Origin of the sequence: Tatumella morbirosei (assembly GCF_000757425.2) — a bacterium.
Lineage (GTDB): Bacteria > Pseudomonadota > Gammaproteobacteria > Enterobacterales > Enterobacteriaceae > Tatumella > Tatumella morbirosei.
The window spans coordinates 1-57671 of the sequence record NZ_JPKR02000004.1; the positions used below are offsets into that span (position 1 = coordinate 1).

At 52.5% G+C, this 57671-nt stretch carries 48 protein-coding genes, 1 tRNA gene and 4 pseudogenes (1 of these 53 running past the window's edge); 29 read left to right on the forward strand and 24 right to left on the reverse strand.

The features are described 5' to 3' along the window. Window positions 1–4766 (reverse strand): beta strand repeat-containing protein (locus tag HA49_RS21445; RefSeq protein ID WP_211259066.1); only part of this gene is annotated, 4766 nt, incomplete at its 3' end. 1843 nt (window positions 4767–6609) lie between these two features. Here HA49_RS21445 and HA49_RS11355 point away from each other — a divergent pair. From HA49_RS11355 to HA49_RS11375, 5 genes are all read left to right on the forward strand, one after another. Beyond that, the gene (locus HA49_RS11355) at window positions 6610–8958 is read left to right on the forward strand and encodes a TonB-dependent receptor domain-containing protein (RefSeq protein WP_038017440.1); all 2349 of its coding nucleotides are present in this window, start codon (window positions 6610–6612) and stop codon (window positions 8956–8958) included. Between the two features lie 64 nt (window positions 8959–9022). After that, window positions 9023–10051, forward strand: coding sequence for a hemin-degrading factor (locus tag HA49_RS11360; RefSeq protein ID WP_038017442.1), 1029 nt, complete (start codon window positions 9023–9025; stop codon window positions 10049–10051). After that, window positions 10048–10869 (forward strand): heme/hemin ABC transporter substrate-binding protein, encoded by an 822-nt coding sequence (locus tag HA49_RS11365; protein WP_038017446.1) that lies wholly within the window; start codon window positions 10048–10050, stop codon window positions 10867–10869. Before HA49_RS11360 ends, HA49_RS11365 begins: the two co-directional genes overlap by 4 nt. Further along, the gene (locus tag HA49_RS11370; RefSeq protein ID WP_211259067.1) at window positions 10859–11866 is read left to right on the forward strand and encodes a FecCD family ABC transporter permease; all 1008 of its coding nucleotides are present in this window, start codon (window positions 10859–10861) and stop codon (window positions 11864–11866) included. Before HA49_RS11365 ends, HA49_RS11370 begins: the two co-directional genes overlap by 11 nt. After that, window positions 11856–12635 carry a heme ABC transporter ATP-binding protein gene (locus HA49_RS11375; RefSeq protein ID WP_038017449.1) on the forward strand — a complete coding sequence of 260 codons (780 nt, stop codon included), beginning with the start codon at window positions 11856–11858 and terminating at the stop codon, window positions 12633–12635. The genes HA49_RS11370 and HA49_RS11375 overlap by 11 nt, the downstream gene beginning before the upstream one ends. Before the next feature lie 47 nt (window positions 12636–12682). Here the strand turns inward: HA49_RS11375 and ppk2 are convergent, their stop codons facing one another. Together ppk2 and HA49_RS11385 are read right to left on the reverse strand one after the other, a co-directional pair. Continuing rightward, complete coding sequence (gene ppk2 / locus HA49_RS11380) at window positions 12683–13600, reverse strand: polyphosphate kinase 2 (protein ID WP_038017453.1); 918 nt, start codon at window positions 13598–13600, stop codon at window positions 12683–12685. A gap of 13 nt (window positions 13601–13613) precedes the next feature. Continuing rightward, entirely contained in the window at window positions 13614–15221 is a 1608-nt protein-coding gene (locus tag HA49_RS11385) for an inorganic phosphate transporter (RefSeq protein ID WP_038017456.1), read from the reverse strand. 190 nt (window positions 15222–15411) lie between these two features. Between HA49_RS11385 and HA49_RS11390 the strand changes: the two genes are divergently transcribed. Further along, on the forward strand, window positions 15412–16428 hold the full coding sequence (locus HA49_RS11390; RefSeq protein ID WP_038017457.1) for a CorA family divalent cation transporter: 1017 nt from the start codon (window positions 15412–15414) through the stop codon (window positions 16426–16428). Window positions 16429–16468: 40 nt separating this feature from the next. On the opposite strand, the gene HA49_RS21450 is transcribed toward HA49_RS11390, so the two are convergent. Continuing rightward, window positions 16469–16627: a hypothetical protein gene (locus HA49_RS21450; RefSeq protein WP_156994633.1), complete on the reverse strand. Its 159-nt coding sequence runs from the start codon at window positions 16625–16627 to the stop codon at window positions 16469–16471. Between the two features lie 172 nt (window positions 16628–16799). Here HA49_RS21450 and HA49_RS11395 point away from each other — a divergent pair, with 172 nt between their 5' ends. After that, entirely contained in the window at window positions 16800–17783 is a 984-nt protein-coding gene (locus HA49_RS11395) for a Gfo/Idh/MocA family protein (protein ID WP_038017458.1), read from the forward strand. Between the two features lie 35 nt (window positions 17784–17818). Here the strand turns inward: HA49_RS11395 and cbl are convergent, their stop codons facing one another. Beyond that, window positions 17819–18775 carry an HTH-type transcriptional regulator Cbl gene (gene cbl, locus HA49_RS11400; RefSeq protein ID WP_038019213.1) on the reverse strand — a complete coding sequence of 319 codons (957 nt, stop codon included), beginning with the start codon at window positions 18773–18775 and terminating at the stop codon, window positions 17819–17821. A gap of 367 nt (window positions 18776–19142) precedes the next feature. On the opposite strand from cbl, the gene HA49_RS11405 reads away from it, so the two are divergent. From HA49_RS11405 to HA49_RS11440, 7 genes are all read left to right on the forward strand, one after another. Further along, window positions 19143–20723: a TIGR04028 family ABC transporter substrate-binding protein gene (locus HA49_RS11405; protein WP_156994676.1), complete on the forward strand. Its 1581-nt coding sequence runs from the start codon at window positions 19143–19145 to the stop codon at window positions 20721–20723. A gap of 15 nt (window positions 20724–20738) precedes the next feature. Next, a complete protein-coding gene (locus HA49_RS11410; protein WP_038017459.1) occupies window positions 20739–21683 on the forward strand; it encodes an ABC transporter permease in 945 nt (314 codons plus the stop codon). Then, window positions 21680–22534, forward strand: coding sequence for an ABC transporter permease (locus tag HA49_RS11415; RefSeq protein ID WP_038017460.1), 855 nt, complete (start codon window positions 21680–21682; stop codon window positions 22532–22534). Before HA49_RS11410 ends, HA49_RS11415 begins: the two co-directional genes overlap by 4 nt. A gap of 11 nt (window positions 22535–22545) precedes the next feature. Continuing rightward, entirely contained in the window at window positions 22546–24159 is a 1614-nt protein-coding gene (locus HA49_RS11420; protein WP_038019219.1) for a dipeptide ABC transporter ATP-binding protein, read from the forward strand. Further along, window positions 24156–25181 (forward strand): putative FMN-dependent luciferase-like monooxygenase, encoded by a 1026-nt coding sequence (locus tag HA49_RS11425; RefSeq protein WP_046791799.1) that lies wholly within the window; start codon window positions 24156–24158, stop codon window positions 25179–25181. The genes HA49_RS11420 and HA49_RS11425 overlap by 4 nt, the downstream gene beginning before the upstream one ends. Then, window positions 25178–26299, forward strand: coding sequence for an alkylhydroperoxidase domain protein (locus HA49_RS11430; RefSeq protein ID WP_038017461.1), 1122 nt, complete (start codon window positions 25178–25180; stop codon window positions 26297–26299). The genes HA49_RS11425 and HA49_RS11430 overlap by 4 nt, the downstream gene beginning before the upstream one ends. Before the next feature lie 337 nt (window positions 26300–26636). Further along, window positions 26637–27191, forward strand: a complete 555-nt coding sequence (locus HA49_RS11440) for a YceI family protein (protein WP_046791800.1) — start codon at window positions 26637–26639, stop codon at window positions 27189–27191. A gap of 52 nt (window positions 27192–27243) precedes the next feature. Here the strand turns inward: HA49_RS11440 and gsiD are convergent, their stop codons facing one another. The 5 genes from gsiD to HA49_RS11465 form a co-directional block, all read right to left on the reverse strand. Then, a complete protein-coding gene (gsiD, locus tag HA49_RS11445) occupies window positions 27244–28152 on the reverse strand; it encodes a glutathione ABC transporter permease GsiD (protein ID WP_038017464.1) in 909 nt (302 codons plus the stop codon). A 9-nt stretch (window positions 28153–28161) separates the two neighbouring features. Further along, on the reverse strand, window positions 28162–29082 hold the full coding sequence (gene gsiC, locus HA49_RS11450; RefSeq protein ID WP_038017466.1) for a glutathione ABC transporter permease GsiC: 921 nt from the start codon (window positions 29080–29082) through the stop codon (window positions 28162–28164). 46 nt (window positions 29083–29128) lie between these two features. After that, entirely contained in the window at window positions 29129–30667 is a 1539-nt protein-coding gene (gene gsiB / locus HA49_RS11455; RefSeq protein ID WP_038017468.1) for a glutathione ABC transporter substrate-binding protein GsiB, read from the reverse strand. 87 nt (window positions 30668–30754) lie between these two features. After that, window positions 30755–32599 (reverse strand): dipeptide ABC transporter ATP-binding protein, encoded by a 1845-nt coding sequence (locus tag HA49_RS11460; protein WP_038017469.1) that lies wholly within the window; start codon window positions 32597–32599, stop codon window positions 30755–30757. Between the two features lie 9 nt (window positions 32600–32608). Continuing rightward, the gene (locus HA49_RS11465; RefSeq protein WP_245610194.1) at window positions 32609–33574 is read right to left on the reverse strand and encodes an isoaspartyl peptidase/L-asparaginase family protein; all 966 of its coding nucleotides are present in this window, start codon (window positions 33572–33574) and stop codon (window positions 32609–32611) included. A 607-nt stretch (window positions 33575–34181) separates the two neighbouring features. Here HA49_RS11465 and HA49_RS11470 point away from each other — a divergent pair. The 4 genes from HA49_RS11470 to HA49_RS11485 are packed head-to-tail and all read left to right on the forward strand — an operon-like array spanning window position 34182 to window position 39284. Then, a complete protein-coding gene (locus HA49_RS11470) occupies window positions 34182–35480 on the forward strand; it encodes a cytochrome c (protein WP_038017473.1) in 1299 nt (432 codons plus the stop codon). An 18-nt stretch (window positions 35481–35498) separates the two neighbouring features. Continuing rightward, entirely contained in the window at window positions 35499–35963 is a 465-nt protein-coding gene (locus tag HA49_RS11475; RefSeq protein ID WP_038017475.1) for a (2Fe-2S)-binding protein, read from the forward strand. Further along, window positions 35963–38275 carry a xanthine dehydrogenase family protein molybdopterin-binding subunit gene (locus HA49_RS11480; RefSeq protein WP_038017477.1) on the forward strand — a complete coding sequence of 771 codons (2313 nt, stop codon included), beginning with the start codon at window positions 35963–35965 and terminating at the stop codon, window positions 38273–38275. The genes HA49_RS11475 and HA49_RS11480 overlap by 1 nt, the downstream gene beginning before the upstream one ends. Further along, window positions 38265–39284 carry an XdhC family protein gene (locus tag HA49_RS11485; protein ID WP_046791801.1) on the forward strand — a complete coding sequence of 340 codons (1020 nt, stop codon included), beginning with the start codon at window positions 38265–38267 and terminating at the stop codon, window positions 39282–39284. Before HA49_RS11480 ends, HA49_RS11485 begins: the two co-directional genes overlap by 11 nt. On the opposite strand, the gene HA49_RS11490 is transcribed toward HA49_RS11485, so the two are convergent. The 5 genes from HA49_RS11490 to deoR all read right to left on the reverse strand — a co-directional run bounded on the left by HA49_RS11490 (window position 39238) and on the right by deoR (window position 43908). Then, window positions 39238–39879 (reverse strand): nucleotidyltransferase family protein, encoded by a 642-nt coding sequence (locus HA49_RS11490; RefSeq protein ID WP_245610195.1) that lies wholly within the window; start codon window positions 39877–39879, stop codon window positions 39238–39240. The genes HA49_RS11485 and HA49_RS11490 overlap by 47 nt on opposite strands. Window positions 39880–40005: 126 nt before the next feature. Then, window positions 40006–40791, reverse strand: coding sequence for an acetoin reductase (locus HA49_RS11495; protein WP_038017479.1), 786 nt, complete (start codon window positions 40789–40791; stop codon window positions 40006–40008). 323 nt (window positions 40792–41114) lie between these two features. Then, window positions 41115–41909 (reverse strand): deaminated glutathione amidase, encoded by a 795-nt coding sequence (locus HA49_RS11500; RefSeq protein ID WP_038017480.1) that lies wholly within the window; start codon window positions 41907–41909, stop codon window positions 41115–41117. An 81-nt stretch (window positions 41910–41990) separates the two neighbouring features. Continuing rightward, the gene (locus tag HA49_RS11505) at window positions 41991–43109 is read right to left on the reverse strand and encodes a M20 family metallopeptidase (protein WP_038017482.1); all 1119 of its coding nucleotides are present in this window, start codon (window positions 43107–43109) and stop codon (window positions 41991–41993) included. 31 nt (window positions 43110–43140) lie between these two features. Then, window positions 43141–43908 carry a DNA-binding transcriptional repressor DeoR gene (gene deoR / locus HA49_RS11510; protein WP_038017484.1) on the reverse strand — a complete coding sequence of 256 codons (768 nt, stop codon included), beginning with the start codon at window positions 43906–43908 and terminating at the stop codon, window positions 43141–43143. Between the two features lie 562 nt (window positions 43909–44470). Between deoR and HA49_RS11515 the strand changes: the two genes are divergently transcribed. Next, window positions 44471–45385, forward strand: coding sequence for an acetamidase/formamidase family protein (locus tag HA49_RS11515; protein WP_038017486.1), 915 nt, complete (start codon window positions 44471–44473; stop codon window positions 45383–45385). Next, entirely contained in the window at window positions 45382–46725 is a 1344-nt protein-coding gene (locus HA49_RS11520) for an APC family permease (protein ID WP_038017488.1), read from the forward strand. Before HA49_RS11515 ends, HA49_RS11520 begins: the two co-directional genes overlap by 4 nt. A 93-nt stretch (window positions 46726–46818) precedes the next feature. Here the strand turns inward: HA49_RS11520 and HA49_RS11525 are convergent, their stop codons facing one another. Then, on the reverse strand, window positions 46819–47211 hold the full coding sequence (locus tag HA49_RS11525) for a phosphate-starvation-inducible protein PsiE (protein ID WP_038019233.1): 393 nt from the start codon (window positions 47209–47211) through the stop codon (window positions 46819–46821). Between the two features lie 248 nt (window positions 47212–47459). Between HA49_RS11525 and HA49_RS11530 the strand changes: the two genes are divergently transcribed. Next, window positions 47460–47535, forward strand: a tRNA-Ile gene (locus HA49_RS11530). Between the two features lie 177 nt (window positions 47536–47712). Here HA49_RS11530 and HA49_RS21810 read toward each other — a convergent pair. The 5 genes and pseudogenes from HA49_RS21810 to HA49_RS20600 form a co-directional block, all read right to left on the reverse strand. Further along, window positions 47713–47847: pseudogene (locus HA49_RS21810) on the reverse strand (HNH endonuclease signature motif containing protein); the annotation flags it as partial. Then, a pseudogene (locus tag HA49_RS21235) lies at window positions 47811–47960 on the reverse strand (phage tail protein); the annotation flags it as partial. The pseudogenes HA49_RS21235 and HA49_RS21810, both read right to left, overlap by 37 nt. A gap of 144 nt (window positions 47961–48104) precedes the next feature. Then, complete coding sequence (locus tag HA49_RS11535) at window positions 48105–48428, reverse strand: DUF1493 family protein (RefSeq protein ID WP_038017490.1); 324 nt, start codon at window positions 48426–48428, stop codon at window positions 48105–48107. Further along, window positions 48425–48879 (reverse strand): annotated as a pseudogene (locus HA49_RS21815) (STM2901 family protein). Before HA49_RS21815 ends, HA49_RS11535 begins: the two are co-directional and overlap by 4 nt. 87 nt (window positions 48880–48966) lie before the next feature. After that, window positions 48967–49122 (reverse strand): annotated as a pseudogene (locus HA49_RS20600) (tail fiber assembly protein); the annotation flags it as partial. A 305-nt stretch (window positions 49123–49427) separates the two neighbouring features. Here HA49_RS20600 and HA49_RS11545 point away from each other — a divergent pair. From HA49_RS11545 to HA49_RS11570, 5 genes are all read left to right on the forward strand, one after another. Beyond that, window positions 49428–50120 (forward strand): hypothetical protein, encoded by a 693-nt coding sequence (locus tag HA49_RS11545; RefSeq protein ID WP_038017492.1) that lies wholly within the window; start codon window positions 49428–49430, stop codon window positions 50118–50120. 222 nt (window positions 50121–50342) lie between these two features. Beyond that, window positions 50343–50822 carry an Hcp family type VI secretion system effector gene (locus HA49_RS11555; RefSeq protein WP_038017496.1) on the forward strand — a complete coding sequence of 160 codons (480 nt, stop codon included), beginning with the start codon at window positions 50343–50345 and terminating at the stop codon, window positions 50820–50822. A 495-nt stretch (window positions 50823–51317) separates the two neighbouring features. Further along, window positions 51318–51617: a hypothetical protein gene (locus HA49_RS11560; protein ID WP_245610196.1), complete on the forward strand. Its 300-nt coding sequence runs from the start codon at window positions 51318–51320 to the stop codon at window positions 51615–51617. A 17-nt stretch (window positions 51618–51634) separates the two neighbouring features. Then, window positions 51635–52075, forward strand: coding sequence for a WapI family immunity protein (locus HA49_RS11565; RefSeq protein WP_038017498.1), 441 nt, complete (start codon window positions 51635–51637; stop codon window positions 52073–52075). Window positions 52076–52436: 361 nt separating this feature from the next. Further along, complete coding sequence (locus HA49_RS11570; protein WP_038017500.1) at window positions 52437–52751, forward strand: DUF1493 family protein; 315 nt, start codon at window positions 52437–52439, stop codon at window positions 52749–52751. Window positions 52752–52807: 56 nt separating this feature from the next. Here HA49_RS11570 and HA49_RS11575 read toward each other — a convergent pair whose 3' ends face one another. Both HA49_RS11575 and HA49_RS11580 read right to left on the reverse strand, forming a co-directional pair. After that, complete coding sequence (locus HA49_RS11575; RefSeq protein ID WP_038017503.1) at window positions 52808–53146, reverse strand: contact-dependent growth inhibition system immunity protein; 339 nt, start codon at window positions 53144–53146, stop codon at window positions 52808–52810. Window positions 53147–53189: 43 nt separating this feature from the next. Next, complete coding sequence (locus tag HA49_RS11580; protein WP_038017505.1) at window positions 53190–53513, reverse strand: DUF1493 family protein; 324 nt, start codon at window positions 53511–53513, stop codon at window positions 53190–53192. A gap of 698 nt (window positions 53514–54211) precedes the next feature. Here HA49_RS11580 and HA49_RS11585 point away from each other — a divergent pair. From HA49_RS11585 to HA49_RS11595, 3 genes are read left to right on the forward strand one after another with little or no spacing between them, the layout of a single operon-like run. After that, window positions 54212–54934 (forward strand): DUF969 domain-containing protein, encoded by a 723-nt coding sequence (locus HA49_RS11585; RefSeq protein ID WP_038017507.1) that lies wholly within the window; start codon window positions 54212–54214, stop codon window positions 54932–54934. Continuing rightward, the gene (locus HA49_RS11590) at window positions 54931–55917 is read left to right on the forward strand and encodes a DUF979 domain-containing protein (protein ID WP_038017509.1); all 987 of its coding nucleotides are present in this window, start codon (window positions 54931–54933) and stop codon (window positions 55915–55917) included. Before HA49_RS11585 ends, HA49_RS11590 begins: the two co-directional genes overlap by 4 nt. Window positions 55918–55942: 25 nt before the next feature. Next, the gene (locus HA49_RS11595) at window positions 55943–56938 is read left to right on the forward strand and encodes a DUF2891 domain-containing protein (RefSeq protein WP_038017511.1); all 996 of its coding nucleotides are present in this window, start codon (window positions 55943–55945) and stop codon (window positions 56936–56938) included. A gap of 230 nt (window positions 56939–57168) precedes the next feature. On the opposite strand, the gene kefC is transcribed toward HA49_RS11595, so the two are convergent. After that, window positions 57169–57671 carry the 3' end of a glutathione-regulated potassium-efflux system protein KefC gene (gene kefC, locus HA49_RS11600; protein ID WP_038017513.1) on the reverse strand. It continues 1348 nt past the right edge of the window, so the window shows 503 of its 1851 coding nt (coding positions 1349–1851); the start codon falls outside the window, past its right edge; it ends in the stop codon at window positions 57169–57171.

Consider the following 57671-nt stretch of genomic DNA (forward strand, 5'->3'; position numbering starts at 1 on the left):
CCGGTTTTCGCCAGAGTACCGTCGCCGGAAACCACTCCGCTCAGCGTCTCGTTGTGGCTACCGGTGGCGACAGTGCCGGTGCCTGTCAGAGCCACAGCATTTGCCAGATTCAGGTCACCCGTGGTAAAGCCCAGCGAGGTGCCGTCAGCCATCGAAAGTGTTCCACTGCTCAGGGCATTGTTGTTGGCTACATCAATTTCACCGGCTGTCAGGTCAGTACCGCCGGTATAGGTATTTTCACCGGCCAGTGTCAGGGTGCCGGTACCGGCTTTCGCCAGTTCGCCGTCACCGGAGATGACGCCGGAGAGGGTTTCGCTGTGGCTGCCGGTATTGACGGTAGCAGAGTCACCGGACAGTAGCACATTATTAGCCAGAGTCAGGTTATCGGTAATAAAGCCCAGCACAGTATTGGCCGCCATGGTCAGAGTACTGCTGCCCAGTGCGGTATTGCTGCCGGCGTCAATTTCACCTTCAGTCAGTGAAGTACCGCCGCTGTAGGTATTGTCGCCGCTCAGGGTTAGGGTACCGCTACCGGTTTTCGAAAGCCCGCCGTCGCCGGAAATCACGCCACTCAGTGTTTCGCTGTGACTGCCGGTAGCAATGGTGCCGGTGCCACTCAGAGACAGCGCATTCGCCAGGTTCAGATCTCCGGCACTAAAGCCCAGCATGGTGCCATCAGCCATGGCAAGCGAACCAGAACCCAGCGCATTGCTGTTGCCGACATCGATTTCACCGCCCGACAGAGTAGTACCACCACTGTAGCTGTTGTCACCATTCAGGGTCAGGATACCGTTGCCGGTTTTGGCTATCTGTCCGGCACCGGAAATATCACCGGACAGAGTTTCGTTGTAATCACCGGTAGCGATAGATGAGTTCAGGCCGCCCAGCACGATATTGTTAGCCAGTGTCAGATCACCCGTGGTAAAGCCGAGGGTGGTGTTGTCGGCCATGGTCAGCGTGCCGGTGCCCAGTGCATTACTATTGTTAATATCAATTTCACCGGCATTCAGGTCAGTGCCGCCGCTGTAAGTGTTGTCACCGGTCAGGCTGAGGGTGCCGCTACCGGTTTTCGCTAATGCTCCGTCACCGGAAATCACACCGCTCAGGGTGTCATTAAAGCTGCCGGTGCTGATAGTTGCTGTACCTCCAGACAGGGTCACATTATTCGCCAGATCCAGATCCCCGGCGATAAAGCCAAGGGTGGTGCCATCCGCCATAGTCAGCGGACCGGTGCTCAGTGCATCGCTGCTACCAATATCGATTTCACCGACGGAAATTTTAGTTCCACCGGTGTAGGTGTTATTACCGGTCAGGGTCAGCGTTCCTGTACCATTCTTATCGATAAGTCCGGCACCGGAAATATCGCCGGATAATGTTTCGTTGTAGTCACCGGTCTGGATAGCCGAGTTCGCACCACCCAGCACGATATCGTTCGCCAGAGTCAGATCTGCTGCCGCAAAACCAAGGGTGGTATTATCGGCCATTGACAATGTTCCGCTGCCCAGCGCATGGCTGTTGGCAACATCAATTTCACCGGCTGACAGGGTGGTTCCTCCGGTATAGGTATTATCACCGCTCAGAGTCAGGGTGCCGTTGCCGGTTTTGGTCAGCGTATTGCCGGAAATCACGCCGCTCAGAGTTCCGGAATTGCTGTTGGTATTAATGGTGGTGTGAGTGCCGGACAGATCCACACTGTTGGCCAGTGTCAGACCATCAGCTGCAAAGCCTAAGGTCGTATCATCGGCCATTGCCAGAGAACCACTGCCCAGGGCATGGTTGTTGCCAACGTCAAGTTTACCTTCGGTAAGGTCGGTGCCGCCGGTATACGTATTGTCGCCGGTCAGAGTCAGAGTACCGTTGCCGGTTTTCGCAAGTTTACCGTCACCAGAAACGGTGCCATTCAGCGTTTCGCTATTGCTGCCGGTAGCCACCGTCGAAGTGCCGGCAGACAACAGCAAATCATTGGCCAGTGCCAGTTTATCGCTGACAAAGCCCAGTACCGTATCGGCCGCCATGGTCAGCGTGCCGGTGCCCAGAGCGTTGTTGTTGTTAACATCAATCTCACCGGCAGACAGGCGGGTGCCGCCGGTGTAAGTGTTATCGCCGGTCAGGGTCAGGGTACCGCTACCGTCTTTGGCTAATTCACCTGCTCCTGAAATAACCCCACTCAGGCTTTGATGATTACTGCCAGTATCGACAGTGGCAGTGCCACCCGAAAGGGTGACATTGTTTGCCAGATTTAGATCGCCGGTGGTAAAGCCGAGGGTGGTGGCATCTGCCATCGTCAGGTCGCCGGTACTCAGTGCGTTGCTGTTGCCAATGGCAATCTCACCACCGTTCAGGGTGGTGCCGCCGGAGTAGGTATTATTTCCGGTCAGGGTCAGGGTACCGCTTCCGGTTTTACTGATTTGACCGACCCCGGAAATTACCCCGGACAGCGTTTCACTGTAGTTCCCGGTCGCAATCGCCGAATTCAGTCCATTTAGGGTAATATTATTGGCTAAATCCAGATTGTCAGTAGTAAAGCCGAGGGTGGTATCATCGGCCATTGTCAGGTCACCGCTGCTCAGCGAAGCACTGTTGCTGATATCAATTTCACCCGCTTCCAGATTAGTACCACCGGTATAGGTATTTATACCGTTGAGAACCAGGGTCCCGTCGCCGGTTTTATTGAGAGCGGTGTTCCCGGAAACAATACCATTCAGCGTACCGGTATTGCCGTGGGTATCAATTGCAGTGCCATTTCCGTTCAACAGCACATTATTCGCCAGTGTCAGCTTGTCGCTGATAAAGCCTAATATCGTATCGGCTGCCATGGTCAGCTCACCGCTACCCAGCGCGTTGCTGTGACCTACGGCAATTTCGCCGGTGTTAAGTGCAGTTCCGCCGCTATAGGTATTGTCACCACTCAGGATCAGGGTGCCGCTGCCATTTTTAGTCAGCTCCTGATCACCAGAAATGACACCGCTCAGAGTTCCGGTATTGCTGCCGGTATCAATAGTCGTACCTGTATCTGATAACAGGATATTGTTCGCCAGATTCACATCAGTAGCAGAGAAGCCTAAGGTGGTGTCTGCGGCCATCGTCAGGTCACCACTACCCAGTGCCGTGCTGCTGCCAACATCAATTTCACCTGCTGACAGGGTGGTGCCACCGGAATAGCTGCTGTTACCGGATAACGCCAGTGCGCCTGAGCCTTGTTTCGTCAGTGAACCCGTGCCGGTAAGAGCACCGGCATAAGAAGTGTCGGCAGCCTGGTCGACAGTCAGATTCTGCGCATTAAGATTCACCGAACCGCCAGTGCCGGATAACTGAGAGGTCGTAAAGTCCCAGTCACCTAAATCCAGTTGCCCGCCGTTTACCGTCAGTGTGGTATCGGTCAGGATCGCATTTTCTGAACCACGGACCAGGGTACCGTCATCGACTTCGGTACCGCTGTCATAGGTATTGGTGCCGGAAAGCGTTAACCTGCCGGTACCTGTTTTGGTCAGTGAGCCGCCGGTGCCTTCGATAATGCCAGACCATGCGCCATCCTGATTAGCCCCACCAACCAACAGATTATTAGCACCCAGATTGATGGAGGCATCGCCGGCAGCGTATTTACCTGTAGCATTACCATCGTCGTCGTACAGAGCACCACCCAATACTCCGGAAGGACTAACCCCGGTCAGATTACCGACTGTCAGTGAGCCTGTTGTCAGGTTACTTAAATCGAACAAAGAACCAGAAGCTCCCCCGATGCCTCCGCCAACAAATTCCCATTGGTTATTACCCAGGGTGGTGCCGTTAAAAGTAATGACACCACCACCTATGGTTTGAAAGTAGAGCGGCTGAGTGTTACTTTCGCTGGTTACTGTGGCATTAGTGAAATTGATATAGCCGCCACGGGATACAGCAACCGCACCATTAGTATTAGCAACCAGTTTGTCGGCGACATTGATGGTTCCATAACCACCGGCTGGGATATTCCATTTAGCATTGGTTTTTAAAGCCACAGCAGTGAACGTTTCGGAACCGTCAGCATCACCGGTTTCAGTGCCGTCACTGTTAACGTTAATAACGTTATTGCCTGAAAGATTTACCGTCCCTCCGCCTGCGCCGGAACTGTAATCTACCTTATCTGCGACCACTCCCAGCGCGATACCATTTTCTGAGTAGGCATTCAGTATACTGTCACTGACATTTTGAGTAGAACCGTCAGCAGCAAAAACGGCGGCAGCAAATCCTAACTGGCGGTAGGCGGTAAAGGTAAATGCTGATACACCATCCTGTAAATCACCTGATAAAGAAGGGGTCGCGATAATTCCGGCACTATAATCGGCAGTATTACTGTAACCAAACGGACGATAACGCCAGTAAAAATCAGATTGTGGATAATCTGAAGGAAACTGAGAATCACTGAGACTATAAGAGGCTTTTTCGGTGTTGGAGACATTGATGGTTGAACCAGTGATAGTCGCGGCTCCACCGTTAATGGTGGCGACACCGACAGTTTTTGTATTTATCGTTCCGCTATTGAGCGTCGCTGTCTGATCGGAACCATTGAGAAGATATGCTGCAGCACCATATTCTGTCTGATCTGCCACTAACACTGACGATGGCAGGGTGACGGCCATGGCCGAGAAGGGCACTGCAGCCGTAAGGGATAATGAAACCAGACTGGCAGTCATCTTTCTTGTTTTAAAAGTGACCTGATCTTTGTATTGATAATCGAAGTCAGAGAACTTCTCCGCACATTCCCGGTTTTTTTCGTCAACGATAATCATAGGTTTACTCCATTCCGGATAGAGAATTGCTGTGTGTAAATTATTGAATAAATTGTGTTTTATTATTTTGTTTCGTCGGGTGGAACATTTGTAATGAAAAGGTTTTTAATTTGTTAAGAATAATTAAGGGCCAGTACTTTGTAAACAAAATGGCTATGGACAAAACGGGTGTCATTTTTTTTAAAAAACAGAAAGTTCATGACTGTTATCCGTAATAACTGAAGGGTGTTCAGGAAGCGGTAAAATAGATGTTTATGTTTTTATTATTATTTTTTATTTAATTTTTTAAAAAGTAATCGTTTTCTTTGTGAGTCAATAAGGCAAAAGCTATCGTTGTCCGATATTATTACGGTTTTACCGATAGATTAATGAAAGAGTTTTTTGTTTGGTGTGTGGATTCTTAAAATAACATGGATAAAAAAAGCCAATTATTTATTCCATAGTGAACCGGTACCCTCAGGTAAATGATCGGTAAATTATCTAAATTTTGGAACTAAATTTCGTTATCAGGATGAAAGCTGACTGAAAACGTTGCGTGTGTGTCCGGGCGCCTGAACGTTCTGAGATCCCGGAGCCAAATGAATCACTGCAGAAAGTGGGTGCTGAATGGCCTGCCAGTGAAGGCAGGAATTTTCATCGAACGGCTTTTTTGGCTCTTCAGGCCACCCGGGTTCATGTTATCTCTGTGAAGCACACTGCACTGTCAGGAGACAGAAGAGGTGAACGGGTGAGGGGGACAGCCATTGTTCGGTCTCAGCATAAAACAGTGGTTTCTGTCAGTCACCGCAGGGAAAGGAGATACCAATCCTGCCTGGCTCAGGTTGCTGAAGAGGTTTGCCGCATTTTGTATTCTGACGTTTTTTTAGCTGCCATTCAGTCACTGATAACCGGCAGTGTGTGTCATTGCTCCTCATCAGCTATTGTTAAATTTTTTTATCACTTACCGGAAGAGTAAGACGTTTTGAGATCTTTCCCGAAATGACGTTAAATAAACTTCCGGCCGAGAATCCAGAAGATACTTTTAATATTATCCCCGTAATTATTCGTCAGTCAGTTAAGCTCCATTACCCTTGGGTAAACTGGAGTGTCCTGTTTTATATAGCAGGCTGAAAAATGATCATTATAATGTTTTATAAGGATATTTTTATTTTATATTTCTCTCCGGGAAACTTTGGTTTTAAGATGTGAGTGGACTTTTGATGGTTTTTTAAAATAGCAGGGTGATCTCTTTCAGAATGATTTCTGTCAGGGTTAAGGGGGATTCATACTCTGTAAGCTAAACGGATCTGTTATCTTTCAGGGTGAACAGCAGGTTTATTAACGGTTTTATCTGATCAGATATTTAAAAATATCTTTTTAACATTTCTGAGGGCGGGGTAACGATTATTGCCACAATTTTTGCGACAAATTATCACCCTGCATCTTCTTTATGTGACTCAACGTGGTTATTTATCCTCCGCTCAGGGCATTACCAGCCTGAGTTAACTACCTACAGACCGGTTTTTCGGCAGGCATTAGGCTAAAGGCTCCTTGCCGTGTTACCCATTTTTTGTAAATTTCCCGGTGGATGTTGATAGCCTTATAGCTCTGCAGACCTTGCCCTGACTGCTCTGGTGAGCATTTCCACTACTGCATTAGCACAAATTTTCCATACCGACAGTCATTAACTGTAAAAGTTCTGTATGTTTCAATGTTTGGTATTGATAATCATTATCACAATGATATAGATTACCATTCCTGTTTGTGGGTGGAGATCACCCCACAACACCCGTCATTATAAAAACCTTCGTTTGCGTTTACCTGTGGCAAACGGCTTTTTTGGCATGCCTGGATACTGACTACTATGTATAAATTTCTGACTCAGGGTAAGATTAAACCCGCCTTATTCAAGGCGACTGCGGTGGCAATTTCTGTTCACGCGGCCTGTTCCTTCGCAGCAACCACCAGCACTACCACAGCCGACAGCGATTCCGATCAGCAAATCACCGTCAGAGCTACCGCCCCTCATGTGAATGCCAGTAACCGTAAAACAGTGACGGCGGCAGAAATGCAGAAACTGGGGGTCACGGATTTTGGTTCCCTGATGCGTTACCAGACACTGATCAGCGCTACCGGCGCCAGCGGCGGTTCAGGTAACGGCAAAAGTGGCTTTGACCGTAGTGGCTATACCGGATACAACATTCGTGGTCTGGAAAGTAACCGTGTCGGTATTGATGTCGATGGTGTGGAAATCCCTTCAGCCACCAGCCGTGGCTATGTAGGCCGTACCGGGGTTAATACCTTCGGTATCGGTCGTGACTATATCGACCCGTACCTGTTTGGTCTGATGAATATCGATGCCGGTGCCACCGCGGTATCACAACCTAATACCTCGATCGGCGGTGCGGTTTCCTTCAAAACTAAATCACCCGATGAATATCTGCACCCGGGGAAAACCAGCTACTTTGGCTACCAGTCAGATTACGATTCTTCAAACCGGAGCTGGCATAATGGGATTACTGCGGCGGCAGGGGACGAAGAACTGCGCGGTATTTTCGTCTACAGCCATCGTGATGGCCAACAGACGCGTAATAACAGTGGGACAGTGTCTGCCTATCCGGCTAACTGGCATTCCAACGCTTTTCTGGGCAGTATTATCTGGCAGCCTAACGATGAACATAAGCTGACCGGAACCTTCAGTTACTACGATAAAACCAATCATACGCATTTCGATACCTGGGATTCGGGGGGGAGTGCGATTATTGGTACCAGCCATCAGTCCAGTGAGACCCGGCGTTTATCCGGCAACCTTCAGGATTTCTATACCCCGGAAAATGACTGGATTGACTCTCTGACCACTAATCTCTACTGGCAGAAAACTCAGGCGCGCGATAATACGTTAGCGCCTTACGATACCGGCGTGATTGGCCGGACTTATTCCGACTACGATACCAATAATATTGGTTTCACCACCGAGCTGCGTAAGACCGTAGGCCGTCATGAACTGAGCGGTGGCCTGAATGCGGACCTGGGGAACACCAAGCGTCCGTTCGATCAGGACCCGGCTCCGCTGGTCTACTACTCAGTGATGCAGCCGCAGGCCAACAGTACCACCACCAAACTGGGTGGCTTTGTTCAGGATAAAATCAACTTCGATCTGCAGGGGCACAATTTTGCGATTGTCCCGGGAGTGCGTGTGGCTTATGAAAAAACCAAGCCAAAAGATCTCGAAACCCTGGCGGCCGGCAGTTCTGTTCTGACCACAGACGAGGTTGAAACCCTGTATGGTACAGGGACCAGCGATACCAAAGTACTGCCATCTCTGCGATTCCAGTATAATCTGACCCCTGGACTGCTGACCTATCTGCAGTACAGCCGCGGGGCGGAATTCGCTGAGGCCAGCCAGTTGTATGGTTCCTGGAATCTGGGTTCCAGCTACGCAGGTAGTCAGCAATATGCACTGATAGGTAACCCGGCGCTGAAAACCGAGACCAGTAATAACTTTGAATGGGGTCTGAACGGTGAAGTCACTCCGGGGATTACCCTGAGCAGTTCTGTGTTCTATAACCAGTATAAAAACTTTATTGCCTATACCCGTTATACCCGTAGCGGTTCACCTGCGATGTTCACTAACGTGCCGTCGAACATCTATACCATCTACCAGGCAGAAAACCGTGATAAGGCCTTTATCTACGGGGGTGAAATCAGTACCAAATTCAGTATCGGTCACTGGATTCGCCAGGCGGAAGGTCTGAGTGCTACCCTGGCCTGGGGTTACGCCAAAGGTGAGTCTAAGTCTTCACTTGCCGGTGACAGCTATACCGCACTGGACAGCGTAGCGCCAATGAAAGCTGTGGTCGGCGTGGCCTGGGATGACCCAACCGGTCTGTGGGGCACCGCAGTCACTGCAACCTTTGTGAAAGGGAAACAGGCGCAGGAAACGACCCGTGATACTACGACCAGTACGGTAACCTCTGAAGAAAGTCCGTATAAGCGTATTCCGGGTTATGGTTTAGTGGATGCCACGGCTTACTGGCGTGTGACGAAGAATGTCAAACTGAGCGGTGGGGTGTATAACATTACCAACCGTAAATATATCGACTACCTCAGCAGCCGTGATCTGGAAACCTCCACAGCGCAGGATCGCAACGATGTTTCATTAGCTTACATGCCGGGTCGTACTTATCAGGTCGGACTGAATGTCGATTTCTGATCATTGAAAATCTGCCCTGCCAGTCAGGCAGGGCTCTCAGGGAAATGAGGACGCAGGAGAATTTATGAGCACACATTATCAGCAGTATCTGGAATTAAAAGCACAGCATCCTGGCACTTACGCCCGTGATCTGGCGGCACTGATGGGCATTACTGAAGCAGAACTGTTACTGGCCAGAACGGCAGACGACGCACAGCAGATGCGTGCTGAGTTTCCGGCATTGCTGGAAGCGCTGAAAGCGGTGGGTGAGACCAAAAATATTACCCGTAACGAATATGCTGTCCATGAACAGATCGGAACCTACGATAATCTGCATATTGGCCCGCATGCCGGACTGGTGCTTAACCCGCGCCATCTGGATCTGCGTTTCTTTCTGTCAAAATGGCACAGCGCCTTTTATCTGCAGGAACAAAGCGCCCGGGGTGAGCGAAAAAGCATCCAAATATTTGATGATCAGGGCAATGCGGTACTGAAAATTTATGCCACCGACAATACCGATCTTCAGGCATGGCAACAGCTGATTACTCAGTTTGTACTGGCAGAACCCGCAGGATTAGCGCTGAATCCCGTGGCTGCTCCGGAATTTGCTCAGCATGCTGATGGACAGAAAATCGAGCAGGAATGGCGTGCGATGACCGATGTGCATCAGTTTTTCCAGTTGCTCAATCGTCACAATATCAGTCGTCCGCAGGCCTTTGCGGCAGTGAGTGATGATTTAGCGCAGAAAGTCGCCCCGCAAACCCTGGAACGTTTGCTGACCCTGGCCCATGAAGCAGGCAACGAGATTATGATTTTCGTCGGTAACCGTGGCTGTACCCAGATTTTCACCGGTGCCGTCGAAAAAGTGACCCCGATGAAAGGCTGGCTGAATATCTTTAATCCGAACTTTACCCTGCACCTGCAGGACCAGCAGATTGCTGAAAGCTGGATTACCCGCAAGCCTACGGCCGACGGTCATGTCACCAGTCTGGAACTGTTTGCCGCCGATGGCACCCAGATTGCCCAGCTGTACGGACAACGCAGCGAAGGTCATCCGGAACAGACGCAGTGGCGTGAGCAGATTGAATCTTTAGCCGGAGGCGTACCTGCATGAGAATATTTGGCCTGATGCTTTGTTTGCTGGCGTTACCGGTATTTGCTGCCCAACGGGTAGTGTCGATTGGTGGTGATGTCACGGAAATTGTCTATGCTCTCGGTGCCGGTGACCAGTTGGTCGGGCGCGACAGTACCAGTTTCCGCCCGGCTCAGGCCACTCAATTGCCGGATGTCGGTTATATGCGCCAGTTAAATACCGAAGGGATTCTGGCGCTGAAACCCACCCTGGTGCTGACCAATGAGCAGGCAAAACCTTCTCAGGTACTGACCCAGCTTTCCGGCGTTGGCGTGAAGGTGGTGGAAGTGACCGGTGAAAACTCGTTATCTGCCATTTCACAGAAGGTTACCACCATTGCCACCGCTCTGAATGAAACGGCAGCGGCACAGCCGCTATTACGCCAGATAAGCCAGCAGATAGCCGCGATTCCGTCGACCCGTCTGCCGGTGAAGGTGCTGTATATCATGGCGAACAGCGGCATGACAACGATGGTTGCCGGGAATCAGACAGCGGCGGATGTGGCTATCCGCAGTGCCGGACTGACCAATGTGATGGGCAATGTGCCCCATTACCAGACACTGTCTGCCGAAGGGGTGATTGCTGCGGCTCCGGATTTAGTGCTGGTCGATCGCAGCGGTGTTCAGGCACTGGGTGGGCCGGACAAATTCTGGAAACTGCCAGGTTTAGCCATGACCCCTGCGGGTAAGCATCACCGGTTATTGTACATCGATCAGATGGCGTTACTGGGCTTTGGTTTAGACACACCGAAGGCAATTTTGCAGCTGCGTCAGGCTGCAGAAAAAATCCATGCTGAATAGCCGTCAGACACGAGGCTGGTTAATCGTGATGGCGCTGGTGCTGCTGGCGACATTGCTGGTCGCCAGCCAGACCGGCGCTATCAGGTTGTCGCTGATTTCTCTCTGGCAACAAGACCCCGACAGCCTGGGCCGCAGGATCTGGCTGGATATCCGCCTGCCGCGGGTGTTACTGGCGGCGCTGGTCGGGCTGGCGCTGGCAGTCTCCGGAACGGTGATGCAGGGGTTGTTTCGCAATCCACTGGCCGACCCCGGCTTGCTTGGCATCAGCAGCGGGGCAGGGTTGGCGGTTGCCATCGCGATTGTTATTCCGCTGGCCTTACCTCCGGCCATTTTGTTGTGGCTGCCAATGATTGCTGCGTTTACCGGCAGTCTGCTGGTCACTGCTCTCATCTTCAAACTCAGCCAGTTTACCCGTGGTCATCTGTCACGGTTATTATTGTTTGGTGTCGCAATCAATGCCGTTTGCGGGGCTATCGTCGGCGTACTTTCGTGGGTAAGCAATGATCAGCAGTTGCGGCAGTTGTCCCTATGGGGAATGGGTAGCCTGGCACAGGCGCAATGGCCAGCACTGGCGGTGTGTGCGTTACTGATTCTGCCGTCTGCGGTACTGACGCTGTGGTTCGCCAACCGGCTCAATCTGCTGCAATTGGGGGAAGAAGATGCCCATTATATGGGAGTGAATGTCCAGCGAACCCAACGTCAGTTACTGGTGCTGAATGCTCTGTTGGTAGGCACCGCGGTCTCGGTCAGTGGAGTGATTGGTTTTATCGGGCTGGTGATCCCGCATCTGATGCGGATGTGCTTTGGCAGTGATCATCGCAGAGTATTACCTGCCTCTGCGCTGAGTGGAGCCATTTTACTGTTAGTGGCGGATACCCTGGGTCGCACCCTGGTCTCTCCCGCGGAAATGCCGGTCGGATTACTGACCAGTCTGATTGGCGCCCCGTGGTTTTTCTGGCTGATCATCCGCCGTCAGCAGGGGAATGATGATGTCTGAACTTGAAGCGATTACGATCGGTCTGCAACGTGGACAGCGCCAGTTACTGAGCGGAATTTCTCTGCGACTGTCGGCCGGAGAAATGGTGGCTCTGATAGGACCGAACGGTGCCGGGAAATCGACCCTGATGCGGGTGCTCAGCGGTTTTATTCCTCCTGACTGCGGGGAATGCCGTCTACAGGGGAAAGCACTCAGTGAATGGGACGGACAACAACTGGCCCGGCAAAGGGCCGTGATGCGCCAGCAAAGTTCTCTGACCTTTTCGCTAACCGCCCGTCAGGTGATAAGCCTGGGCAGGGCCGCCTGGAGCCGCCATCATCAGGATGAAATAGTCAGTGAGGTGGCCGGGCTGACCGGCTGTGATGAACTGCTCGACCGCAGTTACCTGCAACTCTCCGGCGGAGAGCAGCAGCGGGTTCAGTTGGCGCGCGTCCTGGCGCAACTCTGGCGCGACGGCGAACCGCAGGGGTGCCTGTTTCTGGATGAGCCCACTTCCGCACTGGATCTCTATCATCAGCAGCATATTCTCAGACTGCTACACCGGCTCACCCGTCAGGGCAAGCTGATGGTGTGCAGCGTGCTGCATGATCTTAATCAGGCATCATTGTGGGCTGACCGGTTGTTATTACTGCATCAGGGGAGTCTGGTGGCGGAAGGAACACCACAACAGGTGCTGGAAAGTGAACTGTTGCAACGCTGGTATAAAGCAGAGCTCAGTGTGAATACCGATACTCCTCACCGGCGACCCCAGGTGATGTTGCTGCCCTAAAAAAACAGGCGCCGGTCAGGGCGCCTGTGAGTGTTGCAGTTAGCCGGTCAGTATTTATCCGGCACAATCATATGCTGTGGTACCGGGCTTCTGATGTAATCTTTCTTATGCTCACGTTTCGGCAGGATCACTAACGGATGTTCCTGAGTTTCATACGGGATCTGCGACAGCAGGTGACTGATGCAGTTGAGCCTTGCACGTTTTTTATCAACGCCCTGCACTATCCACCAGGGGGCTTCCGGGAAATGGGTACGTCCCAGCATATCTTCCTTGGCTTCGGTATAGTTTTCCCACAAGCGGCGGCTTTCCAGGTCCATCGGGCTGAGCTTCCACTGTTTCAGTGGGTCATGGATACGGCTCAGGAAGCGCAGTTCCTGCTCTTCATCGGTAATCGAAAACCAGTATTTAATGATTTTAATGCCGCTACGCACCAGCATTTTTTCAAATTCTGGAACACTGCGGTAAAACTCTTCCAGTTCCTGCGGGCTACAGAAGCCCATCACCCGTTCCACACCGGCACGGTTATACCAGCTACGGTCAAACAGCACCATCTCTCCGGCGGCTGGCAGATGCGAAATATAACGCTGAAAATACCACTGGGTCTTTTCACGATCGCTGGGTGCCGGGAGTGCCGCCACACGGCAGGTACGTGGGTTCAGGCGCTGGGCGATACGTTTAATCACCCCGCCTTTACCTGCAGCATCCCGGCCTTCAAATATAATCACCACGCGGTAACCGGTACGGGTCACCCAGTCCTGTAATTTAACCAGCTCGCCCTGCAGGTGCAGCAATTCACGGAAGTAGCGACGACGCCAGTTTTTTTCATCTACTGTATCAGGGGTTTGTTTATCCAGCCGCAGATCATCAAGTTCCATTTCCAGCTCTTCGTCGTAGCTGTCATAAAACTCCTGCAGTAGCCGGGCATTAAACTCAGGCGTTGAGCCATGGTTATCATGTAGAGACATAATCGTGTCCTGATCAGAAATGTGAGAACAGTGTAAACAGTAAAGCGGACAGCAGGATGGAGACCGGCAGGGTCAGAATCCAGGCCATGATCATATTGCGCAGTGTCGATTTTTGCAGTCCGCCCCCGCTGGCTGCCATGGTTCCGGCAACCCCGGAAGATAAAACGTGGGTGGTGGATACCGGCAAACCAAACACATCGGCTGCGCCAATAGTGGCCATGGCGACCAGTTCGGCACTGGCACCCTGAGCATAGGTAAGATGGGTTTTACCAATTCTCTCACCCACCGTCACCACGATACGTTTCCAGCCCACCATGGTGCCTAAGCCCAATGCCAGGGCGACCACAATCTTCACCCACATAGGGATAAAGCGGGTGGAACGATCCAGTTCGGCTTTCATGGCTTTCAGGTTAGGCTGGGTGTCAGCAGGCACCACCAGACTGGTGGATTTCATGCTGCCGATGGCCTCCGATGCCAGGTACATATCATTACGGATGTTTGGGACCAGATGTGCCGGAATCTTATCCATCGCGCCGTAATGCTGAAGCTGCTGGCTGATATCACTCAGTACCACACCCAGTGCCGGTAAGGTTCCGGCATCGGCGGAAGGCTGACGGATAAATTCCTGTAACCTTGTCCGGGCCTGGTCGGTCGTTTCCGGCGGAACCTGTTGCAGTCGCAGTAGCTGCTGACCGGTGACTTCCGCCAGCGCCGCAACCCGTGGTACTTCGCTATCCGGCATAGAGCGGTTCAGCGAGTAGGCGATCGGCATGGTGCCTACCAGGATCAACATGATCAGCCCCATTCCTTTCTGCCCGTCGTTAGAACCGTGGGCAAAAGAGACACCCGAGCAGGTGAGGATCAGCAGGCTGCGGATCCATAATGGCGGTCGGGAATCGGCTTTCGGCGCCTGATACAGCTGACGATCACGTATGGTGCTTTTCATCACCCGCAACAGAATAGCCGACAGGACAAAGCCAAGTATCGGTGACAGCAGTAATGCTGAAAAGACGCTGGTCACCTGGCCCCAGTTGACACCGCTCAGCCCGTTCTGTCCGGCCTGAATGGCGTAAGCGACGCCAACACCGATGATCGAACCGATCATGGTGTGGGATGATGACGATGGCAGACCAAAATACCAGGTACCGAGGTTCCAGATAATGGCAGAGAACAACAGGGCAAAGATCATGGCAAAACCGTGACCTGAGCTGGCCTGCAGGATCAAATCCACCGGCAGCAGAGAAATAATCCCAAAGGCTACCATGCCGCTGGACAGCAATACGCCGCAGAAGTTACAGAAGCCTGACCAGACCACCGCGATATTCGGCGTCATGGAACGGGTGTAAATGACGGTGGCTACCGCGTTGGCGGTATCGTGAAATCCGTTCACAAATTCAAATCCCAGCGCGATGATCAGCGCCAGCCCAAGTAAGGTAAATGAGAGGTAATTGGTGAAATGGTCTCCGGACAGAGAGACATCCTGAAAAACGTTAAGGCCGGCAAACACCAGGCCGGCAAGTGCCAGTATCCCGACAATAATTGCCGGGCGCTTGCCCTGGCGATGCTGCTCAACCGGCGAGGTGACATCCCCGGTTCCCAGCGGAAGGCTATTTTGGCTCATAATAATCTCACTGTGTATTCATCGCAGGTGATGACCGCTGTATAAATAGCGGCACTTTATGACAGCCAGATGAAGGCGTGGGTAAATCCGGACTCCCCGGGAAAAACAGCGCTTTTTGTGGTGTTAATATGACTGACATATTTCACTCCTATGATCGTGGTAAATTTCCCTGAACCACTGAGATTTCACCATGCTGCCAGGCCCTTTTCCCCGCCCGACCGATTTTTCGGAAGAAGTTTCCGGGCTGATGTATGGCTATTATTTTTCTGCCGGTGCCGCACCAGAGCGCCAGACGGCAGAAGCGCTGGTCACACTGGCACAGCAACCGCCTACCGATCAGGGATTTATCTGGCTGCATATTAATCTTAATCACGCCGCCGCCGGGCGCTGGCTGCGTCAGCATTTTTTACCGGATGATGATTTTCTCGATGAAATTAATGCGACCTCCTCACGTACCCGAATTGCCTTGCAGGGCGATGCACTGTTTACGGTATTGAACGATGTACGGCTGGAGCATCAGGGCAGCCAGATCGATAATGCTACCCTCTGGACCTGGTGCCGCCGGGGAATTCTTATCACTGCCCGTTACAAACCGGTGAGCATGATCGAAAAAATGGTGGCCACATTGCCGGGCCTGGGCTTTAGCCGTGCCGAGGAGATGCTGTTCTGGCTGCTGGAGATTCAGGAAAACTGCCTGGAGTCGATCATTCGTCGCGCCAGCTATGATGTCTACCAGATAGAGGAACGGCTGTTTAACAGCGCGATGCGGCATAACCGGACTATCCTCAGCAAAATACGCCGCAGCCTGTTGCGGGTTCAGAGCCTGCTGGCCCCGGAACCGGCGGCACTGTTTCGCTTACTTAACCGTCCGCCGGAATGGCTGGCCGACCAACAGACCCGTGAGTTGCGTGAATTCAGTGAAGAATTTAGCGTCGGGCTGAATGATCTGGGTAACCTGATGGAGAGGATTCGCCTGCTTCAGGAGGAAGCCGGGGCGCAACTGATGGAACAGAATAACCGCACACTCTATTTATTGACGATTATTACGGTGCTGGCGCTGCCGATTAATATCGTTGCCGGGTTATTTGGGATGAATGTCGGGGGGATTCCGCTGGCCAGTGACCATCATGGTTTTTTCCATCTGGTGGCGCTGGTGGTGCTGTTCACTCTGCTGGCCTGTTTATGGGTGTACCGGCGCAGCCGGTGAGGGCGGTACGCTGCCTTGGGGTACCGCCGGCGGCTGTCAGTTACTCATCAAAGCAGAGTTCGGGAGCACTGCCCTGATCATCATACTCTTCGTAGTCACGTGCTGCCCGACGTTCCGGGCTTTGAATATCGTCGGACAGGTAGCGCTGGCCTGACGCCAGGATATCTTCAATTTGTACCGCGTAAGTTGATGTCATCATGAAACCTCGTGGTGGCTGAATATCGAATCATCAGGGTCAGCATGACAGTCGCAGATGACAATTCTGTGATCACTGCCGCGGACAGTGCGTGGTGAGCCGGGAACCCGGCGACTTAGCGGGTGATTACCGCTATGCTGTGAAACCTTTACCGATGATGGCAGGAGAATAAGTGATGTTACGTTTAGCCGTAGTTGGAACCAACTGGATCACTGACAGCTTTGTCAGCGCGGCACTGGACAGCGGGTTGTATCAGCTGGCTGCCGTTTACTCCCGTAGCAAGGAACAGGCGGCGTCGTTTGCCGAAAAATATGGTAAACCGGCATTGTTTACCGACCTGCAACTCCTGGCGGAAAGCCCGCTGGTCGATGCTGTCTATATTGCCAGCCCGAATTCACTGCATTGTCAGCAGAGCTGTCTGTTTATGCAGCATGGGAAGCATGTGATCTGCGAGAAACCCTTTGCCTCTCACGTTGGCGAAGCAGAGCAGATGATAGCCTGCGCCAGACAACATCAGGTGGTGCTGTTTGAAGCGTTTAAAACCGCCACGCTGCCTAATTTTCGGGTGATCCGCGAAACTCTGCCGGCACTGGGAACCCTGCGTAAGGCGCTGTTGCATTATTGCCAGTACTCATCACGTTACGGGCTCTATCTGGCCGGAGAGAATCCGAATACCTTTAATCCGGCCTTCTCTAACGGGTCGGTGATGGATATCGGTTTTTACCCGCTGGCCAGTGCGGTGGCGTTATGGGGGGAGCCGCAGAGTGTGATTGCAGAGGCCTGCCTGCTGGACAGTGGGGTGGATGCGCACGGTGCGGTAGTCCTGAATTACGGAGACTTTGATGTCACCATTCTGCATTCCAAAGTCAGCGATTCGGTGCTGGGCAGCGAAATCCAGGGTGAGCAGGGGGCACTGGTTATCGATAAACTGTCGACCTGCGACGGGGTAACTCTGCATCCGCGCGGGGAAAAGCCTCAGGCGTTGAGTGTGCCGCAGCATGACAATACCATGCGTTATGAGGCCGAACTGTTCGCCCGGCTGGTGGCTGACCGGGTCGTTGATCACCCTGCATTGCAGGTCAGTCTGATCACTTCACGGTTACTGACGGAGATCCGCCGCCAGACCGGGGTGCGTTTCCCTGCCGACACGACAGACTAAGTCTTGAGGGAAGAGGGCCGCCGTAGCGGCCGCCCTCAGATTTCGAAATTATACGCGACTTCACTGGCTGCGGAGCTGTTTTGCGCATTGGCTTTCAGCTCGTCGACCGACAAATTCGGATTACACAGCATCATAAATTGCCACAGATAGTCACGCTGTAACTGGCCCCGTTTGACTGCCAGCCAGACGGTACTGGCAGAGAACAGATGGCGCACATCCAGGGCACTGACCCCTTCATCTTCTTCTGTGACAGCGGTTTCCGCCAGAATGCCGATGCCCATTCCCAGTTTGACGTAGGTCTTAACCACATCTGAATCCTGAGCACTCAGGACAATATCGGTTTTCAGTGAGGCACTTTCAAAGGCCTGGTCGATAGCCGAACGTCCGGTCATCCCGCTGCGATAGGTAATTAACGGCCATGCCGCCAGATGCTCCAGGGTAACATCGGTCAGATCAGCCAGCGGATGCTGACGGGGCACCAGCACTTTATGATTCCACTTAAACCAGGGAAACGCGCGTAATGATTCGCTGTTAGACAGCACTTCAGAAGCGATACCCAGGTCAGCCGTTCCGGCACTGACCATCGCGCGAATCTCTTCCGGGGTCCCCTGATTCAGCACCAGCCGGATATTCGGGTAAAGTTCGCGAAACAGTTTGATCTTATCCGGCAGTGAATAACAGGCCTGAGTGTGGGTAGTGGCAATAGTCAGCACGCCATCCTGCTGACCAGTGAACAGTTCGCCTAAGCGCCGTGCTTTTCCGGCATCATCGAGAATGCGGCGTGCAATGGTCAGCATCTCTTTGCCAGGCCCGGTCAGGCCCAGCATCCGCTTCCCATGACGGATAAACAGTTCTACCCCCAGTTCTTCTTCCAGTTCACGGATGTGCCGGCTGATCCCTGACTGCGAGGTATATAAGGTTTTGGCGACCTCGGTGAGATTAAACTGGCACCGGGATGCCTCCCTGATAATTCTTAGCTGCTGGAAGTTCATGTCATTCACTTTTCTGAAAGAGTTACCCCAGTAAAATAAAAAAACTTGCCTGACGGGGTAAATAATTAAAACTTTTCAGATATTCCGGAACGGTATATACGCAATTATTTTCTCTCAGAACAGCAGACCAGGTCGGCAGTTGAGTAAATTCCACCACACAGTGACATAAAACAGCAATAATTCCCTGGTTTTTGCCCTCATGAGGGCGGTTAGTTTTTTTTCATCCAAGCTTTGCCATTTTTGTTATTTCAACTCTCAATTCCACGGCTCTTATTATGAAATCCGGGCGGATTTTTATTATTGAAAGAGGCAGTGGATGAAAGGGTGGCGTTTAGCAGGGTTTAAAAAACATTTACTGGTCTCACTGATGGTGGCCGCACTGCCGGCATGGGCTGCCACGCAGCCTCATCAGGGGGGCACATTAATTTATCTGGAACAGCAGGCGCATACTAATCTCTATCCGCCAGCCGGTGGGTTTTATCCGAACGGGGGCATCCTGAATCAGATAACCGATAAGCTCACCTGGCAAAACCCCAAAACGCTGGCGATTGAACCCTGGATTGCCCAAAGCTGGAGCAGTAATCCGCAAAAGACAGAATGGACGTTTAAACTGCGCCCGGGGGTGACCTTCTCTGACGGCACACCACTGGATGCTGCCGCGGTGGCTAAAAACTTCGATACTTACGGACTGGGAAATAAAGAAAAACATTTCCCGGTCTCTGAAGTGATTAATAATTATGACCACAGCGAAGTTATCGATCCGCTGACGGTTAAATTCTATTTTAAACAGCCTTCACCAGGTTTCTTACAGGGAACCTCGACCATTGGTTCCGGGCTGGTATCGCTCTCTACCCTGAATAAAAGTTTCGACCAGTTAGGCGATGCGCGGAATATTATTGGTTCCGGTCCGTTTGTCGTGAAATCAGAAACTCTCGGTCATGAACTGGATTTGGTCGCGCGTAAAGATTACCACTGGGGACCGGTGAATGATCCACACCAGGGGCGGGCTTATCTGGATGGCATTCAGTTCCTCGTGACGCCTGAAGATGGTGTCCGTATCGGGGCATTACTGGCCGGCCAGGCGGATTTTATTCGCCAGATTCAGGCCTATGATGAAAAAAGGGTGGCGGCACAACACCTGACGATTTATGCCGAAGCGACCCGTGGAGTCAACGACAGCCTGAGTTTCCGGCCAGATAATCCGCTGGTTTCCGATGTCCGCGTACGTAAGGCATTGCTGTTGGCGACTAACCGGCAGCAAATTGTCGATACCCTGTTCTCACCAAATTATCCGGTAGCCACCTCGGTGATCGCCGCCAGCGCATTAGGCTATGTGCCGCTGCAAAATCTGCTGACTTATGATCCGCAACAGGCGAAGAAATTACTGGACGAGGCGGGCTGGATCACCGGCAGTCACGGAATCCGTCAGAAAAATGGCGTGCCGTTATCACTCAGCGTCTATGTCTCCCTGCCGCAGCCGCAAAACCAGCAGGTACTGCAACTGATTGCCCGTCAGTGGCGTGAGATCGGAGTGAACCTCAATGTTCGTCCGGCGGATGCCGGGACTTCCGCTTTGAATAATCTCGATCCCCTGAAAGCACCTCTGGCGGTGGCTGAAGTGGGCAGGGCCGATCCGGATGTGATCAAAAGTGACTTCTATCCGACCAACCGTGATCTACTGCTGCAAAAGGGCGGTCTGAGCAATAAAGTGAAAAGCTTCCGTGATGACAAGCTGAATGATCTGCTGCTGAAAATCTCTCAGGAAACCGATAACGCACAACGCCTGAAACTGACCGGCGATGCCCAGCGCTATCTGCTGGAGCAGGCGTATGTGATTCCGATTTTCGAAGAACCCCAGGTTTACGCGGGTGCGCAGTGGCTGAAAGGGATGAGTTTTGAAGCCGTTGGTCGGCCATCGTTCTACGATGCCTGGTTAGATAAGAAATAAGCGGGAGGGGGGATCATGGGGCGTTATGTGCTGCAGCGGGTGCTGCAGGGAATTCTGGTGTTGTGGGCAGCCTGGACACTCTCCTTTGTGTTGTTACAACTGTTGCCTGGCGACGCCATCATGATCAAATTCCTTGATCCTTCTCTGGGCCTGGACGCTGAGCAGATTGCGCAGATGCGTAAGCTGTACGGTGACGGAGTCCCCGCCTGGCAGCAATATTTTTCTGCCCTGACGGCCATACTGCACGGCAATCTGGGCTATTCGGTACAGCTCGGGGTACCGGTCACCGATGTACTGGCCACCAATTTTCCACAGACGCTGAAACTGGTGATCCCGGGCTTTATTCTGGCACTGATTATCGGCCCGGGAATCGCCATTATTGCCTGGCTGCCCGGCTTACACTGGCTGCGTAACAGCCTGTATTCGCTGCCTTCGCTGCTGGTCTCGCTGCCGGTGTTCTGGCTCGGGATCGTTCTGATTCAGATCTTCTCATTCCGGCTGCACTGGGTGTCGGTGATCAATCCCTCGCCGGTCGGCGGGATGATCCTGCCGGTGATCACGCTGGCGGTGCCGATTGCGGCACCCCTGGCGCAAATATTTATGCGCAGTATTGATCAGGTGCGGACTCAGCCGTTTGTCTCCGCGGCCCGTTCGCGTGGCGTCAGCCAGTTACGGGTACTGTTCCGCCATGTTCTGCGTAATGCCAGCCTGCCACTGCTGACGGTCGCCGGCCTGTTGCTGGGGGAACTGATCGCCGGTGCGCTGGTCACCGAAACAGTATTTGGACTGAACGGGTTGGGGCAGGTGACCTGGCAGGCAGTTAACAATCAGGATGACAATGTGTTACAGGCGGTGGTGGTGATTTCAGCACTGGCTTACGTTGTGATTAATCTGCTGGCGGATCTGCTGACCCCGTTACTGGATCCGCGCCTTAACCTTGCCTCGCGGGGGAAAGTATGACTGCTATCGATAGCCTGCGTATTCAACGCAAAAATCAGCCACGGGCGGCCCGTCGTCTGCGGATAACACCGGGTCTGTGGCTGGCATGGGCAGTGATCGCACTGGCGGTGGTGGCTGCCCTGTTCCCATATTTGTTCGCCCATTACGACCCTTACAGCGGGGTGGCCGGGACACAACTGACTCCCCCGGATGGCAGACACTGGCTGGGTACCGATCAGCTGGGCCGTGATGTGTTCAGCCGGATTATTTATGGTACCCGCTGGTCATTATCGGCCGCGGTCGCCGCGGTATTTGTCGGGCTGGTGGTCGGGGCGGCCACCGGAATGCTGGCAGCCTTCAGTCGTCTGTCGGTGGAAAATTTGGTGATGCGTCTGGTGGACGTGCTGCTGTCGATTCCGGCGCTGCTGTTGTCACTGAGCATTATTATTCTGCTGGGCATGGGCACGTTTCATGCGGCACTGGCGGTAGGTTGTGCCTCGGTCGCCAATTTTGCCCGGCTGGCACGGGCGGAAGTATTACGTATCCGCCGTCAGGATTATATCGAAGCCGCGTTTGGCAGTGGCGGGCGTTTTCCGGCCGTGTTTCTGCGCCATGTGCTGCCGAATGCGCTGCCGACATTACTGGCTTTCTCTGCCCTGCAATTTGGTCAGGCTATTCTGGCGTTATCCACCCTGAGTTTCCTGGGGTTTGGCAGCCCGCCACCGGTACCTGAATGGGGGTTGATGATCGCCGAAGGGCGTAACTATCTGGCGACCGCCTGGTGGCTGTCGGTGTTCCCGGGAGCGGTGGTGATCGCCGTGGTGTTGGCGGCTAACCGTATCAGCCACTTTTTATCAGGAGATACGCTATGACAACCCGTGCCGTGCCGGTATTACAGCTGGATGGGCTGACGCTGGCTTATCACTCCGCTGACCAGTGGCGCGAAACAGTGCATCAGGTAAGCTTTAGTCTGAATGCCGGCGAAATGCTGGCGGTGGTGGGGGAATCCGGTTCCGGGAAAACCACCACGGCTCAGGCGGTGATGGGACTACTGCCGGAGAATGGCCGTCGCAGCAGTGGCCGGATCCTGTTTAACGGGGAAGATATCAGCCAGTGGTCATCCCGCCGGCTGGACAGCCTGCGTGGTGCTCAGATTTCCCTGATCCCTCAGGACCCGGGGAACTCACTGAATCCGCTAAAAACCTTGGGGGATCAGGTCGGTGAAGTACTGCTGCTGAAGGGCCCCCGGCTCTCCCGTACCCAACGTCGCGAACAGGTGACTGAACTGTTTCGGCGTGTCGGACTGAGCCATCCGGAACAACGCATTTCCCAGTATCCGCACCAGTTGTCCGGCGGTATGAAACAGCGGGTATTGATTGCCATCGCTATTGCCATGAAACCGGCACTGATTATTGCTGATGAGCCGACCAGTGCGCTGGACGTTACCGTGCAGAAGCTGATTATGAACCTGATTGATGAGCTGCGGCATGAATACAATACTGCGGTACTGTTTATCACTCACTCTCTGGCGCTGGCCAGTGAACATGCGGACCGGCTGGTGGTGTTTCGCGAAGGCCGCCTGCTGGAGCAGGGGGCGACGGAACAGGTGATTCGCCATCCGCAGCATAGTTATACACAGCAGTTGCTGGCCAGTGTTCGGGAAAATTATGCGCCTGCCGGGAGCTTGCCGGTCACCGTGGCTGACAGTTCACCGGTGATCCGCATCTCTTCGGTGGCAAAGCAGTTTTCTCTGAGCCGTAAACAGCAGATGCAGGCATTACAGGATATTTCTCTGACCGTATCCCGTGGGACCACTCACGCCCTGGTGGGCGAATCGGGGTCAGGTAAAACTACGCTGGCGCGAATTCTGCTGGGTTTTGAACAGGCGGATAGCGGCGATATCGAAATCAGCGGTCAGAGGACTTCCGGCCTGTCACGTGAAGGCTGGCGGCAGTTACGGCAGAAAATTCAGTTTGTTTATCAGAATCCGTTTTCCTCTTTGGATCCTCGCCAGACCTTATTCGCTATTATCGAAGAACCGTTACTGAATTTTACCACGCTGACCCGTTTGCAACGCCAGCAGCGGGTAGAGGAGGTGACTGTCCAGGTGGCACTGGACCCGGCTCTGTTATCGCGACGCCCGCAGCAATTATCCGGCGGACAACGGCAGAGGGTGGCGATTGCCCGGGCACTGATCCTGCGGCCGGAGATCCTGGTCCTGGATGAAGCCACTTCGGCACTGGATGTGACTGTGCAGTCGCAGATACTGGCGTTACTCAGTGAGTTGCAGCAAAAGCTTTCACTGACTTATCTGTTTATTACCCATGATTTACAGGTGGTGCGGCGTATTGCTCACCATGTCTCGGTATTGCGTGGTGGCAGGTTGATCGAACAAGGCGAGACGGCGCAACTGTTTGCCACACCGCAAAGCGATTATACCCGTCAACTGATTAACGCGATCCCGGCGTTCAGCCCGTCAGTGGAGGCAGTGCTATGAGCGAAAAACGGATAGGATTCTTTACGCGGTTGCTGGATAAAGCCCCGGCCGCAGAACGCTACCGGTTGGCGACGGAGCAGATCCGCCATGCGGAGGCGCTCGGCTTTGACAGTGCCTGGGTGGCCCAGCACCATTTCCATGAACAGGAAGGGGGCCTACCTTCGCCGTTGTTGTTTCTGGCCCATGTCGGCGCGGTGACCCGCAACATTCGTTTAGGCACCGCGATTATCACTTTACCGATGGAAAATGCGATTCGGGTCGCTGAAGATGCCGCGGTTCTGGATCTGCTGACCGGCGGACGCCTGGAGTTGGGATTAGGTTCCGGAGGTACCCCCAGCTCATTTGAACCCTTCGGACTGAGCTTTGAGCAGCGGGGGCAGGTGTTTGCCAACCATCTGGGCACCCTGCAACAGGCATGGCAAGGGCAGGCCCTGGCGGATACCGCGAATCACCTTTATCCGGCGGCCTCCGGGCTTACTGATAAAATCTGGATCGCCACGTTTTCGGTGGCAGGGGCTGAAAAAGCCGGTAAAGCGGGGCACGGGCTGATGCTGTCGCGCACTCAGCCGAGGCCGGAAGGCCAGCCAGAATTGCCGCTGGATGCGCTGCAAAACCCGATAATTGATGCTTACCTGGCGGCGCTGCCGTCCGGGGTTGCCCCCCGGATACTGGCTTCCCGGACCGCTTTTGTCGCGGCCGACCGCCAGTACGCCCGTAAAGTGGTATTGCCCGGTCTGACCGCCCAGGCCGCCGCTTATCGTCAGTCTGGCCACCAGTTAAGGGGCGAGACTCTGGACGATTTTATCGGTCAGTTTGATGCCCATATCGGCGACCCGCCGGATGTGCTCTCTTCCCTGTTACAGGACAGTTGCCTGTCCCGGGTCACGGATATCTCCTTCCAGGTGCATTCTGTGGAACCTGAACATGCCGATGTGCTCCGTTCTCTGGAGTTACTGTCCCGCTATATCGCCCCGGTGTTGCGCAAGCATGCGCCAAAGACATTGTCAGAGAGGTCTTTATGAGTGAAATTCACGATCTGGTTCAGAAGTTATCAGCCATCCCCGCCGGTTCAGAACTGGCAGAAAGCCGGCAGATCCGTAGCGCGGCCACGGAGCATACTCAGGGCAGTTATCAGGCGTTATTTGGCGCCGGCAGCGATCTCTTCCCTTTGTCACTGCGTGCACTGGTCGCGGCCAGTGTCGCGGGCTGGCACCATGCCGATGCCCTGCAACAACATTACTCCCTACTGAGTCACCCGGCTGAAACCCCTGCCCGGCTGGAAGCTGCACTGGCCTTCGCACACCGCCTGACATTTGAACCGGTGGCGGCCAGCCCGGATGATTTACAGAAGCTGCAGCAGGCGGGCTGGGAGACTGACGATATTATTACCCTGGCGCAGCTGATTGCTTTTGTCAGCTTCCAGAGCCGCTTAATTCATGGTTTTTCATTGCTGACGGCGCCTCAGGATGGTGCCGTGGCAGAGCCTGGGCCGGTGGCTGCGGGGCGCTGGCATACCCATCCACAGACCCGACAACACCGTCCGGCGCCGGTCGCCTTTACCCAGAAAAACCTGGGCTGGGAATCCTGGCTGGCGGCGAAACCTTTCGCTGAATTCAGCCCTGAGCAGCAGGAAACACTGATTCGCTTCGGGCATCAGGATTCCGAATACTTCCGGTTACTGGGCCGTAATCTGCCGGTACTGGAACAACGTACACTGACCGATAAAGGTATTTTCTACACCAATGGCGGTCTGGCCCGTGCCGAACGTGAGCTGGCTGCGGCAGTCACCAGCAAGGTGAACGGCTGCATCTATTGCGCCTCGGTACATGCCCGTAAAGCGACACAGTTGTCGAAGCAGCGGGATGATGTGGCATTGCTGCTCCAGGTGCAGCCGGGAGATCCGCTGTCGGCAGGTCAGAATGAACGCTGGGAAGCAGAGATTGAGGCCGTGGCCGCATTATCCGTGACGCCACCACAGCTGACCACTGCACATCTGCAACGCCTGCGTGGACTGTCGCTTTCTACCCTGGAAATCACCGACCTGCTGCAGTCGGCGGCGTTCTTCGCGTGGGCGAACCGGCTAATGCTGACTCTGGGCGAGCCTTTTATTCCTGAGGAAACAGCGGAAGCGGCGGCGTAACCCGGGGTGCGGGGAAGCGATCGCCTCCCCGCTGGATTATGATATTCCCGGCAACACTATCAACCACTGTTCCGTCAACTGTCTGCTCCATTCGTCCTTCTGTTCCCTGTTTTCTGTTCTTTGTCTTTGATAACCCCGTGTCCCTGGCGGAAACAGGACTTTTTGGCCGGTTAGAAAGCATTGTCAGAATGGCCCGCAGGGCTTTGCTCACCAGAGTGAAAACCAGGCTGTGGGTTCTGCAGGGTATTAGCGCCACTGATTAGCACACAGGACTGTTAAAGCATCCGGTGAGCGCTTATTATCAGCCACAGATGTTTATCCCTGACGGGAGATTACGATGTTTCAGGGAATCAAACGGCTGGCCGTCATACTCTGTTGCCTGCCACTGCCGGCGTTTGCCGGGTTGTATCATATTAATCCGCAGCTCAGTCACCTGGTATTGCACTGGCAGATGATTGGGGTCAGGGAATATCATGCGCGGTTATCTGAGATTCACGGCGATGTTAGTTTTGATAAGCAGCAGGATACACAGATTCACCTGCAGGCCAGCCTGCCAATCGCCAGCCTTGATGCTCATAATGGGCTGTTGACCCGTGCGCTGAAAAGCGCGTCGTTTTTTAATCAGTCTGCTTATCCGGACGCTTTCTTCAGCAGCAGCCGGATGGTGGCGCTGGGTAATGGTCGTTACCGGGTATTCGGCAGCCTGCAGATTAAAAATGTGCGCAAGCCACTGGTGCTGTATGCACAGCAGAGTGATATCTCAGCGCAGCGTATCCGTCTGTCGGCGCAGACCACCATTTCACGGCAGTCCTTCGGGATGGGCCAGTACCCGGCGCTGGTCAGCGATCCTATCCGGGTCGATATTGTGTTGTACGCCGACAGTGCACAGTAAGTGGCCGGTCACCTGCACGAGACAGGGTGGGGGACCGGCAGAGAAGGCCCGGTTATTGTCCGCGCAGTTTAGGGTCCAGTGCATCCCGCAGGCCGTCACCCAGCAGGTTAAAGGCCAGCACCGTCAGGAAAATGGCCAGACAGGGGAACAGCGCCACATGGGGAGCCATCACCATATCGGCTCTGGCTTCATTCAGCATGGCACCCCATTCCGGGGTCGGGGGCTGCGCGCCCAGGCCGATAAATGACAGGCTGGCCGCCGAAATAATCGAAATCCCGATACGCATGGTGAAATAGACAACTATCGACGACAGGGTGCCCGGCAGAATATGTCGCAGCAGAATATGGCTGTCAGATGCGCCGATGCTACGGGCCGCCTCGATAAAAGTCTGCCGCTTCAGGACCAGGGTATTCCCCCGCACCAATCGTGCGAAGGCAGGGACACTGAATACCGCCACCGCCAGGATCACATTCGACATTCCACTGCCCATGATGGCAACGATAGCAATCGCCAGCAGAATGCCGGGAAAGGCAAACAGCACATCACAGATACGCATAATAATGCGGTCAGCCCAGCCTTCGTAGTAACCGGCAATCAGCCCCAGCAGAGTGCCAATCACCGAACCGATAGCCACCGAAAATACCCCGGCCAGCAGTGAAATTCGGGTACCCACTAATACCCGGCTGAAGATGTCGCGCCCCAGCGCATCCACCCCGAACCAGTGCACCAGTGTCGGTCCCTGATCCAGCCGGTCATAATCGAAATAGTTTTCTGCATCATAGGGGCTGATCCACGGGGCGATGATTGCCACAATCAGTAGCAGCAAAATAAAGATGGCTGCACCCATCGCCACCGGCTGTTGCTGAAAACGCTGCCGGAACTCCAGCCACGGGGTCCGGGGCTGATGCTCTTTCAGCAGCGGCATCGCTTTCAGGGCCGCCTCACGTCGCCAGTTCTTCATTACTCTTCCTTAGCGGTAGCGGATCGCCGGGTTAATTGCTGCATACAGCAGATCAACCAGCAGATTTATCAGGATAAATTCAAACGAAAATAGCAGCACTTCGGCCTGGATCACCGGGTAGTCACGCATCGAGACCGAGTCGATGAGTAAACGCCCCAGTCCCGGCCAGTTAAACACCACTTCCACCACAATCGACCCGCCTAGCAGGAAACCGAACTGCAGGCCCATCATGGTCACGACCGGGATCATGGCATTGCGCAGGCCGTGTTTGAAAATCACACTGAACTCCGAGGCCCCTTTGGCACGTGCGGTTCGCATATAGTCTTCCCGCATCACCTCGATAAACGAGGATCGGGTAAATCTTGCCATCACTGCCGCGACGGCGGCCCCGAGGGTGAGCGATGGCAATATATAGTGCTGCCAGCTACCGGCTCCGACCGTCGGCAGCCAGCCGAGTTGTACGGAAAAAATCTGCATCAGCAGCATGCCGAGGGCAAATGCCGGAAAAGAGATCCCCGAGACCGCCAGCAGCATCCCCAGTTTATCCGGCCAGCGGTTACGCCAGACGGCGGACACTACCCCAATCACTAAGCCAAATACGCAGGCCCACAGCATGCTGGTAATTGTCAGCAGCAGGGTCGGCATAAAACGCTGGGCAATCTCCTGACTGACCGGGCGTTTGGAGACCATTGACTGACCGAAATCACCGTGCAGCAGCTGGACAATATAGCGCCAGAACTGTTCCGGTAACGGCAGATCCAGCCCGAGCTGGTGGCGGACCATCACGACCACCGTCTCATCGGCATTGGCCCCGGCCTGCAAACGGGCCGGATCGCCCGGCAGCAGGTGGACAAACATAAAGACCAGCACTGCCACAATAATCAGGGTCGGGATCATCCCCAGCAGGCGTTTAATAAAGTAATTAAGCATTCACGATCCTGATGGCTGAGGCTGGCGTTACCGCCAGCCGGGTCGTTTACTTCAGATCCGCATCGTCAAAGTTAAACGAGGTATCCGGCATAATGTAGAAGCCGGTCAGATCTTTGTTATTGGCCGAAACCAGTTTTTCCACTACCAGCGGGATCCATGGCTGATCTTTCCAGATACGATCCTGAGCATCTTTGTAGAGCGCGGTTTTTTGCGTGTCGTCGGTGGTTTTCAGCGCATCCGCCAGATCTTTATCTACCTGCGGATTACTGTAGAACGCGGTATTAAAGATAGCCGGTGGCCATGAGGAGGTAGCGAACAGTGGGGTCAGCGCCCAGTCGGCTTCACCGGTAGAGGCAGACCAGCCGGTATAGAACATTCTGACGCCGCTCTCTTTCTGGCCTTTATCTTCGACCTGTGCCGCACGTTGTCCGGCATCCATCGCCGTGACCTGAGCTTTCACACCCACCTGAGCCAGCTGCTGCTGAACAAACTGCAGGACTTTCTGGGCAGTGGTGTAGTTATGTGATGACCAGAGCACGGTCTGGAAACCGTTCGGGTAACCGGCTTCTTTCAGTAACTCACGGGCTTTGGCCGGATCATAAGCCGGTGCCGGGAAGGTCTGAGCATAGGCAATCGCCGGCGGAACGATACCGGTGGCCGGGGTGGCATAACCGGAGAAGGCCACTTTCACCAGGGCCTGACGGTTAATTGCGTAGTTCAGCGCTTCACGTACCTTCGGATTATCGAACGGTTTCTGTGTCACGTTGAGGCTGATATAGCGCTGCATGATGGATGGCCAGGTGACCACGTCCAGTTTGCTGTCTTTTTTCAGCAGCGGTGCCTGCTCATACGGAATCGGGAAGGCGACGGTAGCCTCACCGGTTTGCAGCATCGCAGCGCGGGTATTATTGTCTACCACCGGACGCCAGGTAATCTCATCCAGTTTCGGGTAACCTTTCTTCCAGTAGCCGTCCCATTTTTTTACTTTCATGTCGTCAGTCTGGTTCCAGCTGACAAACTGATAGGGTCCGGTACCGACCGGATGGAATCCGATATCCTTACCGTATTTTTTCAGCGCTGCCGGAGAGATCATCACCGCAGACGGGTGCGCCAGGTTGTTGATAAAGGCAGAGAACGGCTGCTTCAGTACCACTTTAACCGTCAGTGGATCTACCACATCGGTATGGGCGATATATTTAAACAGGTTATAACGCTTCAGGTGGCTATCCGGGTTACTCGCGCGGTCGAGGTTCACTTTAACCGCTTCGGCATTAAAGTCGGTGCCGTCCTGAAACTTCACGTTCGGGCGCAGTTTAAAGGTATAGGTCAGGCCGTCTTTACTGACGGTGTAGCTCTCTGCCAGCACATTCTCCAGCTTCATATTTTTATCGAAGCCAAACAGCCCCTGGTAAAATGACTTGGCGACACTCTGCGACAGGGTGTCGTTGGCATCGTACGGATCCATGGTGGTGAAGTTAGATAATACGGCAACCACAATGTCTTTGGCGGCAAAAGCAGGTAAAGAGACGGCACTGCTGCCGACAAGGCCGGCGGCTATCAGCCATTGAGCTGTTTTCTGGTTCATGGTCCTGTTCTCCTGTCGTTATTCTTATGCCAGGCGGCCTGTACCGCGCAGAGGGCAGTGTGTAAAAGTGAAAACTCAGTCACTATGCTAGCCGCTTTCGGCCACAAAATGGTGTTCAGAGACCGGAATCATGGTCACCCGTTTCGGTGATTCACCTTTCCGGTAAATGGCATTTGGTACTTCTTCGGCCCCGGTGCTGTACAGGTGGCGCGGAGCATCCGGATCGGCTACCGGCACCGCGGCCATCAGTTTACGCGTATAAGGATGACGCGGATTTTCAAACACGTCCTGGCGCGGACCGATTTCGACAATCTGCCCCAGATACATCACCGCCACCCGATGGCTGATGCGTTCCACCACCGCCATATCATGTGAAATAAACAGGAAGGCGATCCCAAACTCCTGTTGCAGATCCATCATCAGGTTAATGATCTTCGCCTGGACCGATACATCCAGCGCCGAGACAGATTCATCGGCGATCACGACTTTCGGGTTGAGTGCCAGCGCCCGGGCAATACAGATGCGCTGACGTTGCCCGCCTGAAAACTCATGCGGATAACGGTTGGCATGCTCCGCCAGCAGACCCACTTTCTCCAGTAGCTCCCCGGCACGCCGGGCCGCATCGGCACGGTTCATCACGTTATGCACCAGCAGCGGTTCCATGATCGAAAAACCGACCGTCTGGCGGGGATCCAGAGAGGCGTAGGGGTCCTGAAAAATAAACTGAATATCACGGCGCAGGTGCGCCAGCGCCGATCCGGACAAACTATCGATCCGTTGTCCGTTAAAGGTAATCGATCCCCCCTGACTTTCCACCAGTCTTAGCAGGGAACGGCCGGTGGTGGATTTACCGCACCCGGATTCGCCCACCAGGGCCAGGGTTTCTCCGGCATAGAGATCAAAACTGACATGTTCCACCGCATGCACCTGACGCTCTACGCGGTTCAGCCAGCCGCCCCGGATATCAAAGCGGGTGACCAGATCGCGTACCTGCAATACCGGGGGAGCATCACGTTTTACGGTATCCGGCTGACTGGCGGCTTTCACTACCTCACCCGGCAGGGGAAATTTGGCTGGCAGAGGCTGGCCGTGCATGGCCCCAAGGGTGGGTACTGCCGCCAGTAGCGCACGGGTATATTCCTGCTGTGGGGCCTGGAATAGTTGGCGTAGCGGGGCGGTTTCCACCTGTTTGCCCTGATGCATAACGGTAACACGATCAGCCATTTCCGCCACCACGCCCATATCGTGGGTGATAAAAATCACCCCCATATGCATCTCTTTTTGCAGTTCCCGGATCAGGTTCAGGATTTGCGCCTGCACCGTGACATCCAGTGCCGTCGTCGGTTCATCAGCAATCAGCAGCGCGGGGCGGCAACTCAGTGCCATGGCAATCATCACCCGCTGGCGCATGCCACCGGATAACTGGTGGGGATAGCGGGTCATGGTATCGGCCGCTGCCGGAATCCTTACCCGGTCCAGAAGCTCGCGGGCCTCTTTCCATGCCTGACTGGCGCTTTTTCCCTGATGCAGACGCAGTGATTCGGCAATCTGCTCGCCGACCGGAAACACCGGGTTCAGGGAGGTCATCGGCTCCTGAAAGATCATGGCGATATCTGCGCCACGGATCGTTCTTAACTGCTGTAGATCGGCGGCTCCCAGATCAAACAATGATCCGTCACGACGTCGCAACCAGCGATCACCGCTGACCTCGCCCCCGGCCTGCTGAATCAATCCCATCAACGCCAGCGAAGTCACCGACTTTCCGGATCCGGACTCGCCCACCAGTGCCAGAGTTTCACCATGGCTGACAGACAGTGACAACTGTTCCACGGCCTGAAATCGCTGGTTGTCGCGGCGAAAAGAGACCGCCAGGTTTTCTGCCAGCAACACCCGGTCAGGATCGTGGAGCATTGTCGTATGGATATCAGTCATGGCAGCTCCTCAGAGTGCGGGCGGATTACGGTAAATAGCGACCTGCGGTGGTTCATCACCCTGTGCCGAGGCGCGGTACATCCCTTCGCTGTTAAACGGCAGGGCAATATGGCCGGCGGCATCGATAGCAATCAGGCCTCCTTCGCCGTTCAGTTCCGCGATGGTTTGCATCAGATGCTCGCAGGCACTGTCCAGCGAACGGCCGGCATAATTGATTTGTGCCGAGATGTCATATCCGGCCTGTGCCAGAATAAATACCTCGCCGGTACCGGTGCAGGAAACTGCGACCTGCTTATCAGCATAGCAGCCCGCGCCGGGTAGGGGGGTATCACCGACACGACCCACCCGTTTATTAGTCAGTCCACCGGTCGACGTGGCAGACGCCAGATTGCCGTCAGCGTCCAGTGCTACAGCGCCGACCGTACCAAATTTACTTTTAGGATCAATAGGATCGCCAGAGGCTACGGCGGAAGCGCCGTCGTGATCCCGCAAAATACTGTCGCTCTGCAACGCCTGTTGCAGTTGGGCAAAACGTTCGGGAGTAGAAAAAAAATCGGGGCTGACCTGTTCCAGACCTTGTTCGGCGGCGAACTGATCGGCCCCCTGACCGGCCAGAATCACATGCGGGCTGTTTTCCAGTACCGCACGGGCTGCCAGTACCGGATTACGCACCCGGCTGACAGCGGCGACCGCTCCGGCCTGGCGGCTACGGCCATCCATCACACAGGCATCCAGTTCATGGGTGGCTTCATGGGTAAACACCGACCCTTTCCCGGCATTGAACAATGGGCACTCTTCCAGCAGCCGCACAGCTTCGGTTACGGCATCCAGAGCACTGCCTCCGGCAGTTAAAATCTGTTGTCCGGCACTGACGATATCCAGCAGGGCCTGACGATAGTGTTGTTCTTTTTCCGGGCTGAGTGCGCTGCGGGTAATGGTCCCTGCGCCGCCATGAATGGCTATCGCGGTTTTCAAACGTGGCTGTCCTGTCATAGAGATTATAATAAATTATAGTTATTTATGATTTTTAATACTTTTTGACTATAAAAACTGCAGCTCAGCTTGTAAAGCCTGCACTGTGTCCGTGCTAATACCCTTTTGTTATGAAAAGTAAAAAAAGTCTGATCACCTTGTGAGTGATGGTGCGTAAGGAATGTTCACCTGTCTCCTGACTCCCTGGAAAGATTGCAGAAGAGAAGATATTTTGGGCAGGTAATAGAATTATATGCTCTATTTTTTATAAATTATGATAACAAATACTTGGTTGGTTATTTATTGTACTAAATGTTAGTTTTAAACTCTGTTAACTTACATTTTGTTAATCAGATGTGTTATTTTAACATATTGCTTTAACATTTATTAGTAATCATAATTTATTCACTGACTATGTTGATAGTAACGGCATTAACTAGTTCGTCTTCTCTATAAATTAATTAAAAAAAAACAGTGTCCTATATGGTGTTTTAGTGAAATTACTTTCCGGGCCGACCCGCTTCGTGACGGTAGACAAAAATACCATTTATATTTCTACATCCCATTTTTAAAAGTAATGTGTCGGTTATCGGACAATGAGGCAATGTCGATGCGAAAGGGTATTATTTATGGCGCCGGAGCTGTGGTTCTGGCGGGCGTGGTGGCGTTCGGAATATATGCCTGGCATCCTGAAATAGCCGAAGTCTCTCCGCCGTCGAAAGGGCAGTTTCCGCCCGAATTAGTTGATCAGGGAAGAATTCTGGCGGCAGCCGGATATTGCAGTACCTGTCATACCGCCTCCGGGGGACAACCCTATGCAGGCAACTATAAGATGAATACCAATTTCGGCACCATATATAGCAGCAACATTACCCCGGACCCTGATACCGGGATAGGACGTTGGTCAGAAGCTGCTTTTATTCGTGCCATGCGTACCGGGGTAGACAGAGAGGGAAATCATCTGTTGCCTGCCTTCCCGTATGAGCATTTTAATAAACTCACGGACCATGATATTGAGGCAATTTATGCTTATATCATGACCTCTGTTCCTCCGGTTCATCAGCAAAAACTGGAGAACGGTATTCCCTTCCCGCTAAATATTCGCTGGTTACAGGCTGGCTGGAAACTGTTGTTTGCCGATACCCAACCGTTTGACCCCCGTGCTGATAAGTCCGCTGAGTGGAATCGCGGTGCTTACCTTGTGGAAGGTGTCTCGCATTGCGGGGCTTGCCATACACCGCGTAATGCTCTGGGGGGTGAGAAATATTCTAATGCATATGAAGGGGCCGCAGTTGACGGATGGTTTGCTCCTTCACTTACCTCGACTAGTGTCTCGCCGATACGCTGGCGTCAGGCGGATTTTTACCAATACCTGACAACCGGGAATTCCCCATACCATGGAACGGCTGCTGGTCCGATGAGTCCGGTCATTCATGGTGGCTTATCTGCGCTGCCAGATTCCGATATCCGGGCTATCAGCGTATTTCTTGCCGATCAGGCAGGTAATGTGACAGCAGATCCTGCGGCTACTCCTGCGCTGTCTGATGCGTTGAAACGTGAACATGAGATTCCTGATCTGCGCACTAACGACGGGGCTCGTTTGTATGCGACCGCATGTGCCGCCTGCCATTATAACGGTGACACGGTCAAACCAGGCCGTCCGTTACTGGGGCTGGCAAGTTCGACCCACATCGACGATCCGGTGAATCTGATCAATATCATCATGGACGGAATTCGCAGTGATCAGGGGACGATAGGTATTGTGATGCCGTCATTCCGCGATGCACTGACTGATGATCAGATTGCCGCTATTGCAGGATGGTTGCGCCAGTCTGCGGGTGAAAAACCCTGGCCTAATCTACAACAACGAGTTGCTGAAATAAGAAAGCAACCACGCTATGAGCGTTGATTTGCGGAGCGATGTTAAATGACTGAATTTACATTAAATGGCAAAAACATCCGTGTGGATGTTGAGGAAGACACTCCATTATTGTGGGTGATTCGTGATATCGCCGGAATGACCGGGACCAAATTTGGTTGTGGTATTGGCGAATGCGGCGCTTGTACTGTACATGTGGGGGGCAGAGCTTTACGCTCCTGTGTCACTCCGCTTTCTTCGGTGGCGGGTGCTGAAGTCACCACTATCGAAGGGCTTTCTGCCACAGGTGATCATCCGGTGCAGATAAGCTGGCAGAAGTTTCAGGTTCCACAGTGTGGATATTGCCAGTCCGGTCAGATTATGCAGGCTGCTTCACTCTTAAAGGATTTCCCAAGTCCAACTGATGCTGATATTGATGCGGTGATGAGCGGCAATATCTGCCGGTGCATGACTTATGTGCGTATTCGTCAGGCTGTTCGTGAAGCTGCTGCTGCAATGCAGGAGGGGAAATAATGGCACGGTTGCCTGAGAAAGGTCAGAGTCATACTCTGACACGCCGTGGTTTTCTGGTGGCAATGACCGCGGTTGGGGTCAGTTTTGGTTTTCCCCGGAAGTCCTGGTCGGCGATGGACCCGGCAAGTGCCAACGGGGTGCCGCTGCCTGATGTCGGCTCTCTCTATGAGCCTAACCTGTGGTATTCGATTGATGCTTCCGGAAAAGTGAAGGTCAATATTATCCGGGCTGAAATAGGGCAGCATGTCGGTACTGCCATTGCCCGTATTCTGGCAGATGAACTGGATGTTTCCTGGGATAATGTTGAAATTATTCACGTTGATAGTGATAAGCGCTGGGGACTGATGGTCACCGGGGGCAGTTGGTCTGTCTCCCAAAGCTGGCCTGTCTACCGCCAGGCGGGAGCCGCCGGCCGTGTGGCATTGACCGAAGCAGCTGCCAGCCTACTGGGTGAACCGGCTACCAATTGTGTCACCCGCGACGGATATGTTATCTGCGGCAGTAAACGAATCAGCTACGGCGAACTTGTCAGTAAAGGGATCTCCCGTCATTTCACCGAACAACAGATGAAGGCGTTGCCATTAAAACCTGACGACCAGTTAAGTCTGGTCGGCCGGGAAGTGATGGCGTTAGATATTCATAATAAAACCACCGGTCAGGCGATATTTGGTATTGACGCCAGGGTTGACGGGATGGTGTATGCCACCGTGGTATTGCCGCCCACACGCCAGGGCTCTTCGGTAAGTGCAGTGGATGATAGCGAAGCAAAAAAAGTGAGGGGCTATCAGCAATATCTGGTGCTGGAAGACCCGAGTGACACAGTACCTGGCTGGGTAGTGGTCACCGCAGACAGTATGATGGCGGCCACTCGTGCGGCGAAAAAACTGAATGTGACCTGGAAGGCCGGAGCCGCGTCGACAGTATCTGAAGCTGATATTATTGCTCATGGGCGTACCCTGATTAACGATCCGAGCCAGGGGGCAATACTCGATACCGGCGACACCCACACTGAGCCGGTATTTTCCCGTGCGGCATCGGTAGTCGAGTATGAGTATCTCACTCATACCGTGCTGCATGGTCAAATGGAACCGCTGAATGCTCTGGTATTCCGTAATCCAAAGGGTATCTGGGAAATCCACTGTGGGTCACAGTGGCAGAGTTTAATCACTCCGACATTGGCCAAAGCGTTGCAGATTCCGGAAGAGCAGGTAGTGATCCGCGCCTATCTGTCGGGCGGTGGTTTTGGTCGCCGTCTTAATGGCGATTATATGGTCCCGGCGGCGCTGGCATCAAAAGCTCTGGGTGGCAAGCCTGTGAAACTGGTGCTGATGCGTGCTGAGGATATGCAGTTTGACAGTCCGCGCTCATCCTCTGTTCAGAAACTCCGTATGGCGTTCGATGCAGATAAAAAAGTGATAGCGATGGAACATGACGCCACCGCAGGCTGGCCGACTCAGGTGATGGTTCCTTCCTTTATGCCTAATGGCATTAACGGTAAACCCTTTGACCCGTTTGCGATTGCTGGTGCCGATCACTGGTATAGCGTGGGTGCTCAAAAGGTGCGGGCTATTTCCAATGATCTGGCCAACAACTCGTTCCGTCCGGGATGGTTGCGTTCGGTAAGCCCGGGCTGGGTGGGGTGGGCGGTAGAAAGCTTTATGGATGAAGCCGCGCATCATGCCGGGCAGGACCCGCTGGCCTTCCGTCTCTCCCTGCTCGATGGTAAGGGCCGTAACGCCGGTAGTGGACCGATTGCCGCAGGTGGAGCTAAACGCCAGGCCGCGGTGTTGAAAAAGGCGGCAGAGCTCATTGGCTGGGGAACAACACAGCCCGAAAATACGGGACTGGGTATTGCCTCGACCTTTGGCCAGGAGCGGGATATGCCAACCTGGGTTGCCTGTGCCGTCCGGGTTCATGTAGATAGTGCGACCGGGCTGGTTGATGTACAGAAAATGACTATCGTAGTGGATGCCGGAATCATCGTTGACCCGAATGGTGCCGAAGCGCAATGCCAGGGCGCGGCATTGTGGGGGCTGTCGATGGCGCTGTATGAAGGGTCTGAACTGGTTAACGGCCGTTTTAAAGACAGCAATTTTGATACCTACACCCCGTTGCGGTTACGCCAGACTCCAGAGGTGGAAGTGGTGTTTATTAAGAGCACTGCAGCACCTTCCGGTCTGGGTGAGCCCGCGGTGACTCCGGTGGCTCCGGCGATTGCCAACGCGATATTTGCGGTGACCGGGGTACGGATGCGTTCATTACCGATGCGTACCGGAGATATTAAAGCTGCGTTGGATAAACATGCTTCCTGAAAGTCTGCACCATGAACACACCGGGCGTTCTCTGGACTTCAGGGTGTTACATCAGGCCCGCGTGTGGTCAGCACAGCAACCAGTGTGGCTGGCGACTGTGTTATCTACCTGGGGATCGGCTCCCAGGGCCCCGGGGGCCATGCTAGCCTGCACTGAAAACGGACATTTTGTAGGATCTTTGTCCGGCGGATGTGTCGAAGATCATTTTTTGTCGTCACTTTCCGGGGGGCAATGGCGCCAGCCCAGCCAAATAGTGCGTTATGGTGCCGGCGATCCTGAAACCGGGATACGTTTACCCTGTGGGGGCACGCTGGATATTCTGATTGAATATCTGCCCCCCGGGCCGATGAGTGTCGGCTATTTTGACCAAATGTTGCAGGCGCTTACCGGCCACCGGCCTGTTTGCAAAATTGTCCGGTTGCCGGAAGCCTGTAGCGGCCTGCAACCGACCACATTTGCGGGCAGAACCCGGGTCACGGTGGCATTACCCGACATAGAGATCCTGCTGTCGGCGGCACCGCGCTTGCTGGTGGCTGGATACTCTCCGGTGGCTCATTACTGTATGACATTTGCTTTGTCGCTGGGCTTTGAGGTGGTGTTGTGCGAACCGCGTGAAGAGATACTCTCCACGATTGACTTTGATGGGTTTTCTGAGGTGATCCTGCGTCGGGAGTTTCCGGCAAAAGTCCTGGAAAAGGAAAACTGCCATCCACATACCGCCATTGTTGCGCTCACCCATGATGCCCGGATGGATGATCTGACCATGATGGAGGCGGTGAATACCCCGGCTTTTTATCTGGGCGTGATGGGGTCTGAGAAAAATAGCAAGTCCAGGAGAGAACGGCTGCAACGGATTGGCGGGCTGGACAGTGAGCAGTTGTCGAGAATTCATGCTCCCATAGGTTTACCCATTGGTAGCAAGACCCCGGCAGAGATCGCCCTGGCCATTATGGCGGATATCGTCAGAGTGAAGAATATTTCATGTTCTGAGGCAGATCTGCATCTTTAACTACCCCGGGGTGCCCTGTCAGTTTGACCAGTTGTGAGGGGTCCAGCAGTTGCCTCGCCCCCTGATCGCCCTGCAGAGTGGACAGCCTCTGGCGATATCCGGCAGAGAACCCCACCGGATGCCCTGGTTGCTGTTGCCAGTAAGGCCGTGCCTGAGCTGCTCCGGCGGATAGCGCGTCGGCAACCTGATGGTAATCGGCAGCAGTAACCCATCCCATATCACCCGGAACGATCAGCCAGCTTTTCCAGTGGGGAGTATCACTGACTCCGCAGGCGATGGTCTCTCCGCTCCCCCGGCTGTCGGCCAGTGACACCGGCAGGTTAAACCGTGCCGCCAGTTGCTGAACCGCGGTCTGTTGCGGCCGGGTGATTATTCTGACCGGAAATCCGGATAATATGGCCTGTCGCAGCGTCAGGGCCAGCAACGGTGTGGGTTGCTGCCCGGCATCCGGATATTTGGCCAGCAGTTTATCTCCCTGACCGCCAGCCTGATGAAAGCGCCGTCCTTTGCCTGCGGCAAGAATCAGGATGCCATAGCCATAATCTGTCGCTGAATGCATAGCGCTGTAACCTCTGAACACGATGAAGACCATCATGACATATTCTGAATAACCAAGGGAGTATGGTGGCGGGAAAGGGGGAAATAATACGAGTCTTCAGGCTGCGGTAACAGGTTGCGGGAGAGAAAATGCCCGGCCGGGGCCGGGCTGTGGGGAGAATAACTAGCGGTAAACTATTCCACCATCCGTCAGAATTGCCTGGCCGGTAATATAATCGGAGTCATCGCTGGCAAGGAAGGAGACCAGTGCGGCCACGTCTTCCGGAGTCTGCGCACGCCCCAGCGCGATACCATCGACATATTTTTTATAGGTCTCACCCACCGGGGCGCCGGTAATTTCAGAGAAGCGCTGATCAATTTCCACCCACATATCAGTACCGACAATCCCCGGGCAGTAGGCGTTCACCGTGATTCCGTCGCTGGCATACTCTTTGGCCGCGGCCTGGGTCAGGGCGCGTACTGCAAATTTCGTCGCCGAATAGACCCCCAACAGCGCAAAACCATCATGTCCGGCAATCGACGAGGCGTTGATAATTTTGCCTTTCTGCTTACGCTGCTTAAATTTGGCGGCGGCGGCCTGAATACCCCAGGTAACCCCTCCAATATTAATCCGCAAAATCCGCTCAAGATCTTCCGGCTGCACTTCGGCAATCGCTTTGACCTGCGCAATCCCGGCATTGTTGATCATGACATCAAAGCCACCGAGTGCCTGTTCCGCGTGGTCGATCGCGGCATACACCTGATCGCGCTGGCTGATATCGGCGCTGAATACCGTGGTTTTTACCCCTTTTGCCGCCACTTCCTGCTGAACTGCGGCCAGTTTATCGGCATTCAGATCGACCAGAGCCAGATTAACCCCTTCTTCTGCCAGACGCAGGGCAATGCCACGACCTATCCCCTGAGCTGCACCTGTGACTAACGCTGTTTTACCTTTCAGTCCACGAGCCATATCGTCCTCTCATTACGAATTAAGATGTGAGTAACATATTAGATCTGCTGATTGATATAAGCTTGATGCGAATCAACCTTTAGACTGTGCAGAAAGACCCGGCCAAAGGAAAGCATTTTTTGTCTGTTTTTTGATCACCGCTTTTCTTTTTATTTCATCTGGTTAATCTAAAAATCGCAACAGCCTGGTGGGAAAGGCTTGTCTTACCCATTGGCTGGCGTTTTGCGGGGGGATGATTTTGTATTAGCCAGGATTAATGGATTTTGGCTCCGGCGGGGGCCGGAGCACAGGGGAGGAGAAGCAGGGAGGCCTCGCCCGGGCGGTCAGTCAGTTTTGAGCTGCGGGGTAGCAAAACGGCGGTTTTCCAGCACCGGGACAATGTTTCTGGCATGGCTAAGTCGCTGCGGATCGATATCGGCAAAGACTAATGCCGGGGCTTCTCCGGCACTGGCGACGATGACCCCCAGCGGATCGGCCACCAGACTGTTACCGATATTTTTCGGCCCGCATTCACCCACCGCGACCATATAACAGGTATTTTCCAGTGCGCGGGTGGTGGTCAGCAGTTCCCAGTGTCGTTCTTTCAGTGGGCCACGCAGCCAGGCCGACGGCAACACCAGCACATCGGCCCCGTCGAGGGCCAGGCGGCGTGCCAGTTCCGGGAAACGCACGTCATAACAGATCATCAGCCCGACCTGTAAACCTGCGACTTCCAGCAGTGGTGGCACCTGCTGACCGGCATCCACCCTCGCCGACTCCTGAACCGCGAAGGCATCGTATAAATGCAGTTTCTGGTAGCGCGCGACGATTTCCCCGTGACGCAAGGCAAACAGGGTATTCACCGCCCGGTTGTCGGCGGCAGGTACGTGCTGGGTAAAAATGGTGGTGAGTTGAGTCTCCTGGCTGGCGGCCAGCAGGTTTTGCAGAAACGGGCCATCTTCAGGCTGGGCCGCATCGATAACATAACCCGGCTGGCTGTTATCTCTGGCAAGTATCGCTTCCGGCATCACCAGCAAATCAGCCCCGGCGGCCGAGGCCTGCTGCATCAGTGTCTGACAAACTGCGGCATTTTCCTGCCAGTCACGGCTGACGGCAAACTGCCCGAGTGCAACTTTCATAACCCCGTCCTGTATCGCGCGAATTTATTTCATCATAGAGAATTCCACGTCACGAGGCTATAGCGGTGGAGCAGGGGGGAGTTAACCCTGCATCCAGTCGGCGATGATCGCGGAATACAGCGTTTCGGCCTGTGCCAGTTTTTCCAGCTCGCAATACTCGTCGGTCTGATGGGCCATCGACGGTTCACCTGGCCCGAGGATCAGGCAGGGGGGATGATTCAGTGCCGGCAATAGCAGAGAGGCATCGGTGAAGTAAGGCACAATCCGGGGTTCCGGTGGCCTCTCGTGACAGGGCCGCGAAAGTTCACAGACCTTCTGCACCCACGGCCATTCTGCATCGCTCAGTACCGCAGGCAGATCGACCAGTGAAGTTATGAGGACACTATCTCCCAGATAATCATGCAACCGCTGGCAAATATCGGCGTGTTGCAGATTGGGGGCGGTACGAATATCGACGTCAAAACTGGTGCTGTCCGGCACAGAATTAATATTTAGCCCGCCACTAATCCGCCCGACATTCAGCGTCGGCTTGCGCATCAACGGATGGTCAGGACCCACCTGAAAGTGCTGAATTTTTTGCAGCGCATCCGCCGCCAGATAGATGGCATTGATCCCCAGTTCCGGCATCGCGCCGTGGGCAGTTTTTCCGCGGGTTTCACAACGCAGCCATAATGCACCCTTGTGCCCCAGCACCGGATAGTTGGCTGTCGGTTCGCCGACAATCAGTGCACCAACTTCCGGTAAGGTTACCTGCTCCATCAGTGCTCTGGCACCGTCGCAGCCGGTTTCTTCACCGCCGGTTAACAGTAGAACCACCCCGGCACCGGCAGAGATAGCCTCTCGTTGACCGATGCAGGCGCAGATAAAGGCGGCAACGGCGGCTTTCATATCACTGGAGCCGCGTCCGTATACCCGTCCGTCGCAGACATCAGCACCGAACGGGTCATACTGCCACTCACTGTTACCCAGCGGCACAGTATCCAGATGGCCGGTAAAACCGAGAGGCGCTCCGTGCCCTTGCCCCGGCAGGCTGGCTATCAGGTTAAACCGTTTTTCACCGAACGGGTAAAGGGTGACCTGAAACCCCTGTTGCTCCAGCCAGTCGGCCAGAAAGGACATACAGGCTTGTTCGTCACCCGGCGGATTAATGGTATTAAAACCTAACAGCTGGCGGGTCAGTTTCAGGGCAGGGCTGTGCATACGGGTCTCCTAAAATATCCGCCGTAGCGGGTCAGGGGGGAGTCATCACGTTAACACCGAATTCAGCCAGTTGTCGTGCCAGTTCTGCCGGTAATGGACGGTCTGTAATCAGTGTTTCAAAGGCTTCGATACCCGCGATCCGGGCCGGCAGCACCTTGCCAAATTTACTGCTGTCCATCACCAGCACCTTGCGGCGGGCACGCTGCAAGGCACGGTGTTTCATCGGTAATTCGTTGACATTAAAGCAGGTTGCCCCCTGCTGCTCATCTAACCCGGCCGCAGAGATAAACGCCAGTGTTGGACAAAAATCTTCCAGCATCTGGTGCAGGCCTACCGGGGTGAAAATCGCATTATCAGGATGAAACTCACCGCCACTCAGGATAACGCGACAGGCGGGTTTTTCCTGCAGGGCCAGGAAGGTATTCATGGATGCACAAAGCGCGGTGAACGGCAGTGCAGCATCAATTGCAGAAACAATCCGCGCAGTGGTAGTGCCGCAGTCAAAAAAAATCGTATCGTCTTTTCCTACCAGCGAGGCGGCCAGCAGGGCTATCTGCTGTTTTTGTTCAGTGTGCTGGTTTTGCTGGTCCGAAATAAAATAACGTTCCGGTTCCTGGCGGGTCGCGCTGACAATATATCCCCCCAGCAGCAACAGCTGTTGGGGATAATGGTTGAGATCACGGCGAATCGTCATCCCCGAAACACCGAGCAATTCTGCTGCCTGATTCAGATGAATACGTTCCGAAACTCTGAGTTCCTGCAGCAGGATTTGTATGCGTTCTTCGCGTTTTGTTTCCATAACTCTGTCGGTCCTGATGAGCGGAGGTGCTGTTAACCCAAAATATCCTCCGGGATTATGCGCAGGTTATGCCCGGGAGTACAAATGGTGGTTGTGGTTTCTGTGGCCGACAGGCTGGCTGATAAATAAGAAATCTCACTTAACTAAAATTTGGTGATTACTGGCGGTGATATCTGCTGTTATTGCTGGGGTGCAACTCCTGGCTGTGAATTTATTAGGTATTTAATCTGCGGGCAGAATCGTAAGTTTCCCCTGAGCCAAAAAAATTAAAGTTTTAGCTAAATATTATTAATCAATTAATTGAAATGTTAGGGGCAATAAGACGACTTTTCTATCCCTGAACAGGGAAATATCAGGCGATGGTATTACTGTCATGCAAAATTGATCTGATGATTCGAAATATTTATCCGGCACAGATCACTATCCCGGGCTAAACATAAATTAACGCCGGTTTTCGTTCCAAAACCGTGCTGTATGGCTGAATACAACAACAGATAGCCATGGGCAGATGCTGAGGCGTCTGTGAAGATTTAAAACATTAATCTATTTACCGGGGGAAATAATGGTAACCGTTGGTAAACAACACGTGGTTTATGCCATGTCGGGTGATAATCATCCGGTAATCAACGCAGATAGTGGCAGCAGGATTATTTTTGAAACCTGCGACTGTTTTTCTGACCAAATTACATCGCAGGATACTGTATTTAATGAATTAGACTGGCAACGCATTAATCCTGCCACCGGACCCGTATTTATTAATCAGGCCGAACCTGGTGATTTGCTAAAAGTTGAAATCAACAGCATTACCCTAACCCGCGAGCATGCCGTGATGGTCACAGCACCTAAGCTGGGTGTGCTCGGTGATCAACTGACGGCTCCTGAAGTTGCCATTGTTCCGCTTGAAGATAACCACGCATTGTTGGCAGGTGAAGTTAAGGTACCGTTGCGGCCGATGATTGGCGTGATTGGGGTTGCGCCTGACAAAGAGGCGGTTTCGTGCGGAACTCCGGGCATTCACGGCGGCAATATGGACTGCAAAGAAATTGTGGCGGGCAGTACGTTGTGGTTTCGGGTGAACGTCGCCGGCGGATTATTTGCCTTAGGTGACCTGCATGCCGCGATGGGAGATGGTGAAGTTTCGGTCTGCGGGCTTGAAATTACCGGAGAAGTTGATGTGACTCTGACCATAGTCAAAGGGCGCTCGCTCCCCACGCCGATGCTGGAAAATGCTGACACGCTTTATACCCTCGCTTCAGCTCTTACCCTGGATGAGGCTGCAGACCTGGCAACGCGCAATATGGCCGATTTTCTCACCGCTAACAGCACGTTGTCTTTGTCTGAGGCCATCAATCTTCTCAGCATCGCCGGTAACCTGGAGATATGCCAGGTGGTTGACCCGCTGAAAACCTGTCGGTTTGCATTACCAAAAAGGGTCGCTGATCAGCTTAAAATCACTGTCGCCGGAGAAACCGCATGAGTATTGAACAGTTTGGTTATCGCCAGGAACTTAACCGGGCACTGACCTTTAAAGATCTGCTGATTTACGGACTGGTGTTTATGGTGCCAATCGCACCATTCGGGGTATTTGGTTATGTCTGGGATGGCTCAAAAGGGATGGTGGCCTTAGCCTATCTGATTGGTATGGTGGCGATGTTTTTTACTGCAATGAGCTACCGGGCGATGTCACAGGCTTTTCCTGTCTCTGGTTCGGTGTATGCCTATGCTCAACGCGGGATTCACCCGACGGTAGGTTTTTTCGCCGGCTGGCTGATTTTACTGGATTATATTCTTACTCCCTCATTGCTCTATATAGTCAGCGCGGCGGCGATTGCCCCGATGATCCCGGCAGTGCCGACCTGGGTGTGGATAGTAGGATTTATTGTCATTAACAGTCTGATTAACCTGCGGGGAATTACTTTCACAGCCAAAGCGAACAATATTATTCTGACGGCTGAGATCATTGTGCTGGCCGTTTTTATTGTCGTGGGACTGATTGCGCTTTATTCCGGAGCCGGTGCCGGCAGACTCACTCTGGACCCGCTGTATAACCCTGAAAAATTCAGCCTGCCACTGGTGATGGGGGCAGTATCGGTGGCGGTATTGTCTTTCCTGGGGTTCGATGGCATTTCTACTCTCTCTGAGGAGACCAAAGGGGGGAACGATACTGTCGGTAAAGCATCACTGGCTGCCTTGCTCGGGGTAGGGGTGCTGTTTATTATTCAGACCTGGATTGCGGCAGACCTGTCTCAGGGCATGACTTTCTCCAGCCTGGATACCGCATTCTATGATGCGGCCAATGTAGCGGGTGGGCACTGGCTGAAATATGTCACTATGTGGTCGACGGTTATCTCGTGGGGAATAGCCAATGCACTGGTGGCACAGGCGGCAGTATCCCGCATCCTGTTTGCGATGGCGCGAGATAAACAGCTGCCGTCGGTACTTTCCAAAGTTCATCCGCGTTTGAAAACACCTTATGTCAGTACGCTGTTTGTCGCGTTGTTATCCATCATCTCCGGACTGTGGTTTAACGGGCAGATAGATAATCTGAGCCGGTTGGTTAATTTCGGCGCATTAACCAGCTTCCTGCTATTACATATCGCGGTCATTAATCATTACATTATCAGGAATAAATCCGGCCGGATGGTGACTCATCTGTTGTTACCGTTGATTGGCATAGTGATTATTGGTTTTGTGATTATAGAAATGGACAGGGAAGCCAAAGTGCTCGGCCTCTCGTGGCTGGCCGTCGGGGTAGTCTATTACCTGGTGATGAAACGGGTATTAAAACGTAATGTAGATATCGATCTGAATAATTAAACTGGATGGCGGGTCACCCGCCATCTGCTCCTTTCCCCTTTGGACGTTTGCGGAATCCGTCCTGTTGGCCGCAGACCTGTCCGGGGATATCATTCAGGTCTCTTCGTCTTCGGCTTTTTTATAGGGAAATTTAATATGGCCGTAACGGACAATCAGCACTGCCACACCCAGTAACACGATAGCCAACGCATACCAGACAATCTCCTGCGGGCGGATATCGCTGGGTTCGGTCATCAGATGGCGGGCGATACCGACCATCGCGATATACAGCGGCATACGTACCGGTAACTGGCCCATTTTCCAGTAAGTTTCGGTCATGGAAATAAATTCCAGATACATAAACAGCAGCAGGATATCGCTGACCGTTATATGCCTGTCCATCACCATACTGACCACATGGCTGAGTGAGGCAAAGATGGTCGACAGCAGGATAATCACTAATCCGCCTTTTTCGACCAACGAATGGATACTTCCGGGGAACTTCATCTTCAATCTCCGCAATGATAACTGGCGTTGATAGCGCCACAGCGGATTGATTTTATAAAAAAATTTTCTCTCAGGGGAAAAATTACTGCTACCAGCTATTGCTGAGCCGCCTGTCAGCGGCACTGACTCACTGCCTGTGACAACAGCGCCCTTCGGCTAAAACAGCAATGATTGCTGTAAAAAACAGCAACTAAAACCCGAATACTGGATAAGCGGCTACAGATACCTTATAATCCCCGCCACTCAAAGGCCCCTTAGCTCAGTGGTTAGAGCAGGCGACTCATAATCGCTTGGTCCCCCGTTCAAACCGGGGAGGGGCCACCAGAATTATCAAGGACTTGCGTTAATAGCGCAGGTCCTTTTTGTTTTTTGGGGGGGCTATGCGGCAATCGGTAGTTATTAATAAGTAACTATACACATAGTTTGCTAAAGGTGAGTTTTATAGAGTTTTTCCCCAAACGACAGAGTGACTAAAAGACACTCTGTTGCCAGGCTGTGACCCGATACGGGGTCCTGCTGTGTCACCTTCTGGTTATGATGAGTCTTGCACAACGGCTGGTGATTCCATCCAGGCCAGAACAGAACGTCATCACCACCACTGACATGAATGTTGTGATCAACAATCTTCGCGGGAACATCAACGGGAATGTAGCCGTGTCAGCGTCGTCGCCGGTGCAGACCAGCCAGACAATCTCGGTGCTGACGGTAGTGATGGTTCGGGTACCCTCGTTGATTTCCTCAACGCGCACTCAATGTTGATAATTCTGTGCCATATGGCGGTTCTCCTGTTAAGGGGGGCCCGCTATGGTCAGGTCTCAGGGAAGGGAAATCATGCTGTTGGCATTGTGTGGCAGCTGACACAACGGGTAAATTGTATTACCCGTGGTGAGCATTCAGAAAAGCCAGCGTCCCGCACGGGCTGACTCTGTAAACATTCTTATGGTCAGAGGCTTTTTATCCTGTTTCACGGGCGGGCGTGAGAACAGCGAAGGAGTTTTCCAGGGGAAATAAGCGGCAGTACAGAAGCCTTCTGGCTCTACGTTGAAGTCATGGAAAAACTTCTCCGCCATCTCTGCGATATCATCCGCCTCATACTGCTCCTGAAGAATGTCATCGTCGCCGACTTCAATGTTCTTAAACAGGAGGGTTGTCACCAGCGGCAGCTCACGCAGAATGAAGTCGCGCACCGCATCAGGGGTTACTGTCTTATTATTCACCAGATTTTATCCTCCGGGCGCACAATCAGGTTATAGTGATGGACGGTGCAAAAACTGATTTGTGAGACATCTTTTGTCAGAATAACCCATCCGACAACGGGTACGGCCCTGCCCACAAACGCGCCCGGATTATTCACCCGGAAAATTTTCAGCCTGCGAAGGATGAAGGATTTGGCGGTCAGGGTTGGCAGACTGCGGCGCCGGAATTTGTAGGACAGGTGCTTGCGGAAAAAGAGCGAAGCAACGGAAGTGCCGGGGTTGCCGTATTGGGCTTGCCCGGTACGTTGATATTATTGTTGCCCAGGATGAGTCCCGCAACGGCCACAATATCCTGCACGCCCGGCTGTTTCTGCGTCTCGTCAACCAGCACCCAGAACAGCAATTCCTAAGGCGTCAGATTAGGCAGCCCATTAAAATAATATGTCCCTTTGAGTTCCTCAGTTGTATCCATATCAACGGATTCCTTTCTGCAGATATTTGACAGATTTTAGCTTAACATTTGTACAGTCAGGAGGCTAAAATGTTTCTGGCTCTGCCCTCAGGCAGGTTTTACCGGCCAACTGATATCCGGTGCGTTTGACAGATCTGTTGTCTGAATTGCCTGAATATATTTCATCCATGCTGTAAGCGAAGTTTTATCCACCTCTGTTATGATTCCAGGTAATAACTGCGTCTGCCAGGCCTGGGTAACTGACCACCGCTGCACGCTACTGCCTTAACACTTACCGTATGGTTATTCACACAACTGATTGTTAACACAACAACTGTCACTTTCCGAAGACCACAGGTATTAGTAGGTTCAGGAAAGAATAGCTGATATTCATCACAGAGGCCGCTACGGTCAGCGCCGGATATCCACTCTTTCCATAAGCAAGCGGCAGCTGAATGGCTTCATTCAGATAGAATTCCGGTTGCAGCAAAAGTAGATAGCATAGAGTGCTGCAACCTTTTATAATTCAAAAGCGTTTATAAACTGTAGCGACTGAGCAGGGAGCCATTATGTACTACAGCAATCAGGTTATCAGTTATTTACAGGCCAACAATATTCTTGCGCTAAAACTTGACCACGCAATAACCGGTGTTGGAAAAGCCGTATCAAATCAAATTGAAACAATAGCTGCGGGTGCGCAACGAGTACTGTTTTACACATCCTGTTTTACTGATAAATATCAGGATGTGTGTAAAAAACAAAACAATGAGGACATTAGATTTACTAAAGGTGTTCACCATCTTTTACAGCATAAAGGCGTCGTAAATAACATATTAGAATCCTATTTTGAAGAAGTATTCAAAAATAAAACATCAGAACAATTAGAACATATTAAACATATTCTCATGCGGGTAAATGTGCATATTGCTGCTAACTCCCTAACCAAAGCCGGGTTCGCTTTAGCTACGGCCGCATCTGTCTCAGTTGGTATGAATCTTAGCCTGGAGATGGGGGCTATTGCCGGACGTACAGCAGGGGTTGCAGTGACAGTAGTTGGAATATATGGAGTTGTGCAGAAGGCCGCCGAAAGTGCGGAACGCCTCCGTTTTAGTTACCCTGCATTTTTTTCTGCACTTTATGCACAAGAAATTGAAATGATGTATTTCCTGGTCGAACCATTATTTGAACGTGCCGAAGCCTTCAAAGCACCATGGGCATCAGATGAAGAAATTGCTGATATCATCCAAAGAATGATTAGGTAACTATGATGTCATTTATTAAGAGAGTGATTGTATGGCTGTGTCAACAGTTATTTTCGCTTTATGCACCACCACTATGTATTATTATATTCGCAGTTGCTTTTGTGAAAATGTTTCCAGATGGGCCTGTCTGGCCTGTCGGTGTGTTTGCTTTATTCATCATTTTTATATTTGGAAAATATATCAAATGGTGATATCAAAATTTATTGATTATAAGGAAATATAATGTCTACTCCCGCACACCTATGGCTTGAAGATGAAACCGGCTCTCCGGTTGTTGGTAGTTGCATGATGCCACTACGATTAGGATCAATTGAGCTTAAATCATTTTCCCACGGAGTCACTATTCCTGTAGATCCAAGCTGGGGAAAACTGACTGGTACACGTGTTCATCGGCCTATAACAATAGTGAAAGAATTCGACCAGACCACGCCACTTTTGTACCGTGCGATATGTGAAGGCCGAACGATGAAAAAAGCAACATTCAAAATGTACCGTATTCTGGAATCAGGTATTGAGGCGGAGTATTTCAATATCCTCCTGGAGAATGTCAAAATCACCACCGTTGCACCACAACTTTCACCAACCGGCATTAGCAGCACTCATCTTGAAACGCTGGAAATGCGTTATGAAGCTATCACCTGGAAGTACACGGATGGGAATATTATTTACCGTGATTCATGGAATGACCGTTGTTGCGCCTGATCCCTGCTCTGATATGAAGCGCCAAAAGTGATGAGAACATTACGCAGACAAACTGAATAAACAGCTCAGCGAATAGATGAACATGGGTGGACTTGCACCCACCCAGTGTTCAGACTTTAATCATATCTTTCATTCCTCTGCCAAACACTGTCCAGCATTCTGCAGTGATTTTAATAATCAAGGGTAGATTACTGCGGTTTCACAGGCCATCTGAGATTCGGAGCGCCTGACACATCGGTGATAATGTCCAACAGCAGCTGCGTCTGCCATGCTTGGGTAATCCCGTTTGCCTCGCTCACGCGCGCCGTCTTTTCGCTGGCCGCCGCGTCAAGCTGCGGCTGCTGCTGTGCATCGCTGTGTAGTCCCCCCCTGATAGATCCAACCGATATTGCTCTTATCGCTTTTGGTCTCTTCCGAATTTTCCGCGCGGGTCGCGCACTATTTGAAGCAGGTACGCGCACTGCCGTCAGCGCAAAACTCAGCCAGGCGACAATTATGTTTTTGCGCGCCCGGTTAAAAACCGGGTTATCTGCCCGTAACCTCAAAATGACTGAAACAGCCGCCCGGCATATGTACGATCCGGGACGCTATGTCCCATTACATCTTCAGGAAAAAGCCATCCGCTACGGCAGACGTATGGCTGATCCCCGTAAAGGGGAAGGAATGTTCCGTTACGAAACTGAGATGTATAAACTGAATCGTAAGAGAAACCTTACCGGGTATAAGAAGTACACTCTTGAGGTTGTGGTAAGGGAGTCAGACTGGACAATTACCCATTTTAAATATTTTGATTAACCGGGAGGAAAGTTCGCATGTTTGATATCAGAAATGAAGAATTCGTTTTCGCGGTCTTTCCCTTTGAGCGTGTCGTGGATGACGAGGCCGATCCGGTGAATCATCTCTGGGACCGGGTTAAGTCTTTAGTGGAGTTTTCAGTAAGCGGGGTGAAGGTACAGTTTCAAACCGAATTTACTGTGGGTGAGCTAAAAGTTCTGCGTGAACATTTTGCTGCATGTTATGAATCGGTAAAGGTCCAGCGGGAGACTGAACCGTTCAATTTTAGTAGCGATCTCAATCAGTTGAATATGTTGCTAAGGAAAGTGGAGGGTGATGAGATTGTGATGATTGAATATGTACTACGCCCGGAATCTCATGCCGACAGTGTCCTGGTAAAAGGTGAATTCGGCATTAATGAAAGCTATTTCCCGGACATCCTTAAGCGGCTGGATGAAATGATTGCCTGGCCGGAATAACATTCTGATTTTTCTGGCATGAGCATAAGCGCCCCCGGCTACAATGGGGTGTTTTTGTATCCAGAAAACCCCCAGCCAGGCTGGCGATCAGAGGGAACTTGCGGGTGGCCATTCTCAGGCAACCCGGTTGTTGTCACTGGTAATCCGCTCTTTAAAACGTCTAAGATGCGGATCAAAGCACCGGACAGTGACGCGGGAACATAGGTTCCGCCTCATTTGGACCTGTACCACCTGTCCGGGGGCTTATCGCAGCTGTCGGGCCCGTGGCCTGGGGCATTAATCGCTGCGAGGGATTTCGCAGTTGTCACAGGAAACGTGACAAGCCACAATCAGCTTATCGTGAGTAAAGGAGAACTCCGTTATGAAACAGGCAGAAGTAGTAAAACAGCTTATAAAAAAATATTTTTGGGAAATGCAGGAAGAGGCTTCTCTGAGTACCGGTAAGGAGCCTGTATTACCCGAAGAAGCTTTAGATTTTCTTGATGAATATTTTGAATCACTGAGTATTGATCCGTCCGGATTTGATTTTCGGAGATACTTTCCGAATGAAGGCATCTGGTTTCTGCCAAATAAGATTTTGCCTGAGTATATGAAAACAGATCATCATCAGGCTGAACCATTGACAGTAAAGATGTTGATTGAGGCGGCTGAGGCCGGTCATTGGTTGGACAGGTAAGCCTTTTAGTTATTAGTAACAGGCATGTATATCCTGCTATCAGAAATCTGAAGGTTTTAAAATTCCGAAAAATTAGCAGAATGTCCGTTTGAAATCAGATATTCAACAGTGAGTGCTCTGACTGTACTCACCCATTCTGAAGGGGTCATATCCCATCGGCAAGGTGTAAACTCGCCGTTATAACGAGCGAGAATTACCTCATAGCCATCATCCTGATTTTCAATTTCATTCAGGTTAGCCAGAAGCTGCCGGAGACTGAAGGGGGTTGCAGTTTTCAGGTAATCATACAAAAGAGTAGAGAAATCACAATCCTCATCAATCAGATCACAGTCCTGACCAAAATTAATAATAATGACGGTGTCGGGTTCACATGGTTTAGAAGTATCAGTATCCATATCTGTCTCATGGGGCTGGGTAAGCGGTGACAATATCCAATGCTTAGTCATAAAGCCAGCGTCCCGCTTTTGCAGACTCAGTGAGCATTCTGATGGTAAAAGGCTGTGGTTGATGTCTGTCTGAGCGTAAAACGGCGGGCAGTAGAGGATTAGGGAGAAACGGCAATATAAGTCTTGGGAAATAACGACGCCAGTCCATCGAATGACAATCAACGCCAAAAGCTTCAACATATTTATCGACCAGTTCATAGACATCTTCAGCAACAGTCAGATATTTACCGGTGCTGAGCGATGAATCAATATCAAGCGCTTCGCAGCGTAATTCATCTCTGACAAAGTTAAGCACAGTATCATCGACAGTTGTCATATCCGGTCCTCAGGTTTAACCATAAGGTTATAGTGCGGGATTGTTCTGTGTGAAGTTACGAATTTAACCGTCCTGAACTTGTTTCCCGCTGGCTGACCGTGTAGCAGAAGGTAGCAATTCAGAATACGCTATTACCCCATGTTCTCAGAGAAGATTATCAGGCAGCACACTGGCGATTATCGATTGTTATCTGGTTGCTGGCTAAGAAATATTACCGTGGTTATCTCTTTTCCTGAATCATTCACGATGGTCCAATAACGCCTTAAATTATCCGGTCCCTCCCCGCTAACAGGTTATTCCAACCGGTTAAGGCCGCTTTGCACTGATGCGGCCACCGGTCTCTATCAGCCGGCAGGGTATCGGGAGTTCCCCCTCGTATAGCGAAGAGTCACTTCGCGCTAATTCATTTCGTTTCCCGCTGCTGGCAAGGGGATTGCATAGAAGATTGATGCCTGGCGGGAAGTAACGGCTGGCTTTTATCAGCCTGTGCGTTCCTGACAGAGTGATTTGGTTATAAGCGATGGCAATAACATATATTTTTTCATACTATGGCCGAAGGTGTTTTGCTTCGGATTTAGTCTTCCATTTTAAAAAATACCTCAAGTTAACAACCAGATAAAAATGAAGATCGCTAAATTCTTGCCGGGGTAATTTCAGAACCCACCGGCTGCAACAGTCTCTTTTACAGGGGGAGTTTTATGAATGGTACGGAGTTGTTGCCACTGGTCGGTATACCGATCGTGGTCATTGGTTTTGCCATACGCTTTAATCCGCTGTTGGTCGTGGTGGTGGCAGGGCTGGCGACCGGCTTGCTCACCGGGATGGATTTCGGCACGTTGCTGGAAACCTTTGGCGAAAAATTCGTCAGCAGTCGCTCGCTGGCGGTGTTTATTTTGATTCTTCCGGTGATTGGGCTTCTGGAACATTACGGCCTGAGAGAGCGCGTTCAGTCCTGGGTCGCTCAGATGGCCAGCGCGACATCGGCGCGAATTCTGATGATCTACTTTGTCGCCAGAGAAGGTACGGCGGCGCTCGGTTTAATGTCAATCGGCGGCCATGCACAAACGGTCAGGCCTTTGCTGGCCCCCATGGCCGAAGGCGCTGCGCTGAATAAGTACGGTGAACTTCCTCAGACCATCCGTGACAAAATCAAAGCCCATGCCGCCGCCTGTGACAATATCGCGGTCTTTTTTGGTGAAGATATCTTTATCGCTTTTGGTGCGGTGTTACTGATTGATGCCTTCCTGAGGGAAAACGGTATAACCGGCGTCGAACCGCTGCATATCGGTCTGTGGGCGATTCCTACAGCCATCGCGGCATTAATTATTCATATGTCCCGTTTATTGCGGCTTGATGCCAGTATTCACCGGGAAGTCATGGCCTGGAAAGCAACTCAGACACACGGGGAGACCAGCGAATGACCACCTTGATTACCATGAACCGTGTATATTATCTGATTGGTTTTATCGTGATGTTACTGGTGGTGATGACATTACGCGATCGCGGTAACCCTAAACGCTTTACCACTGCACTGTTTTGGTTCCTGTTCGGCAGTATTTTCCTGTTCGGCGATCTGATGATACAGGAATTAGGTCACTCGCTGGCGTATCGCATTATTGGCGGCGCAGTTATCGTCATCGCTTTGCTGGCCGGCTTTGGCCTGGTGGGTAAAGGGCATTATAAAACGTCTGGCGAGGCTGAACGGATTGCCTCTTCACAGCGGCTGAAAAACTGGCTTTTCTTACCGGCTGTGCTGATTCCTGTGGTCACGGTACTGGGTACCTTGTTTCTGAAGGGCGTGTCAGTCGGCGGGGTGTATCTGATTGATCAGCAACAACTCACACTGGCTGCCTTATGTGTGGCTTGTCTGACTGCTATTTTAACCGGCTGGTGGCTGACCCGTGGCACGCCACTTGAAGCTGTGCGGCAATCGCGGCGCCTGATTGATACCATTGGCTGGGCAGTGATACTGCCGCAGATGCTGGCGATGTTGGGCGGGGTATTTGTGGCAGCCAATACGGGGCATTCGGTTCAAAAGATAGTGAGTCTGTTTGTGAACCCGGATAACCGTTTTATGCTGGTGGTGATTTATTGTGTCGGTATGGCCCTCTTCACCATGATTATGGGGAATGCCTTTGCGGCTTTCCCGGTATTGAGTGCGGGGATAGCGCTGCCTTTCCTGATTACTATCCAACATGCTAATCCGGCGCCGCTGCTGACCATTGGGATGTATGCAGGTTATTGCGGAACATTAATGACGCCGATGGCGGCGAATTACAATATCGTTCCCGCGGCATTGCTGGAGTTGAAAGATAAGTATCAGGTGATCAAAATACAGATCCCAACGGCAATCACCCTGCTGGTGGTTAACGTTTTCCTCATGTATTTTCTCGTTTTTCGATAATGCGGCAACAGACTAAGGAGTGGGTATGAAGTTAACTGAACAACAGGCGGAAGCCTTTGCACGGATGCCATTGCAGTATCTGCGCCAGCAATATCCAAACCACATTATGCATTTACTTAACGGGGATGCTGATGTTTTGTCTCCCCGGGAATTGCATCCGGTTTTCTATGGCTGTTATGACTGGCACTCTGCGGTTCATGGTTACTGGCTATTGCTTCGCAGTCTACGCCTCTATCCGGAGCTTAGCTGCCGGAAAGATATCATCATACTGTTTGATGAACACTTCACGCCGGACAATATTGCCCGGGAACTGGCCTATTTTAATGCACCTTCCCGTGAGTCGTTTGAACGCCCGTACGGATACGGATGGTTACTGGCGCTGGCACAGGAACTTAACAACTCATCTTTACCTCAGGCTGCTGAATGGGCCCGTTGCCTGGAACCATTGACCCGGAATATCCGTGACCGACTGATGGATTATCTGAGTAAATTAACCTACCCGATTCGGGTAGGGACTCATTTTAATACCGCGTTCGCTCTGATATTGGGACTGGATTATGCGAGCTCGCAGCATGACCAGACGCTTGAGCAGGCGATTCTGAATGCCGCAAACGGTTATTATCTCGCGGACATTAACTACCCGGCACATTATGAGCCCGCAGGGGATGAATATATTTCAGGGGCGCTGGTGGAAGCGTTGTTAATGAGTAAGGTGACAACTGACTTTGCTGGCTGGTTCGATAATTTCTTACCGAATCCAGGCGCTGTTGCATCACTGATGAACCCGGCAGTGGTCAGTGATCGTACTGACCCTAAAATCGCTCATCTTGACGGGTTAAACCTGAGCCGGGCCTGGTGTATGAAACATATCTCTTATGCCTTACCCGAAGATTATCCCGCACAGGATGAGTTAAAGGGGGCCATACAGCGCCATCTTCAGGCCAGTGTGGGGCATGTGGTAGACAGTCATTATAGCGGCGGCCACTGGTTAGCCAGTTTTGCTTTGCTGGCACTGGAGTAAATCGCCGGACAACGGGGCGTTGGTTATTATGGCAGGCCGCCAGACTGGCTGAAAAGGTCGGTAAAGGTAACTCAGGCCTGAGGGTTAAAGCACTTATCACTGAACCGTCGGTACTCATTGTGGTCAGGGTGAACCCGGGGCATTCCACCCCGGGATCATCTGCATCTGAAACTGATTTAGGTTATTCGCCGGAAAAACGGCCGGTAACAAAGACCGACCGATGTCTGCTGTTAACTGTTTTCGCTCTGTCTGCTCACCTCATTATGCAAACCTTCATCGGTGCCTTTCCAACCATGTAAACGTACATTGTTCAGATGTTGCTGGTCATCAATAATCAGAGAGCTGACCAGGTTATGGCCGTCTTTTAGCATACTGGCGCGGGTATCGAAATCGGTTTCCCCTTCAGCCAGTTGCAGCATCATCTGGCTGTTGTATCGCCGGAAAATATCGGTCATCTCTTTCGCTTCATACGGACCAATACCCAGTTCCGTCAGTGCCCGGCGGCTGATATTCAGGGCGCTTTCGAAAACTTCACGTTCAGGAAACTCAACTCCGGCTTTATGCAGTGCGATAAAGTGTTCCACATCCCGGGCACGAGCCAGCTGTTTCAGATTCGGGAAGCTCTCTCTGGCCATTTCGGTCAGTGCCAGACTGTTCTGCGGATCATCAATCGCATTGATCAGCAGTTTCGCGCTGCCGGCACCGGCCGCTTCCAGCAGATCCTCACGGGTGG

Coding starts and splice junctions, on each gene's coding strand:
- HA49_RS11480 (WP_038017477.1), top strand. CDS start 35,963: ATGGCACGGTTGCCTGAGAAAGGTCAGAGTCATACTCTGACACGCCGT.
- deoR (WP_038017484.1), bottom strand. CDS start 43,908: ATGGAAACAAAACGCGAAGAACGCATACAAATCCTGCTGCAGGAACTC.
- HA49_RS11355 (WP_038017440.1), top strand. CDS start 6,610: ATGTATAAATTTCTGACTCAGGGTAAGATTAAACCCGCCTTATTCAAG.
- HA49_RS11410 (WP_038017459.1), top strand. CDS start 20,739: ATGGGGCGTTATGTGCTGCAGCGGGTGCTGCAGGGAATTCTGGTGTTG.
- HA49_RS11460 (WP_038017469.1), bottom strand. CDS start 32,599: ATGACTGATATCCATACGACAATGCTCCACGATCCTGACCGGGTGTTG.
- HA49_RS11495 (WP_038017479.1), bottom strand. CDS start 40,791: ATGGCTCGTGGACTGAAAGGTAAAACAGCGTTAGTCACAGGTGCAGCT.
- HA49_RS11440 (WP_046791800.1), top strand. CDS start 26,637: ATGTTTCAGGGAATCAAACGGCTGGCCGTCATACTCTGTTGCCTGCCA.
- HA49_RS11585 (WP_038017507.1), top strand. CDS start 54,212: ATGAATGGTACGGAGTTGTTGCCACTGGTCGGTATACCGATCGTGGTC.
- HA49_RS11570 (WP_038017500.1), top strand. CDS start 52,437: ATGAAACAGGCAGAAGTAGTAAAACAGCTTATAAAAAAATATTTTTGG.
- HA49_RS11500 (WP_038017480.1), bottom strand. CDS start 41,909: ATGAAAGTTGCACTCGGGCAGTTTGCCGTCAGCCGTGACTGGCAGGAA.
- HA49_RS11580 (WP_038017505.1), bottom strand. CDS start 53,513: ATGACAACTGTCGATGATACTGTGCTTAACTTTGTCAGAGATGAATTA.
- HA49_RS11415 (WP_038017460.1), top strand. CDS start 21,680: ATGACTGCTATCGATAGCCTGCGTATTCAACGCAAAAATCAGCCACGG.
- HA49_RS11560 (WP_245610196.1), top strand. CDS start 51,318: ATGTTTTTGCGCGCCCGGTTAAAAACCGGGTTATCTGCCCGTAACCTC.
- HA49_RS11425 (WP_046791799.1), top strand. CDS start 24,156: ATGAGCGAAAAACGGATAGGATTCTTTACGCGGTTGCTGGATAAAGCC.
- HA49_RS11385 (WP_038017456.1), bottom strand. CDS start 15,221: ATGAGCCAAAATAGCCTTCCGCTGGGAACCGGGGATGTCACCTCGCCG.
- HA49_RS11430 (WP_038017461.1), top strand. CDS start 25,178: ATGAGTGAAATTCACGATCTGGTTCAGAAGTTATCAGCCATCCCCGCC.
- HA49_RS11575 (WP_038017503.1), bottom strand. CDS start 53,146: ATGGATACTGATACTTCTAAACCATGTGAACCCGACACCGTCATTATT.
- HA49_RS11565 (WP_038017498.1), top strand. CDS start 51,635: ATGTTTGATATCAGAAATGAAGAATTCGTTTTCGCGGTCTTTCCCTTT.
- cbl (WP_038019213.1), bottom strand. CDS start 18,775: ATGAACTTCCAGCAGCTAAGAATTATCAGGGAGGCATCCCGGTGCCAG.
- HA49_RS11520 (WP_038017488.1), top strand. CDS start 45,382: ATGAGTATTGAACAGTTTGGTTATCGCCAGGAACTTAACCGGGCACTG.
- ppk2 (WP_038017453.1), bottom strand. CDS start 13,600: ATGTCTCTACATGATAACCATGGCTCAACGCCTGAGTTTAATGCCCGG.
- HA49_RS11505 (WP_038017482.1), bottom strand. CDS start 43,109: ATGCACAGCCCTGCCCTGAAACTGACCCGCCAGCTGTTAGGTTTTAAT.
- HA49_RS11485 (WP_046791801.1), top strand. CDS start 38,265: ATGCTTCCTGAAAGTCTGCACCATGAACACACCGGGCGTTCTCTGGAC.
- HA49_RS11590 (WP_038017509.1), top strand. CDS start 54,931: ATGACCACCTTGATTACCATGAACCGTGTATATTATCTGATTGGTTTT.
- HA49_RS11470 (WP_038017473.1), top strand. CDS start 34,182: ATGCGAAAGGGTATTATTTATGGCGCCGGAGCTGTGGTTCTGGCGGGC.
- HA49_RS11555 (WP_038017496.1), top strand. CDS start 50,343: ATGTCTACTCCCGCACACCTATGGCTTGAAGATGAAACCGGCTCTCCG.
- HA49_RS11595 (WP_038017511.1), top strand. CDS start 55,943: ATGAAGTTAACTGAACAACAGGCGGAAGCCTTTGCACGGATGCCATTG.
- HA49_RS11545 (WP_038017492.1), top strand. CDS start 49,428: ATGTACTACAGCAATCAGGTTATCAGTTATTTACAGGCCAACAATATT.
- HA49_RS11525 (WP_038019233.1), bottom strand. CDS start 47,211: ATGAAGTTCCCCGGAAGTATCCATTCGTTGGTCGAAAAAGGCGGATTA.
- HA49_RS11475 (WP_038017475.1), top strand. CDS start 35,499: ATGACTGAATTTACATTAAATGGCAAAAACATCCGTGTGGATGTTGAG.
- HA49_RS11490 (WP_245610195.1), bottom strand. CDS start 39,879: ATGATGGTCTTCATCGTGTTCAGAGGTTACAGCGCTATGCATTCAGCG.
- HA49_RS11395 (WP_038017458.1), top strand. CDS start 16,800: ATGTTACGTTTAGCCGTAGTTGGAACCAACTGGATCACTGACAGCTTT.
- HA49_RS11365 (WP_038017446.1), top strand. CDS start 10,048: ATGAGAATATTTGGCCTGATGCTTTGTTTGCTGGCGTTACCGGTATTT.
- HA49_RS11405 (WP_156994676.1), top strand. CDS start 19,143: ATGGTGGCCGCACTGCCGGCATGGGCTGCCACGCAGCCTCATCAGGGG.
- HA49_RS11370 (WP_211259067.1), top strand. CDS start 10,859: ATGCTGAATAGCCGTCAGACACGAGGCTGGTTAATCGTGATGGCGCTG.
- HA49_RS21450 (WP_156994633.1), bottom strand. CDS start 16,627: ATGATGACATCAACTTACGCGGTACAAATTGAAGATATCCTGGCGTCA.
- gsiB (WP_038017468.1), bottom strand. CDS start 30,667: ATGAACCAGAAAACAGCTCAATGGCTGATAGCCGCCGGCCTTGTCGGC.
- HA49_RS11375 (WP_038017449.1), top strand. CDS start 11,856: ATGATGTCTGAACTTGAAGCGATTACGATCGGTCTGCAACGTGGACAG.
- HA49_RS11360 (WP_038017442.1), top strand. CDS start 9,023: ATGAGCACACATTATCAGCAGTATCTGGAATTAAAAGCACAGCATCCT.
- gsiD (WP_038017464.1), bottom strand. CDS start 28,152: ATGAAGAACTGGCGACGTGAGGCGGCCCTGAAAGCGATGCCGCTGCTG.
- HA49_RS11515 (WP_038017486.1), top strand. CDS start 44,471: ATGGTAACCGTTGGTAAACAACACGTGGTTTATGCCATGTCGGGTGAT.
- HA49_RS11390 (WP_038017457.1), top strand. CDS start 15,412: ATGCTGCCAGGCCCTTTTCCCCGCCCGACCGATTTTTCGGAAGAAGTT.
- gsiC (WP_038017466.1), bottom strand. CDS start 29,082: ATGCTTAATTACTTTATTAAACGCCTGCTGGGGATGATCCCGACCCTG.